The sequence below is a fragment of the Streptomyces sp. NPDC006458 genome (assembly GCF_040612135.1).
Taxonomy (GTDB): Bacteria; Actinomycetota; Actinomycetes; order Streptomycetales; family Streptomycetaceae; genus Streptomyces.
Genome location: NZ_JBEXPR010000024.1, coordinates 68651 through 126321 on the forward strand (window position 1 = coordinate 68651; position 57671 = coordinate 126321).

The following is a 57671-nucleotide window of genomic DNA, read 5'->3' on the forward strand; positions in this document are numbered from 1 at the left end:
TGAGTACGTCGTCCGGTACCCGCATCTGTGCCTCGGAGTACCGCGCCCGGTGCTCGCGCCGTGCATCGTCCAGGCGAGCCCTCACGTCATCCGTGACGCGGCCTGCCCGGAGCGCATGCCAGAAATGGTTCAGCTCGGAATGGAAGTCCAGCGAAGCCGTGTTCAGCATGACGTAGCAGCTCCGAACGGCCTCCATCATCACGCGTTCGGTTTCGTGCTGCCGCTCCTGGACGCGCTGCCGTGCTGATTGATCCAGTTCCTTGGCCTTGGCCTTTGCGGCGAGCTGCTGTGTCATGAGCCCTGATACGAGGGTGCCGACGATCCCCAGGAACGCGATCACCAGCGGCACCACCGTGCTGCTCACCCAGTACCGCCTCCCTGGTCCGCTCTGCTCTGAGTATGGCGGTGCGACGCTGCACCACGTTGGAGCCGCACCCGTTCTCACTTCTCACCGACACTCCTGGCGCCGTCCGTCCACCATCGTTCCCAGAAGGCATCGACAAGCGCTCCTGGTTGTGAGCTACGCAGCCAGCCGACGAATAAGGCTCAGGGGCTTGTGCCGAAGTAAGCGCTCAGGCCCAAGGCCCGTAGGTCAGCCGCCTAGAGGCCCCACTCGTCGAGGCCCCCGTAGATGTGCGCTTCGAGGCATTGCGGGGCATCAAGGCCTGTGGCCTCGCCCCGGTACACGGCGATGAGGGAGTCCTTGCCCCGCCACCAAGAGTCGGTCACACCCTGTACTTCGGGCACCGGCTCGAATTCGCCGAGATCCAGCGCGTCGACGGCCTTGCGCGTGACCCTCGTGACGGTTGTGGCCCAGCGGCGGGCATGAGCGGCGAGCGCCAGGGATTCCACCCATCCATCAGTGCTGGCATGCAGGGGCGTCCAACGATCAGCGTCGATACCGAACGCACCGTCGGGGCCGATCACGAAGCTGTAAGCCATGGACACCCGGCAGTCCCCTGCCGGGAACGACCAGCCTTCTGCGGGCATCTCCTCGGGGCAGTCGGCGTCCAGGACGCGCGGACCGCCCTCGTGGAACGGAGCCGGCGGCAGGGCGAGGCCGCCCCAGCGGTCCTCACGCAGTGGCCCGCTCGATCTCCGCAGCGGGGATCCCGTGCTCGATCCACGCTCGCGGTGTCGCCGTATGTCCTGCCGGCGAACGCGGATGCCCTCCGTCTCGACGAACCGCTGGGCCCTGCGGCTCAGGCCGGCAGGCGCGACCGGGACGGACGATACGGGCTGGTCATTCATTACTGCTGCTCACCGTCTCCGGCGTGGAGCACGGCCGACGCAATCTCCCGTACGCGCTCCGGGCTGATTCCTGTGCGCTGCTCGATGGCGAGGGGGTGGTCGGTGGGCTCCAGTTCGACGAAGGGGCGCTCGCCGACCGGACGGGTATGGACGCGCGTCTTCAGGTTGAGCGTCGTCGCCGGGTACACCGGAAGATCTGTGGTGAGCCAGCCGAAGTACGGCTTCTCAGCCTCGCGGCCGGGCCTGTCCCACAGATCCGAGGCCCGGGAAAAGCTCTCTCGGCTGAGCGAGACCCAGACGCCCCAGGAAAACACCTCATCACTGCCGATGACCGGTATCTCGATCAGGCCCTTGACGAAGTAGTGCTGCCCGCGGACCACGCACTGGTCCATGGAGAGCAAGCAGTCCTCGGCGTCGGCGAAGGCCGGCTCCCACACGGCGGGGGCCTGGGCCCGGAGCCTAGCGACGGCCTCCAGACGTACCCGAAGGGGGCTTACCCGGCTACCGCTCTGCGCGGCCAACTACCACGCCCAGTCACAGCTGGTTCCCCCGAGGAGAGGGGATGGCACGTGGCTTTCGTGGTGCCTTGGCACTGGAATACCGCAACTACAGAACAAGTGCACTCCGCCAACATCCACGAAGCTCGGCTGCTGCATCGAGTGCTTCGACGGCACGCCCGTGGACCCCAGCAGCTACCTCCCGCCCGCGATGCCTGCCGCTCACCGGCTGGCCGCGTGAGCCGCGGGCCCCGTCCCGGCCACACAGGCCGGGACGGGGCCCGCACAACCCGGGCGGCCGCAGCACCGGCAAAGGCCGGCCGCCCGCTCCCTCACCCCTTCGAGCTCAGGAGAACCCCAGCATGCATGCTCACCGTCCCGCCGTCTTCGCCGCCCTTCTCGGACTGCCCCGCGCCGGGAGCCGTACCTCGCCCGCCGCCCGCGGCTGCCGGGTCACCTGGCCGTGGGAGCGGCGCGCCGACCGTCGCCGGTGGCGCGCGGCCAGCACCCTTGCCGAGGTCGGGCTGCTGATGGCGGACTGGCTCGAAGGAGCGGTCTCCGTCCGTCCCGGCTACACCACGGGCCGGGGACCGGACGGCGATGAGACCGTCGCCACCGGCCTGGCCCCCACGCTCGCCGGGTGCTGTCGAGCCGGTTACGTGACCGACACGTCCCAGCCCGGCCACCCGCCCCTGCCCGGCCGGGACGGCGGGCTGTACGCCCAGCGGGCGTTCGTCACCGGTTTCATCACCGACCCCCGGCTGCTGCACCGGCTCGCCGCTGCAGCCGACGCGGCCAGCCTGCTCATGGTGAGGACCGACCGGCTCGGCCGCGGTTCGGCCGTCGTCCCGGTGTCCGTCCGTGACGGCGACCCCTGCGCCTTCGTCGGCCGCCATCTTGATCAGCAGAACCTGCGCCATCAGTGGGCGGGACAGGTCGGGCCCGGAGCGGTCAGCCACCTTGTCCGCGCGGCGCAGGTATCGCTCGTCGATCCCGAATGGGGCCGCAACCGGCTGTGGCCGTTCCTGAACACGTTCATGGCCCCGGGCGGCGACCGGTGACCGGCGCCACCCGTACCCGTCTGGAGCGTGTGCGCGCCGCGGCCGGCATCGCCGCCCTGGCCTTCCAGCAGATTGAGGACGACCTGAACGCCGGCGACGTCGATGCCCGCGAGCTCGCCGCGATCCTGCGCGAGCTCCAGGAGGACGTCGATGTCCCCGCCCTCGAGCAGATGGTCACCGCCGCCGCCCGCCGGGCGGAGCAGATCGAGCCCGACCACGACGGCGATGCCTCGTGCCCCCTGCACGAGGCATCCGCCCTGATCACCGACCACGCCGGGCAGCGCCTGAACTGGGCTGCCCGCTCCCTCGACCCGCAAGGAGATGTCGCATGACCTCGGTGCTGTACCCGGAACTGCCCGAGAACGGGCTGATCGTGCTGATCGGTGCCTCCGGTGCGGGCAAGTCGACCCTGGCCCGCACCTGGCCGGCCTCCCAGGTCCTCTCCCTCGATGGCCTGCGCGGGATGGTCAGCGACGACCCCGGCGACCAGAGCGCGACCGGCGACGCCGCCGACGTCCTCAAGCTGGTCCTGGAGCGCCGGATGGCCCGGAAACTCAACACGGTGATCGACGCGACCAACGTCGAACAGCCCGTGAGGGTTGAGCTGGTGATGGCGGCCAAGCGGCACGGCATGCCGACCGTCGCGGTCGTCGTCGCCACTCCGCTGTCGGTCTGCCTGACGCGGCAAGATCCGCGCCCGGCCAACCGGCGCGTGCCCGAGGACGTCGTCCGCTCGCAGCACCAGGCGGTGACGTACTCCCACCAGCAACTGGCCGCCGAAGGGTTCCACACCATCGTCTTCGCCGACAACCTCCGCCGGCTGGATCCGTTCCTGAAGCGGCTCTCCGCGCGTCGTGAGGCCGATCTCGGGCGCGACGGCAGCGGCGGCCTGGGCGACCTGCTCCTGGTCCGCCGCTTCTTCGGCGCAGAGATCCTGCCGCTGTGGCGGTGGCGACCGGACTCGGACCTGGTGACCGGCCGGGACCGCGTCGCGGAGATCCGCCTCGGAGAGCAGCACCTCACCCTGGCATTCCGCGACGACGTCGACGGCGAAGGGGACTTCGGCTTCGACGTCCTGCTCCCCTGCCCCTTCGACCCGGAGTGCGCCGGGCAGGCGTGGGCGCCGGCCTACTCGGTCACCGACCTGCACCAGGCGCTGACCGGCGCCATGGACAGCGACCCGGACATCGTCTGCACCGCCCACGGCGGCCCCGACGACGTCGACCAGGAGGCCGACGACCACGACCTCCAGGACGACGACCCCGAGGGCCGCGCCGACCTGGAGGCGCAGTACGCGGACGCGGTCGCGTGACCCGCCCGGCGTGACGGGCGCTCCGTGCCGACCCGACCTCCAGCACGACGGAGGCCGGGTCGGTCGCGGTGGTCCCTCACCACCGAGCACAGAGAGGAGCTGGACGTCATGTACCTGCGGATCTACGAGGTCGACGTCCCGATACACGACACCGCCGACCCGGCCCGGCGCGGCGTGCACGTCTTCACCGGCGTCGCCGACTCCCCCGCCGCGGCCCTGCGCCGCGCCCACGAGGTGTACGACGCCGCGCTCGCCGCGCACACGGCCGGACTCGAGATCCCCGGCAGGCAGCCGGACAGCTGGGGAGCGCGCGGGCTTCGGCCCGGCTGGCAGATGGAGTGGCCCGCCGCGCGGGCCGGCCTCTGGAACAACCCCGTCAGCTGGACGACCCGCAGCGACTTCGCGCTGTAGCTCCGCCCCGGGACAGCCGATCTGCTTGGCGGCTTCGTCGGCTGCCCCGGGCCCATCCATCCCGTACGAGACGAGACGGAGAACCCAAGTATGTCGTCCCTCCTGCGCGTTCAGGGCCAGATCGGCCAGCGCACCCTCTTACTGACGACCGCCGCCGTGCCGTTGACCGGCTGGGCGGTCCACGCGGTCACGCTGCACAGGCAGCTCGCCGCGACCCGCCGCAACCCGCTGACCGGCCTGCTGCGCCGCGACTCCTACACCGCCCGCGCCCACCGGCTCCTGGCCCGCCGCGACGACCTCGCCGTGGTCATGGTCGACCAGGACCACTTCAAGGCCGTGAACGACGACTTCGGGCACCCGGCCGGGGACGCCGTCCTGGCCGCGACCGCCGCCCGGCTCACCGCGTGGGCGGGCCCGCGCGCGTCCGTCGGCCGCCTCGGAGGCGATGAGTTCGCCGTCGTCGTCCAGGTGACCGCCGCGCGCCTGGAGCAGCGCCTCGCGCAGCTGGTCCGGATGCTGCACACGCCGGTCGTCCTGGACGACGGCCGCACCGTCGACGTCGCCGCCTCCGTCGGCGCCGCGACCACCGGTGTCCTCGGCACCCGCGACCTGACCGTGTTGCAGCGGGCCGCCGACGCAGCCCTGTACGACGGCAAGCACTCCGGCCGCGCCCACCTCGCCACCGCCGCGCACACCACGCTTCCGTCCGTCAACGGCCGCCGGGCCGGACGTCCGGGCACAGCAGTCTGGCGGCGAGCGGCATGAGCACCGGAACCCTTCCGCCGACGGGCGACTGGATCCGCGGCGTCAGCGTCAAGCAGCCGTGGACCACGTGCATCGCCGCCAGGGCCAAGACGATCGAGAACCGCCCGCAGCACTGGTCCTGGCGCGGCTGGCTCCTGCTGCACGCGGGCCTGCAGACCGACCGGCCCGCCCTGCGCCTGCCGCATGTCGCCCGCACGATCCGCGGCCGCGACCTGCCGACCGGCGCCGTGATCGGCGTCGCCCGGCTGACCGGCTGCCACCAGGACCCGGACGGCTCCCCGCCCTGCACCGAGTGGGCGGAGCCCGGCCTGTGGCACCTCGAGCTCGCCGACGTCCAGGAGCTCGCCCTGCCGATCCCCGCACGCGGACAGCTCGGGCCCTGGAAGCCCACCGAGGACCTGGTCGCGCAGGTGCGTCAGCAGCTGCCCGACCTGCGTCCGTGAGCACCCGCCGTCGCCCCGCACCCGCACCGCCCGAGCCGCCCGCCGTGCCGGTCCAACTCCTGGACTGGCACGACGGCCAGGCACTTCGCCTGGCCCGAGCATGTCGTGCTGTGCCGGAAGACCACTCCGCTGAGGTCCCACGCCGGAGAGGCCGTGCACAAGACGCGCGGAGCTCTGGAACGCGCGGAATCCCGGCGAGACCCGGTTCGTCTCCGACCCGCCCAAGAGCGGCAAGAGCAAGGACCACGCCTGAACTTCCCCTCCAGACGGAGGCCCCATGAGCAGCACCGAACGCGACGTCGACCACGCCCTCGCCTACCCCGAGCCGCCCGCCTCCCCGCTCTGGCACCGCCACGGCGCGCAGGCCCGCCCGCTCACCCCCCAAGAGCAGCGGCGCAACCGCGAGCTGCTGGACATCGCGCAGCGCACCACCCGACCCCGCTCCCCTCGCCCCACCGAGACCCTGGCAGAGGCTTCCCAATAGAGAAGTCAAGGTCGGGATCCGTCCTGGACACAGGCCGTGCAGCTGCTTTGTCATGGCAAGCTTCCTCGTCGAAGGAAGGGAGAGCGCTGATGCGGCTCGATCGAGGAGCGACCGGGTTCTGCGGTCAAGGTGACAAACCGGCGAACGAGACAGACCTGACGCTCTTTCGAAGTGCCTGCTGGGAAGCCGCAAGACTGATCGGTGGCCGTGTCGGCGAGTTGCCCCCAGCGGGGGCCTCCAGCTTCCATTCGGCCACCATCACCAGCCGTGCGGAGGAGCATTTCGTTCTGTGCCATGCTCACTTGCCGGTCGTTGCGTTCACCGAGCTGCCTCCCGTACCAGGGCAGCCGCTGGCGCGCTTCGTGAACCCACCACCGTGGGTGGACGCCTTCACAGCGTTCGGTTTCCGCTACCTCCAGGTCGAAGACCTGAGCCTGCCGATGTCCAAGGTGGACGTGGCCGAGCTGGCTGAAGCGGAACTAACTCAGATCCGCTACTGGCGTCCGAAGGCATTGAGTGACCTGTTGTTTAATTGGTGGGACTGATGACCACCGGGGGCGTGACCTCGTAGAGGCGACGGTCCCGAATCAGTGCCCATAGGACGTTGACGCGGCGCCGGGCGAGAGCGATCACCGCCTGAGTATGGCGCTTTCCCTCAGCACGTTTTCGGTCGTAGAACCGACGCGAGTTCGGGTCAGAACGGATACTGAGCAGCGCGGAAGTGTAGAAGACGCGTTGCAGGCGCCTCTGGTAACGCTGGGGGCGGCGCAGATTTCCGCTGACCTGCCCAGAGTCACGTGGAGCAGGGGCGACGCCGGCGAAGGCCGCAAGCCGGTCCGGCGACGGGAAAGCAGTCAGACTGCCGCCGACACCGGCCAGGAATTCGGCGCCCAGCGTCACGCCGGTCCCTGGCATGGACAGGATCACCTCGGCCAGCTCATGCTGGCGGAACTGGTCCTCGATGAGCTTGTCGGTCTCCGTGACCGTGCCGGCCAGTCCGTGACATGGCAAGGGCCACACGGGTTGGGTGAGTTGTGACGCTTACCTGGGCCCTGCGGCCTGCTCCCATCCTGCCCTGTCCGGGGTCTCTCGCGCACACTCCGGCGAGTCGCTCGAAGAACTCGCCCCCGAGTGGGAAGCGGCCCGGGAGTCGGCACTGCGCGAGCGGCGCGGCGGGGACCGGCGGCGGGCAGCCGGAGCCGGGGCCAAGCAGCGACTGGTGTTTACCGACCGGCTGCTGGTCACGCTGGTGCATCTGCGGCTGGGCCTTCCGCACGCGGCACTGGCCCAGCTGTACGGGGTGGACCGCCCTACCGTCTCCGGAGCGATCCGTGAAGTCCGACGACTGCTGGCCGTCCGCGGCTTCGCGGTGCCGGGTCACCCCGGGCCGCGGCTGCGCACGCTGGAGGACCTGTTCGCCTACGCCGTCGCCCAAGGTGTCGAGCTGCGGCTCGACGGCACTGAGGTGCAGGTCCGCCGCCCCTGCGCGGGACGCCCCGGCCGCAAGGCGTTCGTATCGGGCAAGAAGAAGCAGAACACCATCGAGACCACCACCAGCGACGTGGATGCCCCAGCCGGCCGAACCTTGCCCGGTTCTCCGCCTTCAAGCGCGAGGCGATTGCCCGCCGCGGCGGCGTCGCCGACCGGCCACAGCACGAGCAGGGGAACGGGCCCGCCCACTGAGGGATGCCGACCGGCCAGCGCATCGCCGATCTCCGCCTTCGCCCGTCTCGGTCTCAGGGCTCCGTTGGCTGACCGCCACCTGTTGTTGTCCGCGGACAACAAACTGCCGGACCGGGGATAGACGGCCAGTCGTCAGCGGAGGCTGCCGTGCGGGGGCTTGGCCCGCCTGGGGCCCGTGGCTCCTTGTCTTGTGCAGGTACAGAAGCGGCCCTGTACCCCGGGTCACTGCCCGGGGTACAGGGCCGCTTCGAACGCTCGCCTGCCTGCAACCGTCCTCAGGTTGTCCGCTCCTGCTGCTCGATCAAATCGTGCAGGAGCGCTTGGTACGCATCGGGGTGCTGCTGGCGCAACAGCGCCATCCAAACGCGGCCCCCCTGGACGAAGTTGTCGTCTGTCATCTTGATGTGCAAATGCGAGACGACATAGAAGGGGTCGTCATAAGGCAGCCGCTTCGCATGACTACCGTCCTCAGATTCCGGCTTCGGGGCAGAGATGACCTGATCGGGGCGTGGACTGGGCAGGGCCGATGACCGAGTCGGCTCCGCCACCACGGCCTTGGCAGGCCCCTCTGCCGCTGGCTCGCTGCCGGACGGCTTGTTGTCCGCGGACAACAAACTCTGACGAGTCTTCGCCACCTCGCTCGTTGTCACCGGCTCGGGAGATACGTTGTCCGCGGACAACAAACCCGGTGTGATCGAAGCCTGGTCACTCTGCTCGGACGTTCGCCCGGACGACTCGTTGTCCGTGGACAACAGCGGCGGCTCCATCCAAGGAGCGGGCTGCGCGGCCCGTACCGCCTCCACCGCCTGCCGTTGTTCCTGCTTGGCCTGGGCCTTCTGGCTCTTCGACAGGTCCAAATGCTCCAGCAGTGCCGCAGAATCGAGGCCCGGATTGTCCTTAAGGTGACGGGAAAGAAGTCTGCCGTCGCGCTCCGCCAGGGAGCCCGCGCTAAGCATGTGCTGCAGCTCGTCAGGTAGCTCCAGCAATGCGAGCTGGTTCGTCACCCAGGACCGGTCCTTGCCCAACTGCTCAGCCGCTCGGGAACGCGCTCCCCGCTCGGATTTCTCCGCGCAGATGTCAACGAGCTGCTGCACGCCTCGGGCGCGCTCGATGACATCGAAGTCCTCACGCTCGAGGTTCTCCTTGAGCAGGTGGTTGATGAACGCCTCGCGAGAAGCCGCCAGGTCGTCCCGGACAACAAAGTCGAGCGCTTCCAGCCCGACGTGCACCGCACTGCGATAGCGGCGCTCACCGTTGACCAGGATGTGCCGCGCCTGCCCGATCCGCTGCTCGTGCGCAGGCCACAGTGCCAAATACGCTTCCCGGCTCACGGCGACGCATGCGGCCAGCTGCGCTTGGCGCAGCTCTTCTCCGAAACGGGTGAGGTCGGCCTCGCTGCCGAAGTTGCGCCGCGGGTTGAGGGGGGTCGGTGCGACCTCCTCCAGGTGCAGGCGCACGAGTTCGTAGGCTGGGACGTCGCCTTGAGTCACGGCCTTCGCGCGGCCGCGGGCGCTTCGCCCCCTCGGTACCTGGCTGAACGACGATCCGGTGCCGAGCTTGTCGGCGACGCTCATGTGCTGATCCTCCTTGCGACCGCCCGCATGACCTCGGACTGGTCGCCGTACGGTGCGTGCACGAGCAGGGGCTGCTTCACACGCACTGCTTCACGCTGGTCCTTCAGCTCAGGCACGACAGCGAGAACAGGCGGGTCGCCGACGTTCTGCCATTCGCTGAGCGACGACGTGGCCACGTAGCCCTTCCGGCTGTCGTACATGTTGACGACAAACCCCAGCAGAGCGATGTCGACATCCATGTCCTCGACCAGGTCCTGGATCTGGTCGTAGAGCATGTCGTAGGCATCAGCGGAGGAGTCCTCGGCTAGTACGGGAACGACGATCCCGGACGTGCTCGAGTCTTCACCAGCACGGGTGCGGCTGTAGTACAGCGCGGTGTCCATCGAATAGCCGAGGCTCGGCGGACAGTCGACGACGATGAAGTCGAACTCCTGCTCAAGAGGCTCCAAAGCCTTCTCCAGTGCCGTCTCCTTGATACGGACGGCCTTGGTCGTGGCCAGCTTCGCGTCCAGCAGGAACGCGTCCTTGCAGGCAGGCAGAAGCCACAGGTGGTCTTCGAAGTCACCGCCCTTTATCGGCACCAGAAGCTCGCTCAGCTCGCCCTTGGCCTCCTTGAGCATGTGCTTGGCCAGGCTGGCTTCGTCGATGTCAAGCATCAGGTAGCCAAGCTGCTTGGTGAGGTGGCCCTGCGGGTCGAAATCGATGAGCAGGGTGCGCTGCCCGGACTCCGCGAGCGCCTGGGCGACGCCAGCTGAGACCGATGTCTTGCCGACCCCGCCCTTCTGGTTGCCGAAGATGATGCGGCGTGCCCCGGTGACCCGCGCCGGCTTGGGGCGCGGCGACGGGTTGCTGTCGAGCCAGAGACGCACCGACTGGGCGATTCCCTGGTTGTATGACAGGTTGCGGGACTTGCACGCCTGCTTGAGCTTGCCGTAGAGCCCGGCCGGGAGGTACGTCGCGAACGACGTACCTCCGGAGGTATCGACGGCCGGACGGCCTTTCGCCTTTCGCCAGGCCTCAACGCCTTCAGTGACGGCGTCCTGGATGTCTCTGCCTAGCTCTGCGGCCCGGACCTTCAGCTCCTTGCGCAGGTCAGCAGGCAGCTTGGCAACTACCTTTTCCCGATCACCCGGGTCGTATGGCGCAGTCATGGCGCTACCTTACTAGCGCCTTCCTTGAGGCGGAAACACTGCAAACCGCGTGTCATCCAGGTTTGTTGTCCGCGGACAACAAGACAGACCTCCAACGGGCAGCATGTGTCGAAGAGCGGCGCGGCGAGGAAGGCGGATGCGGCATGCCTGTCTGCGTCTATGCCTCCCGCAGGCCCAGAGCGTGTTCGGGGAGTTGGCCATCAACGGGGCGAAGCAGAGGAGATGTTGCGGGGTTGCTGTAATCGCGGGGCGGTGAAGGACACATACAGTCTGCGAGCATCATCCGATGGGGAGGCTGTGGGAGAGATCGCAGGCGATTGGCGTCCATCGAGGCGGTGTACCGCGACTCGTACCACCCCGTGGCCAGGCATTTAACGCGCAGGCTGGCCCGGGAAATGGTCGACGACGCGGTGTCGGAGGTCTTCACGATCGCCTGAGAGCGCTGGTCGACGCGGCGGGGCGCTCCTGGCCGGCCAGGAGGACGCTCGGCGGTGAATCCGGTGCGGACAACGAGGTGTTGGAGCGTATGCGGGCCGCTCGGGTCCTTGCCCGGCGATCTGCTCGTGCTGGTCCCGAAGGAGAAGGGGGCAGCCCTGGTCGGCACGCCCACCCGTACCCGCATCACAAGTCAGTGGGACCGGATCAGACGGGACTCGTGTGGTCGTGGCGCAGTATTCGCACGGCATCGTCAGGCATCGACGTCATGGAGCGGTGGCATCGCCTCCTTCCGCTGCACGGGCTGGAACGGGAGACAGCCAGCGGGGCACCAGCGGTCCTTGACCTCCTCCCGTTGAGGGACTGTGCGCTGAGGACCAGGTACACCAGCTCCTGGGTGGTCATGTGGCAGAGGGCGCAGGCGATTTCATCTCTGGTGATGTACATGGACGGGAGAGTGCACACGTCGGCGGCTTACCGTCTCGGGCTGCTGCTGCAGCCCGCCTGGCGGGCGCTGCGGTAAAGACTTGGCGATGGCCTCCCGCCCGGCGGGAAGTAGCGGGGATCACGCTTTTCCGCAGGCCAACGCCGGGGTTCCATGGGCCGGTGATCAGCAAAGCGGAGGTTCGCCCGGGGAACGGGTGGCGCTATCTCTTCCGTGGCGTGATGGTCGGCGACGGCCAGCGCCCTGCGGGTACGCCGCTGCGCGCCGCCCAGGACGAAGCCGGTGTCCCGCCCGGCGTCTGGAAGGGCCGGGGCTTGGCAGCGGTCGGCCTCACGGCCGGGGACGTGGTGACCGAGCGGCAGGCCGAACTGCTCCTGGGGGAAGGCCGGCACCCGGATGCCGACCGGATCGAGCGTGAGCGCCTGGAAGCGGGCGACGATCCGGCGAAGGCGCGGCGGGCGACCGTGCTGGGCAGGCCCATCGAGCACAACCGCTCACCGAAGACCGAGAAGGCCAAGGAGCGGACGCCCTGGCTGGCCATGGATCTGGTGTTCCGGCCTCCGTCGACGGCACACATCGCGTGGGCGCTCGGGGATGACAAGACCCGACTGGTGCTGGAACTGTGTCAGGACATCGCCAGGGACAAGACGCTGGCGTGGTTTGAGGATTCGGTCGCGGAGATCCGCTGGAGGAGCGGCGGCAAGATCCGCAAGCCGATCCGGGACGGGCTGATCGTCGCGGTGTTCCGGCACTACGAGTCGAGAGCTGCCGAGTCGAAGCCGCTGCTTCACGATCACGCGGTGGTGTCGATCCGTGCCCGGCGGCCGGACGACAAGGGGACGTGGGGCAACCTGACGGCGGACTCGCTGATGGCCCACATTGCCGCCGCCGACACCCTCTACACCCTCTACTTCATGGAGGAGGTGTCCGCTCGGCTCGGGTGGGCGTGGGAGCCGCGCGAGGTGACGCCCGGCCATCGGCCGGTCATGGAGATCGCCGGGATCGACCAGCGGCTCATCGGCTGGCAGTCCACCCGCCGCCAGCAGATCGAGGACGCGCTGTCCGTCCTGGTGGCCGACTACGAAGAACGGCAGGGGCACCTGCCGGGGGAGCAGGCCGCCTACGCGCTGGGCTGTCAGGCCGCCGACCAGACGCGCCCGCCGAAGCGCACGGTGATGCTGTCGCTGACCGAGCTGCGCGAGCGATGGCGCGCCTCAGCGATACGAGCGTTCGGCGCCTGCACCGTCTACCGGCTCGCACAGCGTGCGCGGGCGGCGGCCGCGGCGGCGCGGGCGCGGCCGGTGGTCGACGTCGCCCTGGCCGCCGTCGACACCGTCGCCGTGGTGTACGTGATGCGCGGCGCCTTCAAGCGCCGGCACCTGCTCGCCGAAGCGCGCCGCCACCTTGCCTACGCCCTGCGCGGCCGACCTCACCAGCCCGGCCTGGACGACCAGATCGTGCAGGCGGCCGTCGACGACTACACCCGCCCCGTCGGGCGCGGCCTGAAGATGACCGCCGACCTACGCGCCTTGTACCCGCGCGACACCGAGGACCAGGCCGTGCTTCGCCCGCTGACCCGCAGGCGCACATCGGCGCCGTACGAGCGGGCCCGCCTCGCCGCCGGCGCCCTGGCCGCCCGGGTCAACGCCGCGCGCCGTGCGGAGCGCCTGGGCTCCCGCCCCCTGCCGTACGCCGTCGCTGTGCCAGCCGCCTCGAGGTCGCACCCGCGGCCGTTCCGCACCGGCCGGAAGGACGGCCGCCTCCTGGAGCCGGAGACCGGCGTCGACACGGTGGAGCAGACCCGCCAGACCATGGAAGCCGCCGCCGCCAAGGTGGCCGCCACGATCCAGGACAGCAAGCGGGCGCGCGCCCTCGCCCACGGCCTTCGACCTCAGCCCGCCCCGGCGACGACCCCGCCGCCGCAGCACACTCAGCAGCCCGGCATCCAGCACGCCCCGGGCCGGAATCCAGGAGGATTCCCAATGACGTTGTCAAGCCGGGGCGGTGACGCCTCGTGACTGGGTCATGCCGCTGTGGCAGCGGGGTGGGACGTGACGGCCTCGAAGGTCCGGTGGTCGCGTATCAGGGCCCAGAGGACGTTCAGGCGGCGTCTGGCCAGTGCAAGGACGGCCTGCTTGTGGGACTTTCCCTCGGCGCGTTTGCGCTGGTTGAAGGCTTTGGACAAGGGGCAGTGCACGGTGGCGACCTGGGCGGAGAGGTAGAACATCCGCAAGAGCCGTCGGCTGTAGCGTCTGGGCCGGCGCAAGTTGCCGCTGATCTTGCCCGAGTCACGGGGCACGGGGGCGAGCCCGGCGACGCCGGCGAGCCGGTCGGGGCTGCCGAAGGCGGCCATGTCACCGCCGGTCGCGGCGATGAACTCCGCTCCGAGCATGTCACCGATGCCGGGCATGCACCGTCCGGCCAGGGATGTAGAAGAGCCGCTGTCCGTGGTTGACCAGCAGCGCGATCCACAGCGCGGCGCCGCCGGCGTTGAGGTCGACCACCCAGGTGACGGGGGCGCCGTCGGCCAGGTCCAGGACATCACCGAGCAGTTGCAGCAGCTCGTCCTCGTTGTTCGGCACCCGGCGCGAGAGCGCTTTGTTGCCGTCCGCGTCGATCACGGTGCAGTGGTGTTCGGCCTTGCCCGCGTCTGTCCCCGCCCACAGTTCGGGCACCGGACCCTCCTTCGTCGTTCTGTTGTGCTGTCCCAGCAGACGACCTCGCTGTCACGTCCATACGAGCGATTCGGTTCGCGCATCCCAATCAGCAGTCGAGTCGTCGCGGGATGCCGGGCGGCCAATCCTCCTCAGCCACGAACGCGGCACTCACATGAAAGCCACACCCGGCATCCCTGGGTGTCCCGATCTTACGAATGACCGCGATCAACCCACGAAGAAAGGTATGGAGTCGCATGAGCACCCCGGAAGAACGCCCCGACCCCGAGGACGCCCTCGCCCGCGCCCGCGCGGCCCGCGCGGAGATGGCCGCCGCGCTCGAAGAGGACCAGGAGCCCGAGCCCGATGAGCCCCTGAGGTGGCAGCCGATCTGGAAGCGGCCCCGGAAGCCGAAGTCGAAGGCGGCGAAGAAGGTGGAGCTGCGCAAGCAGCGGCGGCGGCTCCAGGACGCCGCCAAGCGCCGCCTCGCCGCAGGGAACTCGCGCCGGCCCCGCTCCCGGCAGAGCCGGATCGGCAACGCGGCCGCGCGCCGCGATGCCCGCGCCCTGTCCCGGGTGCGGCACTCCAACGCCTGGCTGTGGTGACGATGCCGGGCATCGTCCACCGAGTGGAGCCCACGATGTTCTGCATCCGGTGGCGATGCACGACATCGGGTGGAGTCCACTCAGTGGACTCCACCGATGGGCTCCACTCAGTGGAGTCCACCCGATGGGCTCCACCGAGTGGACTCCACTCCGGTGCGCCGGATGACGATGGACGCCACCGCGGTGCGCATCGCGATGGTGCGCCACCGCGTCCGGCACCGCACCACCCCGACGATGCCCGGCACGCTCGCGCGCGCTGGTGCGCCGCACTCGATGCTCCGCACCGCACCGGTGCGCCTGCCGCCGCCGACCCCTTGTCCGGGTGCGGCCGGCCGCGCGCGACCCCCTTGTCCGGCTCCGCTACACCCCCTTGTCCAGCTCTGCCACCGCGACGTTTCCCCTTGACATAGCCGGTTTCGGCTTGCGATCAGGTCGCGGTCAAGGGGGTGTGTGATAGAGGAGCGCGCCCGGCGGTGCGGTGATGCCGGGGAGCCGCACCGCAGTGGCGCCCGGCGGTGCGGTGCGGTGAAGCGGTGCGGTGCGGTGGTGCCGGTGGAGCGCACCACGGTGGTGCGGATGTGCGCCGGAGATGAGCGCCGGACCGCACCACCGCCGTCCCGAGGGTGCGGCTACGCGGTGGTGCGGTGCGCCGGGTGCGCCTCCATCGCCTGCTTCATCCCCCCGGCCTCCAGCTGGCGCAGGACGTCGGCGACGTCGCTGTGGTCCTCGGTTGAGGATGTTCTCGGTGAAGCGGGTGATGGTGTCGGCGATGCCCGGCGAGGAAGGAGTGGGCGCACGGCTCCCCGTCGTGGTCGTCCTCGGCGGTGATGGGGATGAAGACGCGCGCGGCGACGTCCAGGAGCAGCCGGTGCAGCTCCGGGCCCGTGTCGTCGGCGACCGCGCAGGCGGTGTCGATGTCGCCGGCCTGCATCAAGCCCGGATGTAGACGAAGGCGTCGGGCTCCATCGGGGCGAGCGGCGCGGTGACGGTGTTCTCGGGCATGGGTGGCTCCCTCGTCGTCGGGCCGCCCCGCTGATCGCGGCGGCCTCAAAGCCACCCTCGAACCGCGGCCCTGTGGACATCCGGTCGTTGACGGGGGAGAACTCTCCCCCCTCCGTTTTGATCACGATGAGGTCACGACGGAGGGGTTTTCCCAGACCGGCGTCACACGGAGCCCGAATTCCACACCTGTACGAGGTGAATGGCGGGATAGGCCCGCCCCACCTCCAGGAGCACCGTGTGGCGAGCACCGCAGACGAGCCCGAGCAGACCCCTGACCAGGCCGGAGAGGCCCCCTCCGTGGACCCCTCCATCACCCCCTCCGCGCCCCGTCGCCAAGGACCGGGAGTTTCCGCAGGTCAGGCCCGGCGGACAGGGGGTCGCCGCAGGTCCGACAACCCTCATGTGCCGAGGAAGCCACAGCACAGGAGGACTTCGACCGGGCCTCGACGCCGGGAGCTCCTGCAAGCCCTGGGGATCTTCCAGAGGGCTACGCCCGATCAGTTGTGGAAGCTGACCCGTCCGGACAACCGGCACGACAAGCTCACGCGGGACAACCTCCTGGATCTGGAGGACCACCACCTGGTGAGGATCGAGTCGGTGCAGGAGGACCAGCGGCAGGTGTGGGTGCTGACCAAGCGCGGACACGGCGAGGCGAAGGACCTGCTGGAGCCGAAGGGCATACGGGTCTCGGTGCTGCGCAAGCAGGAGTACGACCCGGACACCGGTGAGCTGCTCGGCACCGGCTACGACGACCACGCCGCGGCGGTCACCTCGACGGCCGCCGAACTCCACCGCGCCGGGATCGGCCACCGGCTCGGCTTCCAGACCGAGACCGGGCACCGGCTCGGCAACAGCTACGTCCAGCGGGCCGACCTGGTGGTGCGGGCGCCGGCAGCCGGGGTGCCCGTGCTGCTGCTGGAGATCGACCGCCGAACCGAGGACGCGCACGACCTGGTCGCCAAACTGCGCCGGTACTGGGAGTGGGGCCGGCTGCTCCCGAAGGACGCGGACAAGCACACCGTGGACCTGGTCCGCTCCCGGCCGGACGCGATCGACCACGTCGACCACGAGAAGCGGCTGTGGCGCCGGGTCTACCCGCCGACCGGCCGGGAGGGCCTGGTGCCGGTGGCATTCGTGTTCGCGGACACCACCGAGGCGAAGGTCGCCAACACGGTCGCCGTACTGGAGGAGGCCGGCCGCCGCTACTGGGCACCGCGCCGGTACCGGAACCTCCACCGGGGGATCACGGCGAAGGACTACGGCCAGGCCGTGCCCGTCGTCGTCACCACCCTGGAGCAGCTCCAGGAGCACGGCGCGGACGCGGCGGTGTGGCGGCGGCTAGGACGCAAGGGCGAGCAGACGCTGACGGCCGCGCTGGACAACCCCGACGGCGACGCCCTCTTCCGCGACCAGGAGGCCCGCGCCGACGCGGAGGAGGAGCAGCGCCGTGCCGCTGAGCGGGAGGCGCAGCGCCCCATGTGCAAGCGGTGCGGGCAGAAGTTCACCGACCAGCGCTGGGAGGAGACCACCGCGCACCGGACGGCTTGGAGTGCCGGTGACGTGTCCGTGTGCGGCACCTGCCACGCCGACGACGTCGCCCGCGAGGAAGCCGCCGCCGAAGCCGCCCGCCTCCAGGCCGCCGCACCGCCGGAGCCGGAGGACGACCAGGAGCCGGACCGGGGCCGCGGCTGGTTCCGCCGCCGGCCCTGACGACACCCTCCGCACCCGGTGCGCCCACGGGCACGGGTGCGGAGGGCTGTACTCGCAGCAGGATCTACGCGGGTGCCGGTGCCGGTGCCGGTGCCGGTGCCGGTGCCGTGCGCAGCGCCGCGAGCGGGGAGCGCCGGCCTTTCTCCACCGCGCGCAGCTGGTCCCAGTCGACTTCGGGGTGGGCGGGGACGACTGCGTCGACGGAGGTGGTGGTGTAGAGCGCGACGTCGACGGCCCCGGCCCGGCTGGTGCCGAATCGGACCTCGATCGACTGCGGGGAGCGGACCCAGCCGAGCCGGACCATGTGGTCGAAGTCGGCACGGCGCACCCGGAGTCGGGCGGCGGCTTGCTCGGGACCCAGTGGGGTGTCGGCGGCGACCAGGTCCGCCAGGTCCTCACGGCGGCAGACATCCGCGACCTGGCCGGGGTGGTGCAGCGTCCCGTCCGGGTTCGCGCTCAGGTCGACCAGCAGGCCGCGGTCGACGAACCGCCGCACCACGAACGCCGTCACGTTCGCCCTCTCGCCGATCACGTTCGGGGTGCCGAGCGCGTCGGCGATCCGGTCCGCCGCCGCGCCGCCGCCGATCGGCGGGGACGGCATCGCGGCCCGGATGGCGTCGGCATCCAGCGCCTCCACGGCGGCCCGGGACCACTGGAAGGACGACGCGTCCGGGTCAGGGATGAAGCCGGTGTGCCGGGCCCACCGGAAGGCTGCTGCGGGCACCTTCAGGCGCTTGGCGGCCTGGCTCGCGTCGTACTCGGTTCGTCGCATGAGATCACCTCTCGCTCGTTCGCCGGAAGCGGCGGACAGAACATGACAGAGCGCACGATAAACTGTCAATACCCCCTGAAAGCAGGCAAGTTGGACGCGCACCGCTAGGACTGCGCCCGCGTACGCGAAGGAAAATCACCCGCCCGGGTGCCGCTCCAGACCGGGCCGGACCACCGTGGTGGGGGCCGACCGCAGGCCCGACCATGAGGCCGACCATGCCGGGCGCGACCCCGACCACGGCGCCGGACGGGGCGTGTCCGAAGTGACACACAATTCGAACAAGCGATCTAATACCGGTATGGACGTGACCGACTTCCCCGACGACCTGGTGCAGACACAAGCCGCCTGGAACGCCACCTACCAAGCGCTCGCCGCACCCCGCCCCCGCGACACCACCGCCCTGCGCCGCCGCCTGCTGCGCCTGTCCGTCCGGCTGTGGTGGCACCCCTACTGGGAGACCGTCCCCTCGGTGCCAGCGGCACGGTCCGAGCTGTGCCAACTCACCCGCACCCACGGAGCCGTCCGGGCCGCGTGACCGGTCGTCCCGGTCGACCAGGAGCATGAGGTTGCGACAGGGGTTGCGCCTATCTGTTGCGCTGGGGGTTGCGCTAGGTGTTGCGCGGCCCGCAGGACCGTCCCCGGGTCCGCGCAGGTCATCACCCGGTTCTGCCGTGGTCGGCCTGCTGACATCCCCGTTGCGGCTGCTCTGCCCATGTCCCTTGGCTGGAGTGAAGGAGGAGGGACGGGCGGGATGGGCGGCGCGGCCGCGGCCGGGGATCGGGGCGCGCTCAGCCGGTTGCGCGTCGGCCGGGGCCGCCGCGCCTCGCCGCCGTCAGCCCGGCGGCGGAACCGGGACGGAAGTCGCCGGCGCCCCGATGCTGTCCTCCCGGTGCCCAGCCCCACCAAGGGGTGATGCGGGAGAGTCCCGCCGGAGGGAGGTACCGCTGTGATCGTCCGACTCCTGGGTGGCCCGCTCGCCGGTCGCGTACTCACGACCACCGACGCCCCGTGGGCCGGAGGCTGGCTCACGGCCGGTGACGCCGACTGGGGCCTGTACGTTCCCGTGCACCGCGACCCGGCGACCGGCGTCGTCCTGGCGGAGGCCCGGATCACCATCCCGCGCCCTCGTAGGGGGCGCCGTGCCCCATGGGACTCCGGGCCCTAGCGACGAGCCCGGAGTCCCATGGCGGCGGGGGAGAGTCAGAGGCACAGAAATCGGCCGCGACTGTCAGTGGCGGGATTCATACTGACTGATCAAGCCACAACGCGTGGCCGCATCTGTCCCGTGTGGCACAGGTGTCGCGCTGTGCGGATCAGACAAGGGCAACGTGGCCCTTGGAGGGGAGTGCCATGCTGGTGACGTCCGTGGAGATCGAGGCGTTCCGCAACATCACGAACAAGCAGACCATGGCGGTCGACCCCGAGGTCACGTGCCTGATCGGCAAGAACGAGTCGGGCAAGACGACAGTACTTAAGGCTCTGCATCGGCTGAACCCGGCCAACAACGCCGACGACTTCCACGTCACCACCGACTACCCGCGGCGGGACTTGTCCAGGCACCGGCGCACAAAGGACCTCGACACGGTCGCTCCCGTGACTGCCGTCTTCAAGCTGGAAGATGCGGACTTCGACGCGATCGAGGAACTGCTCGGCGTACGGCCGCCGGCGAGGGCGTACGTCAAGGCGTCCCGCCTCTACGACGGCAGCCTCCGAGTCGATGTCCACTGCGCCCTCGAGGATGTTCTGACGGACGTCTTCGAAGAAGCAGGTGTCGACGATGAGGAGGACCAGAAGGCCATTGCTGGGGACCAAACGACCATCGAGGCCGTGAGCGCCGCGGCGAAGGCCCGCGCCAAGGAAGTGGGCGGCGGCAAGAAGACGGCCCGGGTGAAGGCGATCGAGAAGGTTCCGGCCGAACTGGACCGGCGCGAGCGGTACGTCGAAGGCACTCTCGACGACGACGAGCAGGACCAGCTGATCGAGCTGCTCCCGAAGTTCTTCTACTTCTCCAGCTACGAGATGCTCCCGGGCGACTGCGACCTCCACTCACTCACCGAACGCGGGAGGACCAAGCAGTGGGAGCGCGGGGACGAAACCATGATGTCCCTGCTCCGACTTGCGGGGGAGGGGCCGGAGGATTTCCTGGACGAGGACTACGCCAGCCGCAAGGCGGAGCTCCAGGCCGCCAGCCTGGACCTGAGCGCTCAGGTCTTCGAGTACTGGAAGCAGAACGAGGACCTCACGGTCGTCTTCGACACCGACCTGATTCCCATGCCCCCGGACGTCAACGGCCAGCCGCAGCCTCATCACCGGCTGCTCAAGATCGAGCTGCGCGATGACCGGCACGGTGGTGTGGAGACCAACTTCTCCACTCGCTCCACAGGCTTCCAGTGGTTCTTCTCCTTTCTCGCCGCGTTCAGTGCCTACCGCGACACCGATGAGCGCGTCGTTGTCCTGCTGGATGAACCGGGCACCAGCCTGCACGGGGAGGCGCAGGGCGACTTCCTGCGGTACGTCTACGGTGAGCTCGGGCCCAAGCAGCAGGTCCTCTACACCACCCACTCCCAGCACATGATCGACCCCACGCGGTACGAGACCATGCGCGCCATCCACGACCAGGCGACCCGCACAGACCCGAGCCTGGGTGTGGTCATCACCTCTGTCAGCCTGTCGGCCGATCCCAAGACGATCCTGCCGGTGGAAGCGGCGCTCGGCTACTCCGTGGCGCAGCACCTGTTCCTTGGAGCCGGCCCCCTCCTGGCCGTGGAAGGCAGCAGCGACTTCGTCTTCCTCATGCGCATGTCCGACTACCTGGTCAGCCAGGGCCGCACCGGCCTCGACCCCCGGCTGGCCATCATTCCGGTCGGCGGCATCGGCAACATGCCGGCCTTCATCGCCGTCATGGGGCGTCGACTGTCCGTTCGCGCGCTCATCGACGGAGCCGAGACCACCAAGGTGACCGCCAAGGTTCTCAGCGCTGCCGAGGCTGCCGAAGTCGACACGTCCCATATCACCGTCATCGGCCAGCTCGACGGGCTCCCGGACACCGCCGACATCGAGGACTTGTTCTCCACCAAGGACTACCTCTGGCTCTACAACAAGGCCACCAAGGTCACGGTCAACGAGGAAGACCTGATCACCCCCGACACGCCTCTCCCGATCCTCAAGCGCATTGGGATCGCCCGGGAGAAGCAGCGCAAGCCCCGGGACTTCGATCACGTCGGCCCCGCACACCAGCTCACCCGAGACAAGGACGCCTTCTTCGCGCAGGTCGACGACGAGACCCTCGACCGCTTCGAGGCGGTCTTCAAGAAGCTCGCGGCCTGAACTACAGACAGACACGAGACCCCGGGCCTCTGCGGCCCGGGGTCTCTCTGTGCTCTGGAACGTCGGACCGGTTCAACGACCCGTCGACAGGATCGTCACGCCCACTCCACCCCCAGCTCCCGCAGCGCCTCCAGCTGCTCATGGGTGAGCTTGTCGCGCCTCGATTTGGTGTTCGAGACCCATACGCCCAGCTTCACCGCCACCGGTTCCGCCTCGCTGCCGACCGTGATTTCCTCGCTGTGGCCGCGTGGCACCGGCCGGTCAGCGCCTTCCCGTTCCACCCACTGCGCGAGGGCCGTCAGGCCCCGCTGGAACGCCTGCTGCGCCTTGCCCCGCCCCTTCGCCGCGCGCCCGGCCGCCGGGGCGGCAGGGGGCTCCTCAAGCGGCTTGACGCCCAGCACGGTCAGCCGCTCCTGCTGCTCGGGCAGGAGCCGCGACCAGGTGCCCGGCTGCTTCTGCTGCTGGAGCCACTTGCCGATGTCGTCGCCGTCCATCAGCACGCCGGGTGCGATGTCGGGCAGCTGGCCGTTGGCGTCGACCAGGTCGGCGAGCACCCGGTAGTGGCGTTGCCAGTCCAGCGGCCACTGGCAGTCCCAGTCCGGGTCGATCTCCGTCAGCTGCGCCGCGCGCACGGCGGCCCGCTCCGGGTCCTTGCCCAGGCCGTTCTTCGCGCCCTTACGCCGGAGGTTGGCCATGTGCTGCCCGACGGGCACCATCGCCTCGCCCTCGCCCCACACCGCGTCCTGACGCGGCGCGAGGTGCCCGGTCGCCCGCCGGTACGACCGGAGCGCGGCGAGCTTGGCCTCCCACGCTTCCTCGCCCGGCTCCCAGATCATCCCGGCCTCCGGCGCATCCAGGAGGACCTTGCGCCGCTCCTCCAGCTCCCCGGCCCGCAAGGCCTTCCGCTGCTGATGCACCCACCGCCCAAGCGGAAACGCCTTCGTCGCCCCGACCTCGACCTCAACGTCGTAGGGCACGGCGTAGACGCCGGTGATCTCGCTCTCCGCCCGCCAGCGGATCAGGGCCTGGTAGCCCTCCAGCCACACCAGCGACTCCGGCCGGTACACCCGGGTACGCAGGAACGCGGCGATCGTCGCCGCGTCGCGGGGAGAGGAGAAGTGCAGCAGGGCGGACTCGGCAGCGGCGTCGGTGTCGTCCTGCTCCTGGTCCTCGCCGTCGCCCTCTCCACCAGCCCCGACGATCCGCCCGTCCTCATCGCGCTGGAGGTGGACCTTGCGCTTGCCGCTGGTGAGGGCGCGGGAGGCGAGCTGCTCGACGAGTCGTTCATCATGACTGCGCAGGCCTTGCAAAACGGCTACAAGGGGGCGGAACGAGGCGGAGGCGACCATGTCCTGCGGGTCCTCGCCGGGCTCCAGGAACACCGGCACGATGATCCTGGCCACCTTGGTGGAGCCGTCCTTGTTGAGCCTCAGCGCGCGGCCGATGTTCTGCACGATCTCCACCTGGGAGCCGCGGGTGTCGGCGAAGCAGACGGCCTCGACTCCCCGTTCGCCGGTGATGTCTACGCCTTCCCCGAGCACGCGAACGCTGGCGAGGAAGGCGCGGTGGACCCGGCGCCCGGCGGCGTTGATGCCGTTGGCGAACTGGCGGATGACCTCGCGCCGCTCGCTGACGAGGTGGTCGCCGCACAGCCACGCCGACCACACCCGGTCCGGGGGTACGTGGCGGCCGGCCTCGAGTTCGTAGAACTCCGCATCGATGGAGGACTTCGGCAGTTTGTCTGCGGCGGCCAGGTCCTCGTCTGAGGCGTCGTTGACGTACAGCTCGGCTGCGGTCTCCGGCAGCTTCTCCGCGAACGCCGCCGCCTCCTCCACCTTCTGGTGGAACGTCATGACCGTACGGAGATTGTGCGCGGCGGCGTGCTCCAGGAGCGCGGTCTGCAGCAGCGCCAGGCGCCGGCCACGCCGCGCCTCCTCCGATTCTCCACGGACCGGCGAGGGGTCGTGGATCTCCAGCACGTCGATCTCGAAACCGGCGAGGATCTCGCGCTCGATCGCCTCTGACAGTCCGAGTTCCGCAATCCACGCGCCGTACGTGCCCTCCGGGTCACCGGCCATGGTCGCGATTTCCGCCTCCTGGCCGTCCGCGCCCCTTCGCGGCTGGGGAGCCGCCAGGATGCGCGGGGTCGCGGTCAGGTAGAGCCGGAAGTCCGCCGGGATGCGGGCGTTGTCGTGGATCGCCGCCCACGGCCGACCAAGATCACCAGCGGTGCCGTGGGCCTCATCCACGATCGCGAGGTCGAAGCCGGCCATCTGCTGTCCGTACAGGCGCTCCCCGCCCGCCAGAGCGGCCTCCAGCGGCCCGCGAACCTTCCGCCGGCCTGGAGCGCCGACGTCCTCGCGGTCCACCAGAGAGGCGTACGTCGCGAACACAACGACCGGTCCGTGCCCGGCCCAGAGGGCGAGCTGGATCGGGTTCGTGGTGGTGCGCACGCCCAGCTCGTTCAGCACCGTGTCGTTCTTCAGTGAGCACACCGCGGCCATCGGGGCCCGGTGGCCCACGAGGCGCCACGCGTGGGCGGTCTGGGCGAGCAGGTCCAGGGTCGGGACGGTGACGAGGATCCGGCCGTCCGTGAACGACTCCAGCGCGCACGCGGCGGCCGTGATCGTCTTGCCCGAACCGGTCGCTGACACGATCGTGCCCCGGGCACCCTGCGGGGGCACAGATGACCTTGCAGGGAATCCTACCCACCTACGGAACGCGGAGCGCTGGTCTACTTGGTGTTCGCGAAGGCTGATCACCTCAAGACTCCTTGAGGGGTGGGGCCGTCGGCGGGGGCCCAGCAGGTTCGGGGTTCCGTGCTGTCAGTGGGCTCTGTTGCTTGCGGCGTCGGCGTAGTTCCCGCTGGGCCTGGGCTCGGGCGCATTCGCGCGTGCAGTACTTGATACCGGTGGTGCGGTTCTGTCCGTACTCGGCGCGACCGCGCTGGCGGACGAAGGCCCGCCGGCAGGTCTCGTTGGCGCATTCTCGGACTGTGGCGTCCTCGGCGAGGTGGTTGTAGAGCTGCAGGAATGCTACGGCCAGGAGCGTGGGGTAGCGGTCTTCGAGGCTGCTGATGCCGATGCTGAACGGCTTCAGGGCCGAATTGAGGGAGCTGGTCAGGGAGTCGATCCTCAAACTCAGCAGTTCCTCACGCATGTGGTCCAGGTCGCGTGGCCAGGTCTCCTCCTCGTGGCTGTTCGCGGCCTGCCACCGGGCGAGTTCTTCTTCGGTGGCCTCGGCTTCGACGAGTGCGTCCAGCTCGCCCCGGCCGAGGGCCAGCCAGGTGGCGATGGCGTCCTGGGCGTGTGAGACGAACAGGGTCGCCAGCTCGCCGTGGAGGGCGGACGGGCCGCGCTCGGGGTGCAGCCTGTCTGCCAGCTCGGTGAAGTAGTCGTGCTCGTCCACGTCCAGGCTCAACGAGCCGACGTCTCCGCCCAGATGCCCGTACGCCCGCATTAAGGCGGCGACCGCATCCAGATCGGCCGGGTCGAGCTTCATTAACTCACGCAGGTAGAAGTCCTCCGGGAGCGGGACGGTCCGCTCATCGGGGGAGCGGAGCCGCGGAGTCCAGACGATCCACTGCCCTTCGGTCCTTGCGTCGGGGAGAGGAGTCAACGACGGGGCGGGAACGGGGACACCCGGCCAGAGCGTGGGACGAAAACGTTGGTCAACGTATGCCGCCATGTGCGGCATCATAGCCAACACCGAGGGGCACGAGGGACATCAAGTTCGTACCACCTCTACTGGGGCCAGCCCAGAGGAACTCATCGTGACGCAGTGATCAGGACCGCAAAAACGTCGGAGACCTGCACAAGCACCGAGTCGCCACCGCGCCACGCACCAGAGGCTGGACCGTCCACCCCTGAGCGACATCGTCACCATTGACACCAAAGACCACATGTTTTGCTCGCGGCCTACCTCGCCAAGCTGGCGCACGTTGTCGGCGCGAACGAAGTTGACCTGGTCAGCCACGAGCTCACTGATCCAGACCTGACGATGGCCGGCTTTGCTGTGTTGTGGCACCTGGACCGCCGTCGAGCCGCTGGCCTCTACCCTGGTCCCGCCTACAAGGGGTGGGCACAGCCGATGGCCCGGGCCACGATCGACCACTCCTTCCTGGCTCAGCGCCTGCGGGAGTGGTCACTGTTCCGCGCCATTACGCTCAAGCTGCCCTGGCGGCCGGAGGATCGGCGGATTACCACTCCATGAAGTTCCCCCCTGCAATCCGCCAGCTCGTACCGGACGGCAGACTGTCGGGATGCGTGATGTGCTGACGGATGACCAGGCTTCGGCTACTTCCGGGGTGAAGGGGCCGACTGTTCCGGACACAGACGAGTCTGCTCCAGGAAACCGGAAAATCGTTCCGCCCGCACGGGGCAGCGTTCCGCCCGCACGGGGCAGCGTTCCGCCCGCACGGGAAAGGGTTCCGCCAGTAGACGTACCTCCGGTTCGTATGGATCCCAGCAAGAGCACCAGCCCTTCAGCTGCGCCCAAGCCGTGGTCGGTGAAGGCGATGCGATGGGTCGTTGCCGTCTCCGGTCTGTGTGCGGCCGTGGTCGCTGGCATCGGGTTCGCCGGCTCCTACGCTGCTCTGCGAGACCTCGCCCTGAACCACGGGTTCGGCACCTTCTCTTATGTCTTTCCGATCGGCGTTGATGCGGGGATCGTCGCCATGTACGGGCTGGACCTGGTCCTGGTCTGGCGCCGAATGCCCAAGCCCGTGCTCCGGCTGGTGGCCCACATCCTGACCCTGGCCACGATTGTGTTCAACGCGGCCTCGGGCGAGAAGCCCGTTAAGGATGACCCACTCGGCGCCTTCATGCACGGCGTCCTCCCCCTCCTCTTCGTCGCCGTCGTCGAAGCCCTGCGCCACCTGATCATCCGCACCAACAAGCTGGTCCTAGCGATCGAGTCGGACCGGATCCCGTTCCACCGCTGGCTGCTGGCCCCATGGAGGACCTGGTGCCTGTTCAGGAGGATGAAGCTCTGGGACGTCACCTCCTACAAGCAGATGGTCGCCATGGAGCTGGAGCGGACCATCTACCAAGCATGGCTTCAGCATCAGCACGGCCCCAAGTGGAGGAAGAAGGCCGGCGCAGCCGCAGTGCTGCCCTTCACTCTGGCGCCCTTCGGTATGAGCGTGGACGAGGCTCTGGACCTGCCCCGCAAACAGCAGGAGGACGCCGACCGTCGCCGGGACGCCGAACAGGTCCGGATTGCGGCGGCCGCTGAACGTGAGGAGCAGCGTGTTCTGGAGGAAGAGGAGCGCCAGGCCGAGGCGACCATCCGGCGCATGAGCATCGGCGCGAAGGTGACCGCCGCCAAGCACCAGATCGCGGCACAGACCACCTCGGCCGAGACAGAGGCCCGTGCGGCCGAGACGGCGGCGAAGGTGGCGGCAGAGACCGCGGAGAAGACCGCCCTGCTGTCGGCGGAATCGGCCCTGCGGCAGGCGGAACGGAAATCCTCGGAGACGGAACGCCAGGCTGCAGAGGCGGAGCGGCTGGCTGCGGAGGCGGAACGTGAGGCCTTGGAGGCGGAACGTGCCGCGGAACGTCAGGAGCGGGCGGAAAAGACTGCCGTTGAGGCGGAGGCCGATGCACGCGCCGAGCTCGCCCGGCGTCGTGCCGAGGAAGACCGCTTGGCCCGGGCCCGAGCGGCGGACGAAGCGGCGCAGAGGGAAGCGGCGGCACAGACCGCCGAGGCAGAGCGGAAGGAAGCTGTCGCGCGGCAGGCGGAGGCCGACCGGCGAACCTCACTCGCCCGGGAGGCTGCCGCCCGGGCTGAGCTCGCCGCGCAGGAAGCCGACGACACCGCTCGCCTGACCTCCCGAGAGCGCGGAGAGCGGAAAGTCGCCCGCATGATCTTGGCTGCGCACCGTGCTCTTCCAGAGCATGAGCGGCCGGTCGAACCGGACATGTACGCCGTGTCCCTGGAGGAGATCGGCAGTGTTCTCAATGTGGCCCGTACGGCTGCCAGTGAACGTCGGCAAGCCGCCGCTGGCCTCATCAAGGACGGCTACACCGGCTGACCCGCTCTGTCCGGCCCTGGGGGTGGTCGCGGCAGGCCCGGCATCCGACCCAGGGCGCTGCAGTCCCCGAAAGGTGCCTGCCCAGGTAGGTAGCGGGCCGGTGCGAGAACCCGTCCGGGGGTGCGTCCGCTCACGCGGTTCTCTCACCTCCCGGCCCTGCCCGCCTTCGGGACCGTTCCTCCTCAGAGGTGCCGCCCAGTCTGACCTGCTGTTTTCGAGCCGGGTCACTGTTTGGGTCACCGTTCAGGGAGTGACCCAAACAGTGACCCGTATGACCGGAACTACCCCGGCGCCGGGCGCCGGAGGCCGGTGTGAGGATCCAGCGTTTTGCTCGTGGGTTCACGGGCTGTGGCTGAGAGCCTCGACGAGAACAACCCGATGATGTCCGGGAGCGAGAAAAGGGGGAGGGACCGCCGAGTCGGCGGTCCCTCCCCCTTTCCCGATGGTCAGCGGCGGGTGGCCTGCACCATGCGGATGGCCTCGGCAGTCTCTTCCTCCATGGCCCATCCGTTGTCGGCGAGGAGAGTCTCAAGTCGCTGGATGGCTTCTTCGAGTCCGTCGTGGTCGCCTAGGAGCGCCAGGGCACGGAAGCGATGGCGCCACAGCTCCTCGCGTTCGCGGGCGACGTCAAGTCCGCGGCGGGCCGCCCACAGCGCGCCCCGGCCGTCCCCGGCCTCCAGGCACCAGTCGGCGAGCAAGGCCGCGGAGTTGGTGACCTTGTCGTTGATCTCCTCCACGATCGGCTCGGCCCAGCCGTAGTAGGTGGAGCTGACGCCGGAGAAGGGGCGGCCGCGGACGAGCTCGAGCGCGCGGCGGAGGAGGACTGGCCCCTGCTCGCGGGGGACCTGCAGCGCTACGTCATGCAGGAGCTGGAATTGCGCCCAGTCGCATTCGACGTCGACCAGCCGATGGCCGTCGGCGTGCTTGGTCATGCGTCGGAAGTACTGCTGCCCGTTGTCGTCGGTGCCGAGCCACCGGCGGACGTCACGCAGCCGGGTGTTGCGGGTGTTGGGGCTGGTCAGGCCGCCGCGCGGGGAGAGGACTTCGTCGATCTGGGGCGCGGTGGCGCCGGGGTGGAGGACGAGGAAGGCGGCGAGCTCGGTGGCGCGGGTGCGGCGGTTGGAGTCGACGGTGCCGCAGGCGCCGGTGATCTCCACGGTGCCCAGGACGCTGATCAGGGGCCGGTCCTCGGGGAAGTCGATCTCGGGGAGAGGCGTACAGGTAGCCGCAGGCGTGCGGGCGCCGTCGGCCGACTGGGGCGCGGGTAGTCGGACGGTGATCTGGGGCAGTGCGTGGGCGGTGGGCAGGACGACATGGCCGGGGGACGCGGCGGCGGGCAGGACCGGCACTGCGTTCCTCCCGCCATCGCTGCGGGCGTCCCTTGCCGTGGCGACCGTGGTTGGGTCCGCGTCCGTGGTGCTGCCGTCGGTCTTCGCAGGGCTGGCAGGGGGCTCGTGCGCGGCTTCGGGCTCGCTCTGGCCCGCGTCCGCGCCGTCGCTCTCCCCGGTGGCGGTGTCTTCGGTGTCGTCCAAGTCCTCACCGAGGTCGTCGTCGAGGTCGGCGAGGCGGGCCAGCAGGCTTGGCTTCGCCTCGGCCGCCAGCGGGACCTGCTGCGGCACGGGGACTGGCAGGCCAGCGGCTTCGGCACCGGGGAGGAGCTGGTCGAGGGGGAGCGGCGGGGGAGCGGGGACGCCGGTGCCGGAGCCCGCGGTCACGGCGAGGGTGAGGATGTCGGCGTACTCGTCGTCGCTGCATATCGACAGTACGCACCGCAGGTTCGTGTTCGGCACTGGGAAGTCGCTGCTGTCGGTGTCGATCTCCCACACGCTGGCTGTGGGGCGGGCGGGCTGGGTGCTGGAGGTGATGAGCGTGGTCGAGGACAGTGGCTCGTCCTGCAGAAGGGTGTCGATCCGGTCGGCAGCTTCGGGGGAGGGGCAGGTGTCCAGATCTGCGAGGACCACAAGGGGGCTCATCTCGTCAGCCTCCGATGACAGCCGTGCGTGGGCCATGCCGGGCAGTCCGGCGTCAGCCATGAGTTGCTGCTGGTCGGTGTGATGGGCGCGGGCGGCATCCGCGGCCGACTCCAGGTCTGCGTGCTCCTGGACGCGCTGGGCGTCGAGCAGCCCCAGCCCTGGGGCGGTGTCCTCGCCGGCGGCTGCGACATCGACCTCCCCGAGCGGGGAGAGCGTCAAGGAGATGCCCAGTGTGCGGAGCATCTGGAGGTGGTGGCTGCCCGTCAGGTGGAGCGTGCCGAATTCGTCCAGGTCGACCAGGAGGAGACCACCCCTCGTGTCGTCGCCGAGGGGGACGAGTGCCGGGTAGGGGGCGGCGACACTGGCGAGATCGTCGTCACTGAGGAGCTCGGCGGAGTCAGCCGGGCACCACCAGACTCCGGGGCGGTCCTTGACAGTGGTGAAGGGGGTTTCCGGGGTGAGGTCCTCCCCTTCCTGCTCGGTGTCGGACAGGTGCAGCAGGATCCCCTCGGCGCCGAGCTGGACGGCGGCCAAGGGCGGCAGCTCCCGGCCTTCGGCCACCAGTCGGGAGGCGAGCGTGCGCAGGGCGGCGTCCAGCAGGAGCAGTTCGGCGCTGGAGTCGACGCTGCGCAGCGCCTGTTCGGTGGCCGCGGCGGTGCCGGTCGGCATGGCGATGTTCAGCCCGGTCCCGCGGCGGCGGCGCTGCAGAGCGCGGCGGCGCCGGAGCATCAGGACGACGGCGCCAGCGGCCAGGACACTGCCCGCCACAGACGCCGCCGCGAGGACGGCGCCTGTGGCGGAGCTGCCGTCGGCCTGCGGAACGGTGTCTGGTGACGTGATCGGGGCTGGGATGGTGCCCTGCGGGGTCGGGGCGGCGGTGGCGTCGCCGGGAGCGGGGGTGGTGCGGCCCGGGGCCGGTGTGCTCGGGGAGGGGGCCGGTGTCTCGGCGGCGGGCGGAGTCGCCTTCTCAGTGCCGGGAGCGGGGGAGGCAGGCGGCTTCGGCGCGTCGGGCTGCGCGGGCACCTTCCGCTTCGGCTTCGGGGCGGTGCGCTCGGGGGCTGGCGGCTCATGGTCGGCGGTCTGGGGGAGGTCGAGGATCTGTCCGACGTAGATCATGTCCGGGTCGGTGAAGGTGCCGCCGCCCGGGACGGGCTCGCCCTTGTTCGCTTCGTAGATGGCGGGCCAGTCCTCAGGGTCGCCGTGCGCGTCGGCGATGGACCAGAGGCTGTCACCGGCCCGGATCGTGACGCTGTCCGCATCGTCCGCCGTCGCGGCGGAGGCGGAGTGGGCGGCGGGAGCGTTCGTGCCCGGGGAGGTGCCGACCCGTGTCACGGACGCCGGGGTTTGCGCGGCATCGTCCTGGACCGGAGCGGCGGCCGGGATGTTGGGCCGGGCGTCGGCCGGCAGCCTGATGACGGCACCCTTGGGGAGGTACTGGTCGCCTGCCGCGAGTTCAGGGATGTCGGGGTTGAGCGCGGCGATGTCCTTCCACCGCTTGCCGTCGCCCAGGTAGTCCTCCGCGAGGTCCCAGGGCAGCTCGCTGGCCGAAGCCACTGTGTGTCGGGGCCCACCGTTCTCGTCCGACCGCGCCGACGCGGCGCCGGCCGCCTTGCCGACCGCGGTGCTGGCCTCGCCCACGGTGTGGGCGGCGGTTGCCGCGACGGCGGGTGTGACGGTTGCTGCCGACGCGGCGGTGGGGGCGAGCAGCGCGATGCCGCCAGCGAGGAAGGAGGCGAGGGACTGCAGCGATCCCAGTCCCTTGATCTTCGGGGCGGAGCGGCGGCGCAGCACGGCGACGATCTCCACCAGGGCGGAGAAGGCGAAGGCGGCCCATCCTGCCCAGCCCAGGCAGGTCAGGACGACGAGGAAGAGCCGGCCGTCGTCCTGTTCCGCCAGGCTGAACCCGTCGGCGAGCTCGGTGGGCTGGTGTCCGACTGCCAGCAGCAAGTAGGGGACACTGGCGAGGAGGGCAGCCAGGACGACGAGCCCGAGCACGGCCCGCAGCAGGAGTCCGGCGGTGCGCAGGGGGGCGGGGGTCATGGAACTCAGCCTCCGGCTTGAGTCTGCAGGTGCGCGGTCGCGGTGCCGGTCACGTGGATTGTGCCCACTCCGACGAACTGCGCGAAGTAGGTCTGGTAGCTGTCGCGGACGTTGACGGTGAGGCTGCGCCCGCCGTCGGTGATCTCGGCGCTGCCCTCCAGGCCAGCGGCCGCAAGGTAGTCCTGGGCGGCCGCGACGGCGGCGTCCGGGTCGATGGTGATGGAGCTGCCCTCGACAGCTTGGGGCACGTTCAACTGCTGGCCGGCACTTCGGGCTGCCTCCTGCGCGGCCGACGTGGCGCGGTTGGCCGCGTTCAGCGCGCCGCTGCCGTCGACCAGCAGGCCCATCACCATCAGCAGCGACACTGAGATCAGGGCGAAGAACAGAGACATCGACCCGCGGTCACGTTCGCGGGGGTGGAGGCAGCTGGCTGCTGCCGCCCGCCACCAGGCCGCGTTCCGCTTCGGGAGGGAGGTCACTGGCGTCCCCGGTAGGTGTCGATGGAGCTGGTCCATGAAGCGGTGAGCGTCTTGGAGCCGGGAAGGCCCGGCAGCCCGATGTCGGACAGGTCAGCGGTGCACGTGATCGTCGCGGTCACGGTCGCCTCCTGCCCGATGTCGAGGGCGTAGCCGGAGGTGTCGACCGTGACGCTGGAAGCCCGGCAGGTGACGCCCTCGCCTTGCAGACTGCGGTCGGCCGCCGCCTGCGCGCTGGCCTTTGCGGTGCTGGCGTCCCGCTCCAGGGAGGCTGCCCGGGCAGCGGCCCGGGCAGCTCCGTCCACGGAGCCGGCCGCGCTCGTGACCCGCCCGAACGCGATCATCAGCAGCAGCAGGCCGATCACCACCGGGGCCAGGACCGCAGTCTCCAGGGCGTAGGAGCCCCGGTCGCGTTCCCGGCCACGCGTGGAGTGGGCACACAAGGCTTGGGTCATGGTGCGGTCACCCGCTCCACGGGGGCGTCCGCGTGCTCGGCGACATCCAAGGTCAGCCCGGGAACCAGAGTGGCGACGTGCCCGCGGACCGTGATGCGGACCATCTCCGCCGTGCTTCCGTCGGAGGACACGCTCGCTCCCTGGACGCTGCCGCCGAATCGGTCCAGATACGTGCGGGCCTGGGCCACTCCGTCGCCCTCGCTGGCGCCGTACTGCCGCCCGGCCTCGACTCCCTGCCGCGCCGCCGACTGGGCGACGCTCTTGGCGTGGAAGTAGAAGCCGGTCTGGATGATGGTGAACCCCAGCGCGAGGACGACGACGGCCAGGACCGCGAACTCCATGCTGGCCATCCCCCTGTCGCCGCCCGGATGGCGTCGGAGCGCCGCCCGGAGGCGGCGCAGCCGCAGATCTCTCACCCTCGCCTCCTCGCCCTCTGCTCTCCTGTGTCTTCTCGTCCGGTCAGCCGCCGTTGATAATGCCGATCTTCTCCATGAGCTTGGTGCGGATCGCGACGACCAGCAGGCCAGCGCCGACCAGCAGGGCGCCGGCGATGAGGGCGAGTTCGGTGGAGGTCTGGCCGGTGTCCCCGCGGTTCTTGAGGGCCTGGTAGTGGCTCTTGATCCACACGGTCAGAGTCTGGATGTCCATGGTGGTTCCCCCTTTTTGGGTGTTCAGCTTCCGAGGATGGTGATCGTGACCGGGATCATCACGAAGACGAGCATGAGGATGACGCCAGCCGTGACCGGCAGGACCATCGCGGCGGACGCCGCGTTCGCCTGGGCTTTCGCGTCGGACAGCAGCGCGATGCGCAGCTGACGGGCCTGGGCCTGCAACGTGGTGTAGACGGCGGCACCCTCTCCGGCGAGGGCGAGGGTGTCGGCCGGGCGGGTCAGCTCGGGGATGCCGAGTTCGTCGCCGAGCTGCTTGAGCGCGTCCCACACGGTGACGCCGGCGAGGTCTGCTTGGTGGAAGACCTGCCGCATACGAGCGAAGATCCAGCCGTCGCCCACCTCCGCAGTCTGGGTAAGGGCCTGGGCCGCGCCCGAGTTCGCGATACGGGCCAGTGCGACCCGCTCCAGGTAGGAGGCGGCCGCGTGCCGGACGACCTGGCGGGCGGCGGCCGCGTCGCGGGCGACCTCCCTGCCGGGCCAGAGCCAGAACAGCACCGCCAGTGCCAGCGACACGAATGCGGGCATCGCGAACGGCAGCGGGCTTCCGGCGAGCGCGAGCAGCCCTTGGAGCAACTGCGGGAGCAGCAGCCCGTACAGGGCGAACAGCGCCTTCTTGCCGAGGTGCTCGGCGGGGCTGATGCGCAGCAGCGCCAGGTCCTGGGTGGGCAGCGTGAGACGGCCGCCGAACTCGCCCAGGAGCCGGGTGCCGACCCGCTCGGGGAGGCTTCCGGTGGACACCGGCGCGGCCGAGGTCACCAGCGGTCGTCCGGTCTTGGCGACGTCGAGGCGGTCGAGCGCGGCGGCGAGGTCCCGGCGGGCGGGCAGGAGCGCCCGGACGGCCAGGCCGATCAGCGCGCCGGCGGCCGCCGCGGGCAGGACGGCGTGCATCGGGATCACCGGGGGCCTCCCGTCAGGGTGGGCAGGGTTGACACAGGTAGCGGGTCAATCAGGCGCGGGTCCGGCTCGGATCGGGCGATCTTCCGCAGCCAGCGCAGCGTGTAGGCGAACGCGCCGCCCAGGCCTGCCAGGACGAGCTGCCCGAGCGGCGACTGGTACCAGCCGGACCAGGCGTCGTTGAGCATGCAGCCGATGACGACGACGCAGATGACCATGGAGACCATGCGGGACGACTTGCGGACCTTCGCTCGGTCGGCCTCGATGTCGCGGGCGTCTGCGGCCTGCTGGTGGATTGTGACCGCCAGCGCTTCGAGGGCGTCCGACAGGCCGGGGCCCTTGTAGACGGCGTGGGACTGGAACAGGAGCACGACGTGGTCGCTGACACCGTCGGCGAGTTCGTCGGCGAACAGCGCGAAGGCGTCCTCCGCCTCCATACCGGCACGCAGCCGGTCCGACAGGGCCCGCACGTTCGCAGCGATCGGCTCCGGCGCGGCCTTGGCGGAGGCGCGGATGGTCTGCGGCAGGCCGATGCCAGCCTGGTGGATGCCAGCGAGGTGGTTGAGCCATTGTCCCAGCGCCTCCAGCCGCTCGATTCGCAGGCCTGCGGCGGTGCCGGGGTTGAGGACGTAGGGCAGGCCGAAGACACCGGCGCCGGCGAGGAGGCCGTGCACCGGCCAGCCGGTCCATGCCCACACCACCAGTGTGGCGATGCCGGCGGCTGTGACCAGGTGTCGCCACCGGCGCCGCCACTTCTCCGGCAGCTCCGCCCGGGCCTTCTGGATCCGCCCGGTCATCCGGGACGCCGGTTTCGTCGGGTCGACCACACGGCCGCGAGCCTCGCGCACGGCGGCGGCGATGCCCAGGACGGCGACGACGGCGCACAGGGCCGCCGCGAGAGCGAGCTGAGAGGTGTTCACCGGCGCCCCACCGTCCTGAGCGGCCCCATCCAGGCGCCGAACGGTCTGTCGGCGAGCCATTCCCGGCGCATCAGCCCGGTCAGCTCCAGATCGTCTATGAAGGACGGCATGTTCTTGTACACGGCGCGGATCTCCCCGGCCTGCGGCGCGAACAGCTCGGTGGTGACCGGCCGGCCGCCCTCGCCGACGACGTCATGGACCTCGTAGATGTGGGAGACGAAGCGGTGCTTCTGCCCGCCGACCGCCGTCTCGTCCAGGTAGGTCAAGTAGACGACCAGGTCGATGGAGGAGGCGATGAGGTGGTGGGCGGCCTCGGTCTGCATCCCTGCCTCTGTGCACAGCTGCACCAAGCGGCTGATGATGGAGTGCGGGCGCCGCACGTGGAGCGTGCACATCGACCCCGAACCGCCGGCGGACATAGCCTGCAGCATCGGCACGATCTCCGTGGAGCGCACCTCGCCGACGATCACCCGCGTCGCGTTGTACCGCAGCGCGGTAGCGAACATGTCGGAGATCGTCACCTCACCCGCCGAGCCGCCGCCGCGGGTCTCACCGTTGGACTGGCGGGCCTCGAACGCGTACGTCACCGGCCCCGGCTTTGGCCCCGGCTCGTCCAAGTACAGCTCACGGTCCGACTCCAGGGTCACCAGCCGCTCCGACGGCGGGATCTCCCGCCCCAGCGCGCGCAGGAGAGACGTCTTGCCCGCGCCCATGTCGCCGACAACCAGGATGTTCATCTTGGCGTGCACGCACGCGGTCAGGAACCGCTCCAGCATCGGGTTGATCGAGCCCCACTGGACCAGCTCGGCGATCCCGTGCTGGCGGATCCGGTGCCGGCGGATCACCACCGACGGCCGGGTGGTCAGCAGGCTCGCGGTCACCCGCGACCCGTCCGGCATGCGGAAGCCCACCATCGGGGTCGCCTGCGTCAGCGCACGCTCGCCGTGACCGGACAGCCTGGCCATCCGGTTGACCCAGGTGATCAGCTCCTCGTGGCTGTCGGCGACCTTCTCGATCGTCTGCCGGGGCCGGCCGTGGTACTCCACGTGCGCGCGCAGCCCGTCGACCATCACGTCCTCGACGCCGTCCTGGTCGAGCAGCGACTGCAGCCGCCCGCCCCGGTACATCGAGTCGAACACCGCCGTCCCGACCGCCGCCTCCTGCTCGGATGTCAGTGGGGTGTTGCCCTGCGCGTAGGCGGTCGCCCAGTCCGCGACCGCGTTGCGCACCAGACGCCGGGCCAGCGCCCGCCGGTCCGCCTCCTCCAGGAGCTTGTCGGGGTCCTCGCGGCTCAGCTGCGTTGACACCCGAGCCTGGAGGTCCTCGATCACGTCCCACGCCACCGGCAGCGCGCCGGGCAGGCCCGCGAGCGCCGGCACGGCCGTGACGCCGCCGTCCGCAGCGGCAGGGGCGGCCGCCGCAGCCTGCTGGGCGGGCGTGGGCGGCGCTGCAGAACCAGTGACGGGAGCGCGGCGCTGTCCGATCCGGCCCACGAGGAGACCGGCGATGTCCTCGCGGCCCATCGGCGGCACCGCGCCGTCCGCGCCCGGCCGCTGCTGGGTGTCAGCCACGACGTCCTCCCCGCTCCGCGAGCCGTTGCAGCATCCCCGTGATCTGGACGCTGCTCTTACGCCCCAGGTACTGCTGCTGTATCCGGCGCCGGGACGCCGCCGCCTCCATCTGCTCGGTCGCCGTCCGAGCGTGCCGCAGCAGAGCACTGCGCGCGTACCCGCGCGGCGGACGGCCGCCATTGATGTAGAAGCCCGCCGTGGACGGATCGAACGGCAACGCGGCCAGCACCGGCGTTTTGAGGGCGTCGGTGACCTGATGTGCCCGCGCTTCCCCCTCCTCGATCAGCAGCAGCCCTAGCGCGTCCATCCCGCTGCCGCGCTCGGTGAGCTCGGTGCGCAGCGGCTCGATGATGTGCCGGGCCAGCGTGAGGGACTGCTCGGTGCCCCGCACGACCAGCAGTACCAGGTCGGCCTGGTACAGCAGCGGCGCCGGGGTGAGCGTGGTGTGCAGCCGCCCGGACTCCAGGGCGATCCGCCCGGCGTCGACGAAGACGTCGTGACCGGCCTCCTCCGCCATCACATGCAGCACCTCGCCGAGCGCCGTCCAGGTCCGGACCAGCGCACCGGCCTGCCCCGGATCGGTCAGACCGGGCAGCAGCTTGCGGTGCCCGGCCTCGTCCAGCGACCACAGATGAGACGCGAAGGCATTCGCCAGGGCCTCCGGCCCGGTCCGCTCGGCGGCCGCCAGGTGGTACAGGCCCAGGCCCGCGTTGATTTCACCCTGGAGGAATCCGGCGCGCAGCGTCCCGCCGGCCGGGTCGCACTCGGCCAGCAGGGAAGGCCGCTTCGACGCGAGGGTGAGCGCGAGCGCGCTGGTGGTGACCCCGCAGGACTTCGCGGAGACGAGAGCGGTGACCGGCATCAACTGCTCCGTGGCTGGCGGACGATCGCGACCCGGCCCTGTGAGGCGCGGGTGGCGAGCAGCGGACCGTCGGAGGGTGCGACCGCGAGGTTGACGACGACGCTGCCGGAGGCATCGGGCCGTGAGACGGTTACTACAACCGCGCTCACGCTCGACGGAGGCGCCTCGGCCCTGTTCCCGGCCTGCTCGTTCTGCGCCGGGGTGGTGACGGCCAGGACCTTGTCGCCGGGCGCGAGCGTTCCGGTGGGGGCCTGGCCTCGCTTCACCTGCACGCCGACCTGCTGCTTGTCGTCCCCGAGGCCGGTGCCGACCGAGAGTTGGGAGGCGGTGAGCAGCCCGCCCTTGCGCAGCTCGACCGCTGTCCGCTTGCCCAAAACGGATGCCTTCTGCGCGGCGGGCACAGGGGTGAGCGCGGCGTCGGCGGAGACCTCGGCGACGGTCAGGTCCGCCTCCGTCAGCGGCTGGCCGGCCGGGACGTCCCGTGCGACGGCCAGGACCTTGGTGCGGTCGCTCGCGGAGGTGACCGCGGCGGCCGCGCCCAGCCCGGCGACGGCCGCCAGCACGATGCACAGCGCCGCCACCGACCAGCGGCGCTCCTTCTTCACCGGCACGCTCGTGGTGATCGGGATCTCCGGACGCCCGGGACCGGAGGGGCCGGTGGGACCCGAGGGACGCGGGACCGGCGGCGAAGTGGGCGTTTCCATGGATGGTGCCTCTCAGGAACAGGAAGGGCTAGTTGAGGACCTGGACCTCGACGACGGTGATGTCCGTTGCGCTCTCCCGGACCTCGGTTATCTGGCCGGCCTGGGCTCCGCCGGTGACCTCCCAGTCGATCGACCATGTCGAGGTCGCGGTCACGTGGTACTTGCCCGTCGGCGTGGTCGAGGACGGGGCCGTGTAGCGGTGGCCGCAGTCCGGCGAAGGCCTCTTGCCGTACTCCGCCTTGTAGGGGGTACCGGGGGTCGTGCAGGTCACGGTCGTGCCGTCGCCCATATTCCACACGATCTTGCTGACGCGTGCGGTGGCCGTGACGCTGACCGGCCCGATGGAAGCCGATGCGACGTTGGGACCGTAGGTCTCGGGCCCGGTCGCGGTCCACATGTAAACGGGCAGGCCGACGACGCCCTTGCCGCCGGGCTTCGGCGTGATGCCGATCTGCGGCCCGCGCAGCAGCATCTTGTCCACCGCCTGCCGGGCGACGACCGCAGGGTCGATCACGGGCGCGCCGCCGCCACCAGGCGGAGCTTCGGCGAAGATGTTCTTGACGTCGTGGATGCCTGTCTCGCGGTCGAGGCAGTCCTCGATGTACATGGAGACGCCCGGCTTGCGGCCGTCGGCACCCCACAGGGCGCTGTCGTCCGGAGGCTGGGGGTCCGCGAGCTCGTAGGTGCAGCTGTAGCGGCTCTCTGTGTCGCCACCGCCACCGCCACCGCCTCCACCACCGTTACCTCCGCTGCCGCCTCCACCGCCGGGCCCGGTGCCGCCGGGATCTCCGGGCGTCTCCACGATCGGACAGACGAAGTCGGTCTCGCAGGGTGGCTTCGTTCCTTCCGCTGCAGCCGTGGCGGGAAGAACCGCCGACAGGACGAGGGGCAGGACGAGCGCGACGTACCGGCGGGCTAGCACGGCTGGTCCGCGTGCAGCTCGTACTTGAGGACCTTCCACGAACCGTCCCAGCGCTCCAGCAGGCCGGTGATCACGTACTTGCTCACCGCGGTGGAGGCCACCGGGGCAGGCTTTCCGGTCTTCTTGTCGGTGATCTTCCACTCGGAGACGTCCAGGCAGGCGGAGACCGAGGCGTTGGGGGTCTTCTTCCCCAGCTCCGCGCCGGTCACGGTGGGGTTGCTGAGAACCGGCTTGCCAGTCATGAGCCGGCCGTTCGACTTCAGGTTGGCCACCGTCTCCTCGGCCTTGTTGAGAGCCTCGGCAGCGGCATAGCGCTTCAAGTCCGTGCCCTCGACCGCCGGCACCGCGTAGGCCTTGGGAAGTTCCGCCCAGTACGCCTGGTACGCCGCGATGGCCTCCTTCTTCGCAGCATCCTCTGGTGTCTCGTTGGTGGCGGTGGGCAAGGCCGGGGACGACGTGGAGGGGAGCGTCGTCGGCTTCTGCGACGCCGGCTCGCTGGTCGTGCAGGCGCTGACCGTGGCGAGGGCGGCGAGGAGGACCGCAAGAGCGCCTTGTCGGCGGAGCGGAATAGTACCGACGCGCACGCGTCGCATGTGCGTATAGGCCATCACGATGTCTCCCGATGCATATGCGGTCACCCGGCGCCACCTGCGCTTGTAGTCCCCCAGGGGCCCGCCGCGTACCGCGGGGCCACTTCCATTGCGCGAAGGTCAAGACTACGCAAGATCACGCCAACCGCGCTTCGGATAAAGGTTGTTGAAGTTTCCTTCTTGCGACGGAATCGGCCAATTTAGTTCCGGGGAAAGGCCAGAATCTGTCAGGTCGGTGGCGCGAAGGGGCTCCGCGCCGGCCGCCGGGTGCGTTCCCCGCAGGGTGTGAGGGGTCATCAGGCGGCCTGCGGGGCGAGCAGGACGTCTGTAGGGGTGGGGTCGCCGAGCAGGGGAGTGACAACGGGGGCGAACGGGCCGTGGGACACGAGCTGTTCGAGGGTGGTGATCCCGACGGCGAGCTGGGGGGTGAGCCTGACGCGGGCGTCGGCGTCGGCCAGGGCCCGCAAGTCCTCCGTCCGGCGCCGCAGGACCGTCTCGCTGGCGCCGGTCAGGACGATCAGAAGCCGGGGGACGGCCGGGTAGCGGTCGCGCCACGCCTCGCGGCCGGCGGCTCGGGCGGTGGCGCGGTGGCCGGGTGGTGGTGCGGGAACGTAGGTGGCGTAGCGGGCGTAGGAGGTGAGCTTCCGGCCGAGGCGTCCGACCTGCATGGTGGCCCGGTCGATCTCCAGGAAGTAAGTGAGCAGCCGGCGTCCGTTGGGCGTGACGCGGGTGTAGCGCAGGACGGCGTCGGGGATGAGGAGGGCGTCGTCCCCGACACGGTTCTCCCCGTCGCGGACGCGGTGCACGAGTTCCGGTTCCCAGTCCAGCGGCCCGCACTCGTCCCTGTACGTCCGGGCCCAGGTGGTGAACGCGAGCCCGGACTCGACGACGGCCAGGGTGTGCTCCTGCAACTGGGAGGCGGCCGTCTCGGGGCTGATGCGGTAGGCCCGGGCGGTGACCTCGCGGCTGGCCTCGACGATCTCCGCGCCGCGCGGGGTGACGAACCAGAGCAGCTCCGGGCCGCCGAGCTTGCCCGCGCGCCGGACGGTGCACTCCACCAGGCCCAGGCCGCGCAGTTCCTGAAGGACGCGCCGCAGGTAGACGGGCCGTCGGGTGTGAGGGGTCAGCATCCGGTGGAGCTGGCCGGTGGCGACCAGGCGGTGCTGGTAGAGCACGGGCAGCAGCTGCTGCCCGAGCCGCGGCAGCCCGGGGGCGGGGGAAAGGACGGGGGTGGTCATCAGCCGATCTCGCTTCCGCTGGTCAGGCCCGGGATGGTGGTGTGGTGCGTCTGCGCCGGTGCCGTGCGGGCGGGGCGCAGGACGGCGAGTTCGGTGAGGATCCGGTTGTCCAGGCCGGGAAGCCCTCCGGCGTCGTCGCCGTCGAGGTCGCGCAGGATCTCTCGGACCGTCCGCCGCCGCAGGTTGCTGTCCACCGCCTTCTCCAGGGCAGGCAGCAGCTCGGGGTGGTGGTAGTCGGCGAAGACTTCGTGCAGCGGCACGCCGGCGACCCGGAACGGGGTGGTGCGCTCGCCGCGGAGCATCGTGGACATCACGTAGTTCCACTTCGGAAGCGACACCAGCGTCTGGGGGGCGACCGGCTCCATCCGCTTGGTGACGAAGGCGGCTTCGTCGCTGTCGGCCGCCGCCGCCGACAGCAGCGACTGGTTCTGCATGAGCGCCATCCGTGTCTCAGCGCTCAGCCGCATTGCCATCTGGGTCATCCCCATCAGCCGGAGCTCGTATTTGCGCAGCTGCTCCAGGATCGCGGCGACGTAGCCGCGCGAGGCCCCGTCGATGGCGGTCAGCTCGTCGCAGAACGCGAACATCGGAGCCAGCAGGTCCTGGTCGACGCCTTCGCGCGAGCAGCCGGCCCTGAACAGGTCGAACAGCAGCAAGGAGGTGATGACCTGGTCCGACGCACCCGTTCCCGAGCAGCGCAGGAGCACGATCTTCGAGGTGTCCATGGCGTGCCGCACGTCGTAGGCCGACTGCGGCTGGCCCAGGAACGCCCTGAGCGAGTCCGACGTCTCCAGCCGCTGCATCGTCTGCGTCACGACCGGGACCGCGTGGCCTTCGTAGCGGGGGAACGTCTTGTGCCAGAAGCGCCCCATGCGGACGGGAAGGTACTGCAGGACCTCTTCACGCCATTCCTCGTCGGTGAGCAGACGGGTGATGGAGAAAAGCGTCGGCTGGAGATCCGGGCGTCCACGCCGGCACATCTCCAGCGCCAGGTGGACCAGCACCTGCACGGCGTGCGACAGGATCGCGTGGGCACGCGGTGCCCCGTCGCCCCAGCCCTGTGCGGCGGCCAAACCGCCCACGACCGCGCCGATCACGTCCTGGGCCTCGGCCGGGGCGCGGCCCTCCATCGACAGCGGATTCCACGACCCGACCCGCGCGGAGGGATCCTTCACGCTCAGGTCGATCAGCCACACCCGCTCGCGCAGAGCCGGATGCGCCAGGTAGGGCATGGCCTTCCTCATCGCCGCACCGTGCGGATCGAGGAACCACGCGCCCGTCCCCCCATACGCCAGGGCGACGGCCTGGAGCAGGGCGAGCTCGCTCTTGCCGAAGCCTGACTTCCCGAACGATGCCCCGAAGAGCACGTCAGCCTGGGGGACCGCAGCCAGCCGCACCCGCCCGTCAGCACCCCGGACCCGCCCGAGCGGCACGACGCCCGGCTGGCCGGTCCACTCCGGAAGCCCGGCGGGCGCGGGCGGCACCACCCCGCCGGTGCGGACCACGTTCACCGCCTCGCAGTGCGTCGACGCCGGCTTCAGCAGCGCCGCGACTTCCTCCGCGGTCACCCACTGCCGTTTCGACGGAAGGAACTCGCCGGTTCGATACCGCCGGTCGAACGACCTCCGGCGCCACCACACGTTGCTGTACGGGCTCCACGCCGTACGTCGTGGCCCCACCGGCCGCCACCAGTTCTCCCCCCTCCAGGCGTCCATCACGGCCATCACTTGGTGCAGCAGCGTCCGGGCACGCGCCAGCTGGCAGGCCTCCACCCGGACGAGGACCTGCACCGCGAAGACCTGCGCGTCCGCGTCCGGCAGGAACTTGCCCACGCCGTCCGCCAGATCCGCCTGCCGCGCCCGCTGAGGAGAGGCCTCCCGCGATGCGGGGGACTTGAGCCCGCCGCTCAGCCCGGCCAGCACCTGCCCGAAGACCGACCCGGCGCGGCCTTCGTTGCTGCCGGGGGCGAACTGCTCCCCGTACGCCGAGGGGCCGCGCCGGGCCGCACGTCTCATCAGTTGGCGCCTCCACCGGGCCACCTTTCTGACCGAGACCGGGACCAGGTCCACGATCAGATCCGCCCGCTCTCCCCGGCCGCTGTCGATGTGCGCGCACGCCGCCGCCATCATCTGCAGGGGGTCGGGGGTGAGGCTGGCGACGGCCAGCCGCCGGTGATCCGGACGCGCGAGCACGAGCTCGGCCCGTGCCACGTACCTGCCCTGGTTCTCCGGCGAGGGCCCGTGCATCCCCCACTCCTTGCTCTGCCGGTTCGCCGCCGGGCGGGCGGCAGGTTCCTTCTCGAGCACGTGCCTCACCGGTTCTCACCCCCGCCGCTCTTCGCAAGCGGATCGATGACGGCGAACCGGATCGGCTGTGCCTCGCCGCTCGCGCCGCGGTCCGTCTCCAGCACCTCCACCAGCGGGAACGACGGCAGCCGCAGCAGATCTGCGGACCGCGTCGGCCCCTCCAGCCTGGTCGCCAGGTTTCCGTCGACGCTCCAGTGCCGGATCCGGACCCCGGCCGCGCGGCGCGGCAGCCACCCGGCCTCCGCCGGGACCCGCGCCAGACGCGCCGCATGGCGCTCGATCTCCGCCGCTGACGGATCGAAGTCCCGCGCGGGAACGAGGTCGACGGCGGTCCGGCACCTCAGCGCGGCCCGACCCCGGAGATGCCACCGCACCCATCCCGCCGCCCCCAGCACCGCGGCCGCAGAAGCGAGCAGGCCGAGCCACCACAGATGCGGCGCGACGCTCTCCATCACCGCGGTGACGGCGGATACGGCCGCGCCGGTCAAGGCTTCCGCCATCATGCACCCGCCGCCGCCGCCGCCGCCGCCGGCACGGCCGAAGCGCCGGACGCAGCGCTCTGCCGTCCGGCCAGGCACTGCCCTTCCCCTGCCATGCGTCCTCCCCGAAGCCCGAGGCGGCCCTGCGCCGCCCCTTCACCTCCGCAAGGACTTCCGGGCGCCGGAACGTGACAGGTCTGCGCGAAAAATCTTCAGCCGCCTGCGCTACGGGATCTCGCAGAGCACCACGCGCGGGCGGCCAGGAACCCGCCGCGCTCGCACCAGCCCCCAGGCACCTGTCATCCGCCCTTCGGGAAGTAGGGCGGAGCCCAGCCCAGATAGGTGGCTCCCCACACCGTCTCGATGTCCGAGGCGTCGACGACGTCGATGTAGCCCTTGCGGCGGATGTCGTTGGACGCGATCTTCCCGCCGCCGAGGTAGAGCGCGACGTGTCCGGCCCGCTGGCCGGTGTCCCAGTACATCAGCGCTCCGGGAGGCGGCGTGCGGTCGCGGTCGTGTCGCATCGAGGCGGGCATCTGCCGGTAGTGGTCGATGGCGTACTGCACACCGGAGTACGACCAGCCGTAGGTGCGGGCCACGAACGCGAGACAGGCCCGGTACCAGTTCCGTCCCCCGCTGGCGGCCTCCTGCCGCGCCCAGGCGATGGCCGCGGCCGTCGAGCGGGGGTTCTCAACGGAAGCGGGCCAGCCGGCCGCCCCGTCGTGGAACGCCTTCCCGCCCGGCACCTTCCCGCCGGAGGTGCCGAGCTTGTTGTAGGCGTGCACGTGCCCGATGACTTCGTCTGCGTACGCCCCGGACTGGTTGTACCGCAGCACCGCCTTGCGCAGCTGCGCGTCGTCGGCGAGGTTGCTGCTGCCGGTGCCGCAGAGGTAGACAGCGGTCGCCTGCGCGGCGTCGAACATGTTGTGCGGGTCTTTGATCCCGTCTCCGTTGCCGTCCTGCCCGGACGGACCCCTCCAGGTGGAGGGGATGAACTGCATCGGCCCCACCGCCCGGTCGTAGACCGTGTCGCCGTCCAGGACGCCATTGTCGGTGTCGCTGTGCACGCTCGCTTTCCCCCCGGCGCCGGACCCGTTGAGCCGCACCCCGTAGATCCGGGGCGTCACCGCGCCGTTCGCCGCGACGCTGCGCCCGGCGGCGTGGTTGGACTCGACCCTGCCGATCCCGGCGATGACCGACCAGCGCATCCCCCTGCACTTCGGGCGCAGGGCGCCCATGGCGGACGCGGCCCGGATGTAGGCATCAAGGACCACCGGTCCGATCCCGGGGACGCTGGACGGTGCCGAGCCCGGCGGCCCCTGGAGCGGGCTCGTGGACTCCTCGTCGCGGCCGGAGGCCCCGCTGGCCACGGCCGCGACGAAGAGGACCGCCAGCCCGAGGACGAGCGCCATCGGAGACAGGAGCACCCCCACCGCCAGGACCGACTTCGTCGATCCCTTCACGGCCGCCCCCGGCGGGGACGCGGCGCCGAGTTGAGCGGGGGTGCGGGGCGGGGTGCCCGCCGCGGCCGCGGAGAAGCCGGAGCCGGGGGCTGCGCGGCCGCAGGTGGTGCTGGCGCCGCCTGCGGCGACGGGGCCTGGACCGGCTGGGCCTGGGCGGGCTGAGGCGCGGTTGCCGGCTGCTGCGGAGGAACAGCGACCGCAGGCCGCTGGGCCTGGATCCGGTGCAGCTGCTGCCGGAGCCGGGCATGCGCCGGTCCTGCCGCTGGCTGTGCGATCCGCGGCGGTGCCTGCCGCCGCCGTGCCGCCGCCGTAGGTGCGGCAGGAGGAACGGGCGGCTGCTGCGGACGGGCAGGAGGCGGCGGAACGCGTCGCGGGGGCGCAGGCGGCGGGAAGGGCCCGGGCCGGTTCGGCGCCCTGTAGACGCCGAGTCCGCCCCGGCCGGTCACGATCCGTCCGAGCGAGCGCATGTTGTGGACGTACTCGCCGCCGAAGTTCGCCATCGGCGCCACAGCGCTCTGGTGCACCGCCTGGATCGACTGCTGCATTCCGTGAACCGCCGTCGTACTGGCCGCCCTGATCCGGCCCGGCAGCGCGGCGGCTGCGGCGCCGACCCGACGGGCCGCACGCGGCCCGTACACCGGCAGCCCGATGGTCGCCTGGAGACCGAACAGCGTCGTCTTCGCTGCGCCCCGGGCGCCCGCAGCCGCAGTACGGCCGGCGAGCCGGGCTGTCCCAGCGACGGCCCGGCCGGTACCGCGAATAGCCATCCCGCCGAGACCGCTGACCGTACGGGCCGCGCCGACCTGGCCGAGGCCGACGGCCGCACCGGTGCCACCAGTCGCGGCCACCGCACCGACAAGCAGGCCGCCCTTCACCAGCTTTCGCGCGATGCCGCCGTGCTTGGGGCGCCCGAGCTCGGGCGGAGCCATGGTGCCGCCCACCACGGTGTTGCCGATCCGGGCCCGCGCCCGGGTGGCCATACCGCGCGTGGCGACGGTCAGCCGCTTCCGGTAGACGAAGGCGCCGACGACGACGCAGTCCAGGACGACGAAGCGGATGGTGATGCCGCCGGGGATGTCGGCGTCGGAGGCGTTGAGGACGGCGTTGACGACGACGACGAACACCGCGATCGACATGATCGAGACGAGCATGAGTGCCAAGGAGCGGGCGATCGCGGTCACCCGGTCCCAGAGCCAGCCGCGCCCGGGCCCGGGCAGGACACCGAAAGCGAGCCCGACCTTCGCGATCATCGCCTCGATAGCGATCTGCAGTTGGGCGGAGAGGAATACGAACGTCAGCGTGATCATGAAGATGCAGACCAGGAAAGCGGCGATGACCATGAAGAACGCGCCACCGACCTTCTCCATGCTGGCCTTCTTCGCCGACGCCCCACCGTCTTTGACACAGACGTCCTCGAACTCTTTCAGCGGCCCCTTGGAGGCGAGCTTCTCGCGGATGATCGCATCGGAGGGCTGGGAGATGCCGTCCACGATGTCGCTGAGGGTGCCGCCGATGAGCGGGATGTCGGAGAGCAGCTTCTCGTCGGACGCCAGGATCTCGTCGATCTTCTTGTCGAAGACGGCCTGAGAGATGCGGGACTGGCGAAACAGCGTGCCGCACTTGGGGCCGCTGCCGCTGGCAGGGTCGGAGAACGTCCGACCGTAGGAGAGCATCATCGCCGGGCGCGCGACGAACGCGTCGACCAGAGCGTCGGTGATGGGCCGGGAGATCGACCCGGCCGAATCGCGCACCCGCTGCCCGATCGTCGCTCCCTGCCCGGGCTTCTCCCAGGCGCCCGTCGTGGTCTTCCTCGCGGGGCCGCCAGCGTCGATGGCCTCCTTGTCCAGGACGAGCGCCGCGGTCTCCACCGCGAGATTGCGTACGGCGGCGACCGCGCCGTGGTCCTTGGACAGCAGCATCTGCGGCGGCGAGGCGAGCGCGCCGATCGCGAGCGCCGAGATGACCATCGCCGCCGCCATCTCCCCCCAGCCGCGGGCCCGATTCCCGAACAGCAGGTGCCAGGAGGCCACCACGACCGAGAACGTCAGGAACAGGGCGGGCAGCCCCAACTGCACGATCACCCCGCCGTACAGCGATGTCGAGACAGTCAGCGCGGGCTTGAGAAGCAGGCCCGCCAGGGAGAACGACAGCGCCCACGAGAACAGGAAGCAGGCGAAGGAGACCAGCCACTTGTTGCCGAGGAACATCATCTCGACAAGGAAGTGCTCGATCTTCAGGTCCCAGTCGTTCCAATCACCCGTGTCCGCATACACCCGGTAGGCGGACACCGGGATGTTGTTCCGGTCCGTGACCTCGAACGCGGAGAGCACCCCGCCCCGCGCGCCCTCGTTCTTGAGGTAGTCCTCCACCTCCTTGGCCCACGCCTCCTGAGCCCGACGCTTCTTCTCCTTCTTCTCCTCAGCCGCCTTCCGCTCGGCCTCCCGGCCGATCTCCTCCAACGTGGTGCCGTCCGGCGGCGGGGTGAGGACCGGCACGGGGGCGAGCGGGTTGTTCGGATCCACCGGCGGCCAAATCGGCACCGTCGGCGACGGCGACGGCTCCGGCGCGGCCGTCGCGGCCGCGGCCAGCATGAGCGACGAGAGGCTGGCGAGCATCAGCAGCACCAACGCGACCAGCACCGCCCGGCCCGGCCGCGCCCACCGCACGGCGACAGCACGATTCCCCGCCCAGACCAGAGAGCACGATGCGCCGCGCGCGAGGCGCTGCCGGGCCATCAGGCAGCCTGCCGAACGGGCTGGGAGTGGATGGCGGCGGCGATGTCCGGATCGGCGGGGATGATGATCTGCAAGGCCCCGATCCGGCCGGTCAGGTCCCGGTGCAGGCATTCGCCGGCCCGGGCGGCCCGCTCCTCGTCGCTCATGTCCGGCCGATTCGGCGACAGGCCGGTGGTCACCAGCAGCAAGAGGTCCTCGTCCTGGTCACTGCAGCCCAGGAACGCCAGGCCGCGGGCGGCGAGGTTCCGGCTCGTGTGCCGGAAGAGGCACTTGCGCGGAATCAGACCGCGCAGAATCTGCCCCTTCTCACTCGAGGCGGGGCCGATGTCGTCCTCGTCGTGCCCGCCGAACCACGCCCCGGCGTTGTGCTTGCGGCCGTCCTTGACCAACTCGATCGCCAGGTCCAGGCCTTCCGGCGAGGACGTCAGCCACCAGCACTCATCCCACACCACGACCGCGAACTCGTCCGGCTGCGCGTAGACGATCTTCCGGCACAGCGCAGCGATCAGGTACATCACCGCCCGGCCGAAGGTCTTCTCGAACTGCAGCTTCTCCAGCCGCCCGGCCTCCAACTCGCTCTTCGTCGGCAGCGCCAGCGAGGCGACGGCGAACACGACGCTGTCCGCAGTCGAGTTCCGCACCACCGGCAGCGCCTCGTCGAACACAGCACGGGCGAGGTCCTTGCGGCGGGCCGCCGCAAGCCGACGCGCGGCCAGCGCCGCGAACGAGTCCCCACCCGCGCCCCGGTTGGTCAACTCCTCCACCAGCACCCGCATCGACGGGTGCGGCTCCTTCAGCACCGCCTCGATCGCCTCCGACAGGGCGATGCCCTCGTCGCTCATCGGCGACAGCCCCAGCAGCAGGGTCAGGAACGACTCGGTAAACCGCTGCGCCTCCGACGGCTCGGTGAAGATACGCAGCGGATCTAGGGAGATCTGCGCCCGGCCGTCGATCGTGATGATCTCCGTCTCGCCGGGGCAGGCCTCGGCGAACCGCACCCACTCCTGCTGCTCGGTCCGGTCCACCACCACGGCCCGGCCCCGCCGCACCCCCCGCCGACGCCCGGCCGCGAGCACCGAGAACATTGCCGACTTCATCCCGACGCTCTTGCCGCTGCCCAACTCGCCGACCCACGCCGCCGCAGCCGACACGTTCTCCCGCGGGCCGCGCGACCAGTCGCACAGCACCGGCCGTACCCCGCCGTTGGCCAACTGCAGCCCATACAAAGGGCCCGTCTCGTCCCCCAACGCGCTGCCGGTGAACGGCGCGGCCATCGCGAAGTCCCGGGCCAGAAGGTACTGCGAGTACTGAGCCATCACCGACGGCGTCCGCGCACCCGGCAGCATCCCGTACCAGAGCGTCTCCTGCTCTCCACGCGGCCGGACGAAGGTGTACTCGCCGCCGGCGAAGTGCCCGGCCAGCTCGCCCGCCCGCCGCTCCGCCTCCTCGGGCGTCCCGCCCCACACGCACAGCGCGGACATCGCCCGCACCTCGACCTCCGTCTTGGACGACGTCAGCCGCTCGCGGAACTCGTCCAGCCCGGCCGCCGCCTTGTCGACGCTGGCCGGCACCCCCGCCGTCTCCCCGTCGTACTCCTGGTACTGGTTGGCCAACTCCCGCGCCTGCCGCCGGGACTTCGCCTCCGCCACGGCCCCGCTCTCCACCTGCAGCCGCACCACCCAATCCACCGGGAACGCGAACTCGTCCAACTGCCCCAGGTACTCCGAGCCCGGAAACGTGAAGCTCTCCGGCATCTCCGCCAGCGCCAGCATCGCCTGGTACGACGACCCCCACTCCGTCGTCACCTCCACCCACCGCCGCGCGAACGGATTCCCTCGCCCCCGGCCGCCGCCCTGCGCCCCGGCGTCCTGGCCCTCGCCAAGCAGCCCACCCTCGGCCAGAACCACCTGGCCGAGCGCGGCCGCCCCCCGGCCCCGCCCCCGCATCTCCCGCTTTCCGCCCGCGCCGGGAAGAACCGGCTCAACCAGACCGCGCCGTGCGCTGTGCCCGTAGATCCACAGCACTTCCGCCGTCGACGCCGCCCGCACCCCGATCCCGGACGGCCACGTGGATGCCAGACGATCCGCCTGGCCCAGACGCAGCTCCTCCTCCCGCGCAGACACCGGCCGAGGCAGCAGCCCGAGCGCCAGGGCGACCTCCGCGCGCGCGGCCGTGAACACCTCGCGCGCCGCTTCCTTCCGCGCCAGCGGCAACGGAAGCGCAAGCCAGTCCGACCGCCCCGTCAGCTCCAACTGTTCCAGCTGACCGCGCAGCATCTCCACGCTCGCGGCGTACCGCAGCGACGCACCGAGATCGATGTCCGCGCACATCCGGGCCACCACGGCCTCCGGGTCGACCGCCGGGCACAGGCTCAGCAGCATCGACTCCCCCCGCAGCTGCTTGACCAGCGCCTCCAGGTGCCCCAGCCGCTGCTGCTTGGCACGCCGCGATGTATGCGCCGCATCAGCACCCTGCACTCGGAAGACAGCCCAGACCGTCCCCTGCGTCGTCCACACCACGTTCCCGGCTATGTGCCGGATCGGCATCCTCACCGCTCACATCCCCCGCTCGTCATCTACGCCCTGCGCCCGCAACCGCTCCTGACGCAGCGCCAACAGCGCCGCAGCCGCCGCGGCCGGACGCACCGCCCCCACCGCAGCCGCCGACCGCCCCGCCGCCGCAGAAGCAGCACCCACACCAGAACAAGCCGCTTCCGTAGCGGCCCGGCCGGGACCGGACACCTCCTGCGCCCACGTCACGCTGCACACCCCCACCAGCTGCCGACGCCGGCCCACCGGCTTCACCGGTCGGCCTCCCAGACGCCCCGACGCCGGCGCCACCGCCGCCCCGCCCGCGCTCAGCGCAACGAGCAGCGGATTACGCCCGTCGATGTGCACATGACGCACCACCAGCGACAGCACGTAGGGCAACCCGACCGCGATCACGAAGTTCAGCAGCCCGAAACGCGCCCACACCCCGCGCGTCAGCATCAGCACGCCGAAGACGACCGCGATCACGATCACCTGCGGCACCGTGTACGGCCCGCCCCAGATCGCCTTCTGGCCCCCCGGCCACTTCCCGATCATCAGAGGATGCCGCCGAGCCTTCGTGTAGCACCGGCCGACCAGCACCTCTTCCTCGGCCACCGCAGGTGTGCTCACAGCACCTCACCGCCAGGCCACGGCCCGCCCGACGGCTCGACCACCCGCACGACGGCTGGCCCGCGCCCCTCGGTCACCTCGGGAGCGCCTCCGCCCGGCTTGATGGTCTCCCCGACGCTGTCGCGGAACTGAGTCGCGTTCATCACCGCGTACCACAGCGCCACACCGCCCAGCAGCGCCCCACCCGCAGCCAGCAGCGACTTCGTCTTGTTCCACGTAACGATCATCGAGACTGCCACCATCACCGACATCACCGTGCCGGTCAGCAAGGCCTCCAACCGCACCCCCAGCGCGTTGGTGTCGGAGATCGCATCCGCGAGCACCAGCATGTCCTGCATCACTTGCTCCTCTTGTCCGTCGCACCAGAACCGGCAGCCAGGAGCGGGGCCGCCTCGACGGCCTCCACCTCCCACCGCCCATCGCGCGCCTTCAGCGCGACCGCATACGTCAAAGACCGCTTGACCCCGGCGAGGTCGGCCGCCGTCACATCCACCAGCAGCCGGCGGCGGGTCCCGTCCGGAATCTGCGCACCCTCCGGGAATGCCGCGCCCGGCGCGTTTGTCCCGTACTCCGCGACCCACTCCAGACGCGCCGTCGCGTACGGCGTCGGCACAATCGGCGACAGCGTGCTGCCCGGAGGCATGTACCGGTCCACCTCGCCCCCACCCGCCAGGTAAGAGGAGAAGAACCCCTCGAGCGTCCGAACCCCCGGATCGGCCTTACTCGGCACGCCGCCCTGTCCGTACGCCAACACAGGCGTCGGCCCGGCCGGCGGCGCACCCACCTCCGCCGGAAGAGACACCGCCACGAGCTCGCCCGCAGGCCCAGACCACAGCGGCACCCGGAAGTACCGGAGCCCCGACCCCCGTTCCGCCGCACCTGGCTCCGTCGCCGTCGCCTTGGCCTCCGGCGTCTTGACTGGGCGAACACGGGCGGCGACCGTCACGGCCCAGTAGCCGTCGGAAAGCGCACGCACCCGCACCGCCGCGACCCGCTCTACCACCTGGCCTGCGTCAGCGGGAGCCGCCGACTTCGCCCCTGGAAGAAACGCCGCGAGCGTCTCGCCCTCCGCGGCCTCCAGGTACGCCGTCACAAACAGCTCAGCGAACCCACCCGGCCCAGACGAATCCACCGCCACAGCCGCAGGCCGATCCGGCACAGCCTCAGCACGCACGACCTGCGGACCCGCCAGCAGAGCCCACCCCCCAAGCACCGGCCCGGCCACCAGCAGCACCCACGCCGACCGCCGCAGCACCGTCACCGCGTTCCCCGCAGCCCCCAGCGACCCCAGAGCCCATCCACCGGCCTCCGCCGGCAGCCCCTCCGCCTCAACAGAGCGGCGCCCGCGCGCAGAAGCCACCCGCGGCTCGGTATCGCGCCCCGTGCGCCGCCGTCTCACGACAGCACCTCGCGTAGCACGGCGGCCCGCGCCCGACGGGTCTGCGCCGGAAGGTCCGACCAGCGAACAAACGCCTCCCGGGCCGACAGCGCCTCCTCACACAGATACGCCCGCATCGCCTCCTCCGTCTCCACGGAGAACGGCGCCACCTCCAGCAACACGGCCAACTCACCGAGCTGGCGACGAGCACGTAGAAGCACCGCTTCGTCCGACGGCTGCTCCACCACAGCGGACACCTCACATCCCCACCTGCCGACGGCCGCTCCGCCGGTCCACCCCCGCAAGGACCCACAGCAGCCCGAACGTGACAGCCCCATCCCGAGAAATCCGAAGAACTTCACGCCGCCCGCACCCACTGCCGCGCGACCGGACGCAACCGCGCGACGGTCCTGCTGCGCCGCTGCCGCCGAGCCGCCGCCGAAACCCCCACCTGCTCCCGCGACTCCGCCCGCACCTCATCCGCAATCTGCCGCGCCCGCGCCGCAGTCAGCAGCTCCTCCTGCACCCCCCACAGCAGCAACCCGGCCAGCTCCGCCCACGCCGGCTCCCACTCCGGCGCCCCCTCCACCAGCCCATCGGCCACGGCCTGCTCGGCCAACGCCACCGCACACACGGCCTCCGCGACGTCCTCCGAACTCGGCAGCGCCGCCAGCTCCGCGTTCCACTCCAGCACCCGCGGATCGTCGTCCCGCAGCTCCCGGCTCGCACGGTGCAGCGTCTCCAGCAGCAGGTTGGCCGCGACCCGCCGGGTCCGGTGCAGCGGATAGGCGCGCACCACCCCGTACAGGGCCGCCACCACGACCTGTCCCACCTCATCGAAATCCCGGCCCGGCCGCAGCAGCGAGACCGTCGTCCGCACCGCCCCGTCCACCATCGCCTGCACGACCACCCGCGCCGCCAGCCGCGCCCCCGCGCCCTCACCGGCCGCCACAGCCAGCAGAGCGCCCATCCACCGGTCGCTGTGCTCACGGCCCGACTGCCGATCCCGCGCTCGGATCCAAGCGAGCAGCTCCTCCAGTTCCGCGGGCCCTTCCCCGGGGGACAGGACACGGGCCTCCTCCAGCCAGCCGCGGACTCGCGTGCCCGCACCCGGCTCAGCGCACACCAGCGCCCACTCGGCGTTCAGTCCCTTGAAGACACGGATGTCCACGACACGGCCCCACTTTCTCGATCACGTGTCGTCGAATCTCCTCAGCGCCCATGACCCAGAAGGTGACCCAGAACGGAAAACCCACAGGTCAAACGGTTGCCCAAACGGCAGCCCGACCCCGATTCCTCTCCTGGGTCACTCGTCCCGCCTGGTGGGCCACCATCTGGGTCACCACCCGTCTAAGTTCGTTCGCCGTTGTCCACCCCAGTCCCCCCCGTGAACCGCCGCCCTCAACGCCTTCGACATCACCTTCGACGGCCGCCCGCCGCTGAGCCCCTGACAACTCCAGAACCATCGTTTACTGCGTACTGGACAGATCCCGGCTGAGCTGGCACTGGCACCGTCCGACCAACCCGTGCGGCTTCCGGCGCTGCCTCCGCCCAGTTCGTCTCGAGGCGGTGATCAGCCCCGGCCGGCATGTGACCCTGCCTCAAGGGCAGAGCCTGGAGGTCGGCCGGACGGTCACCGTCTGGGTCAGCCATCGCACCGTCCACGTCCTGCTCGTCGGACAATGATCCGGACCGGCTCGAGATGTCCTTCACCGACCACCGGCCATGTGCTGGCGCTGATGAGGCCCCGATGGTCGGCGAGTATCGGGACCTCATCCTTCGCCTTATATGGGCAGAGTCGAGGTTCACCAGGAGAGATCGAGCAGGCTGGCTGGCGTCGTCGAAGCGATGAAGGATCCCTTGAACGGGCAGCTTCACACGCCAGCCTTGACCCAGATCAGGAACCCGAGGTGCTCGGTGGGCTTCGAGGTGCCGAGGTACGGTGGCAGGCCCGCCATGTGCAGCCGGACCCCCAACACGTAGCCGATCACGGCGGACAGCGTCTCGTCAGGTGTGTCCTATTCACCGTCACCCTGCGGCCGCACCTGGGAGAGAGGTATCAGCGGCTTCGCGATCTCCTATAGCTCGGTTCGGACGATCCCCTCCGCCTACCCCGCCCCCGTAGCGCGAGCCAACGGCGGTTGCCTCACAGGTTGCCTCACCTGTTTCCTGACGAGTTGCTCGGCTGGTTGCGCTGCTGGGTGCCTCACTAGTTGCCCACCCTTTTCGCCGCACCAACCGTTATCGCAGCTCAGTGCCAGTAGGAAAGCGCTCCTCCGTGCCGACTTCTCTATCTGAAGGTCGGGATCTCTGATAGGTCGGGCGGTGTCCTGCTCAAGCAGGACGTGTGTCAACGGCCAGTTCGTTCTCCCCAGATGTGCGGTCCGGGGAGATGCTTGACAGCTCGGTCCTGGGACTTGCTTGACGGTGTCCCCCGTGATGCTTGGCGGTCCCAGATGGTGGTTGACGGTCAGCGGGGATCGGCGATGTGGCGAGTGACGGGGCCGCTTTTGAGCGGGTGGGTGGAGGTCTCGGCCTCGCCGTCGAGGACGCGGAAGCGGTGACAGCCCCGCCGACCAGGGTCGGGCTTGAACTTCAGGCTCCGTGCCTGCGGCAGCATCACGTGCCGGCCGGGGCTGATCACGGCCCCGAACGCCACGGCCTGGAGCGGGAGGTTGTCCTCTGACGACCTTGGCGGCGGGAGCACTGGCAGTCCCATCGGTTCGGACTGCCTTGGCTCGGCTGCCATCACTTGCGTGCTCTCCGGTGCTTCGGAGGGGAGGGTGTGCGGGCGCCAAACCTGGGCCGGTGTGGCTATCTCCAGCGACTGATGGACCCAGGCGTTGATCGCGGTCTGGGCCGCGACCGGGTCGGCGAAGGGCCGGGAATGGTCGAGCATCTCGCGGCGCAGGGTCTTGTGGAACCGTTCGATCTTCCCGGTCGTGGTCGGTGACCTCGGTTTGGTCAGCCGCGGGTTGACGCCGTTCTCGCGGCATACGCGCTCGAACATGACCTCGGTGGGAAGGGGCTTGGAGTAGCGGCCGGTGAACTGCTTGCCGTTGTCCGTCTGCATCTCCGAGGGGACCCCGTAGCGGCGCATCGCCTCGATGAACGCCTGACACACGGCCCGCCCGGTCGGCTGCACCGTGGCGATGACGCTGAACCGAGAGCAGTCGTCGATCCCGGTGAGGAGCTTGCACTCCCGCCCATCGGAGAGGAACACCCCTTGGGGTGGTGCGCGGGCAAGCGCCTCGAAGAACCTTGCCTTCAAGCCTTCAAAATCCACGATCCCCGCAACTCCCTGGATTCAGGGTGTTGCGGGGATCAGTAGAACCCGCCACACACCGGGAGGGGGCCCTCGCGTATTCCGGACCCGCGCGCAGCCGGGGTGGCTTCGTTCTGCTGGCTTGTCCGGCCACGCGGGGAAGGGTTTGACCCCCGTCCGCCCGTCCGCCGAACTGTTGGTTGTGGTGTCGTATTACGGTAGTCGTCGGGTGTCCGGTCTGGGTTTGATGATCACCCTTGGCGGCCGGGCATACCTGCCGGTGGCTGGTTCTGGCGGGCTGCTTACCCGCCATCCCCGGAGCCTCGGGGCCGGCCACCGGACTGTCTGACCGCCCGCCTCGGCCCGGGGGGTTTCCCGGTCAGTCTCCGTCGTCGGTGTCGGTGGCTGCTTTGAGGGCGCGTTGTGCGGCCCACAGCGGGTAGCCGAGCTGGTCGTGGACGTCCTCGGCTGTGAGTCCGGGCTGCTCCTCGAGGAGTCTTCGTACGGCGGTGGTGCGGGCTCGGTTGAGGGCGCGTTGGGCGGTGTTGGCGTTGATGCCGAGCTGGCCGGCGATGGCGGCCGCGGTGATGGCCGGTTCCTGCTCGAGCAGCTGCATGGTCTGCGGCAGGAGGTCGGCCTGGGGGAACGTGTCACGGCGGCCGACGGGCCGGCCGGGGGAGGAGCCCGGGCCGGGGCGGGTGGCGAGCCACTCGAGGATGTCGCCGCGCCGCCAGTGTTCGACTCCCGCGACCTCCACCGCTTCGGGCCGCGGGCGCATGCCCGGCAGGTTGGCATACCGGTCCCACGTCCGCGGTTCCACGCCGGCCAGGTCGGCGGCTTCGTTGCGGTCCAGCAGGTCGTCGTCGCTGTCCTCGGCAGGCAGCTCAGGCACCGGCGCACCGGAACGGAAGGCGTCGATCTGTTCACGGTCCCACAGCAGCACCCGTGCTTTGGGTGAGTTGATCGGCTCGGGATGGCCGGGCACCTTGTGCAGTTTCTGGTTGCCGAAGGTCTTGAGGGATTTGCCTGCTGCCGCGGCGAGGTCGGCGAGGGTGACGACCAGGTGGGCACGGCCGGCGCGGATCACGGGACAGTCCTTACTCCTTGAGGGGCGTGACAGGGTCATCCTGCTGCAGTTTGTACAGCTCGGCGAACAGGCCTCCGGCGGTGATCAGGGTGTCGAAGTCGCCCTCCTCCACGATCCGCCCGCCGTGCAGAACGACGATCCGGTCGGCGAGGCGTACGTTGGCCAGCCGGTGCGTGACGAACACGGTGGTCCGCCCCGCCGCCAGCCGGCGCAGCTGCTGGAACACCCGGTGCTCGCCCCGGGCATCCAGCGCCGAGGTCGGCTCGTCCAGGACCAGGACGTTCGGGTCGCGGTAGAAGGCGCGGGCGATGGCGATGCGCTGCCACTGCCCGCCGGACAGGTCGTGGCCACCCCACCAGGAGCGGGCCAACAGGGTCTGCCATCCGTCGGGCAGCTTGTGGGCGAGCTCTGCCGCTCCGGCAGCCTCGGCGGCCGCCACCACCGCCGGATCCACACCGGTGTCCTGGCTGACGGCGAGGCGTTCCTGCTCGCCGAGCGTGATGTTGTCGCACAGGGACATCGGCCACCGCGTGAAGTGCTGGGGCACCACCCCCACCTGCCGCCACACCCGCGCCGGGTCCGCTTCGGCCAGGTCCACTCCGTCCCAGCACACCGTCCCCTCACCGGCCAGGTACAGACCGCAGATCAGCTTCGACAGCGTGGTCTTGCCCGAGCCGTTCTCCCCGACGAGGGCAACCACCTCGCCCCGGCGCAGGACCAGGTCCACACCCTCAAGCGCCGGCACAGCCGTCCCGGGATAGGTGAACCCCACACCCGCCAGCCGGATCTTCCCCGGACCGCTGTCCGCAACGCGGGCCGGCCCGCGCACCGCCCGCAGCGCCCGGGCACGCCGCACGAACCCGGT

Annotated in this window: 49 protein-coding genes and 5 pseudogenes (2 of these 54 running past the window's edge); 18 read left to right on the top strand and 36 right to left on the bottom strand. The window is 70.5% G+C overall.

What is annotated here, in order from left to right; genetic code table 11:
- From ABZZ79_RS29030 to ABZZ79_RS29040, 3 genes and pseudogenes are all read right to left on the bottom strand, one after another.
- Positions 1–364, bottom strand: the 5' portion of a protein-coding gene (locus ABZZ79_RS29030; protein WP_356693644.1) for a hypothetical protein. Its footprint begins 203 nt before the window's first position; the window shows 364 of its 567 coding nt (coding positions 1–364); its start codon is at positions 362–364; its stop codon lies off the left edge, out of view.
- A 236-nt stretch (positions 365–600) separates the two neighbouring features.
- A pseudogene (locus ABZZ79_RS29035) lies at positions 601–1251 on the bottom strand (hypothetical protein).
- Positions 1251–1727, bottom strand: coding sequence for a DUF2199 domain-containing protein (locus tag ABZZ79_RS29040; protein WP_356693742.1), 477 nt, complete (start codon positions 1725–1727; stop codon positions 1251–1253). The pseudogene ABZZ79_RS29035 and the gene ABZZ79_RS29040 overlap by 1 nt, the downstream one beginning before the upstream one ends.
- Before the next feature lie 383 nt (positions 1728–2110).
- On the opposite strand from ABZZ79_RS29040, the gene ABZZ79_RS29045 reads away from it, so the two are divergent.
- The 8 genes from ABZZ79_RS29045 (at position 2111) to ABZZ79_RS29080 (ending at position 6769) form a co-directional block, all read left to right on the top strand.
- Entirely contained in the window at positions 2111–2809 is a 699-nt protein-coding gene (locus ABZZ79_RS29045; protein ID WP_356693646.1) for a hypothetical protein, read from the top strand.
- Complete coding sequence (locus tag ABZZ79_RS29050; RefSeq protein WP_356693648.1) at positions 2806–3141, top strand: hypothetical protein; 336 nt, start codon at positions 2806–2808, stop codon at positions 3139–3141. The genes ABZZ79_RS29045 and ABZZ79_RS29050 overlap by 4 nt, the downstream gene beginning before the upstream one ends.
- A complete protein-coding gene (locus ABZZ79_RS29055) occupies positions 3138–4121 on the top strand; it encodes an ATP-binding protein (RefSeq protein ID WP_356693650.1) in 984 nt (327 codons plus the stop codon). Before ABZZ79_RS29050 ends, ABZZ79_RS29055 begins: the two co-directional genes overlap by 4 nt.
- Positions 4122–4229: 108 nt before the next feature.
- A complete protein-coding gene (locus tag ABZZ79_RS29060; protein WP_356693652.1) occupies positions 4230–4532 on the top strand; it encodes a hypothetical protein in 303 nt (100 codons plus the stop codon).
- Between the two features lie 90 nt (positions 4533–4622).
- On the top strand, positions 4623–5297 hold the full coding sequence (locus ABZZ79_RS29065) for a GGDEF domain-containing protein (RefSeq protein ID WP_356693654.1): 675 nt from the start codon (positions 4623–4625) through the stop codon (positions 5295–5297).
- Complete coding sequence (locus ABZZ79_RS29070; protein WP_356693656.1) at positions 5294–5740, top strand: hypothetical protein; 447 nt, start codon at positions 5294–5296, stop codon at positions 5738–5740. The genes ABZZ79_RS29065 and ABZZ79_RS29070 overlap by 4 nt, the downstream gene beginning before the upstream one ends.
- A gap of 277 nt (positions 5741–6017) precedes the next feature.
- The gene (locus ABZZ79_RS29075) at positions 6018–6224 is read left to right on the top strand and encodes a hypothetical protein (RefSeq protein ID WP_356693658.1); all 207 of its coding nucleotides are present in this window, start codon (positions 6018–6020) and stop codon (positions 6222–6224) included.
- 89 nt (positions 6225–6313) lie between these two features.
- A complete protein-coding gene (locus ABZZ79_RS29080; RefSeq protein WP_356693660.1) occupies positions 6314–6769 on the top strand; it encodes a hypothetical protein in 456 nt (151 codons plus the stop codon).
- Here ABZZ79_RS29080 and ABZZ79_RS29085 read toward each other — a convergent pair.
- Positions 6753–7208, bottom strand: a pseudogene (locus ABZZ79_RS29085) (transposase); the annotation flags it as partial. The gene ABZZ79_RS29080 and the pseudogene ABZZ79_RS29085 overlap by 17 nt on opposite strands.
- A gap of 91 nt (positions 7209–7299) precedes the next feature.
- Here ABZZ79_RS29085 and ABZZ79_RS29090 point away from each other — a divergent pair.
- A pseudogene (locus tag ABZZ79_RS29090) lies at positions 7300–7776 on the top strand (transposase family protein); the annotation flags it as partial.
- A gap of 406 nt (positions 7777–8182) precedes the next feature.
- Here ABZZ79_RS29090 and ABZZ79_RS29095 read toward each other — a convergent pair.
- Positions 8183–9481, bottom strand: a complete 1299-nt coding sequence (locus tag ABZZ79_RS29095) for a plasmid partitioning protein (RefSeq protein WP_356693662.1) — start codon at positions 9479–9481, stop codon at positions 8183–8185.
- Entirely contained in the window at positions 9478–10632 is a 1155-nt protein-coding gene (locus tag ABZZ79_RS29100; RefSeq protein ID WP_356693664.1) for a ParA family protein, read from the bottom strand. The genes ABZZ79_RS29095 and ABZZ79_RS29100 overlap by 4 nt, the downstream gene beginning before the upstream one ends.
- Positions 10633–11733: 1101 nt before the next feature.
- Here ABZZ79_RS29100 and mobF point away from each other — a divergent pair.
- A complete protein-coding gene (mobF, locus tag ABZZ79_RS29105) occupies positions 11734–13530 on the top strand; it encodes a MobF family relaxase (RefSeq protein ID WP_356693744.1) in 1797 nt (598 codons plus the stop codon).
- Positions 13531–13535: 5 nt separating this feature from the next.
- On the opposite strand, the pseudogene ABZZ79_RS29110 reads toward mobF, so the two are convergent.
- A pseudogene (locus ABZZ79_RS29110) lies at positions 13536–14187 on the bottom strand (transposase).
- Between the two features lie 236 nt (positions 14188–14423).
- Here ABZZ79_RS29110 and ABZZ79_RS29115 point away from each other — a divergent pair.
- The 3 genes from ABZZ79_RS29115 to ABZZ79_RS29125 all read left to right on the top strand — a co-directional run bounded on the left by ABZZ79_RS29115 (position 14424) and on the right by ABZZ79_RS29125 (position 17483).
- On the top strand, positions 14424–14771 hold the full coding sequence (locus ABZZ79_RS29115; protein WP_356693666.1) for a hypothetical protein: 348 nt from the start codon (positions 14424–14426) through the stop codon (positions 14769–14771).
- Positions 14772–15516: 745 nt separating this feature from the next.
- Complete coding sequence (locus tag ABZZ79_RS29120) at positions 15517–15717, top strand: hypothetical protein (protein WP_356693668.1); 201 nt, start codon at positions 15517–15519, stop codon at positions 15715–15717.
- Positions 15718–16274: 557 nt separating this feature from the next.
- Positions 16275–17483 carry a hypothetical protein gene (locus tag ABZZ79_RS29125; protein ID WP_356693670.1) on the top strand — a complete coding sequence of 403 codons (1209 nt, stop codon included), beginning with the start codon at positions 16275–16277 and terminating at the stop codon, positions 17481–17483.
- Between the two features lie 64 nt (positions 17484–17547).
- On the opposite strand, the gene ABZZ79_RS29130 is transcribed toward ABZZ79_RS29125, so the two are convergent.
- The gene (locus tag ABZZ79_RS29130; protein ID WP_356693672.1) at positions 17548–18255 is read right to left on the bottom strand and encodes a hypothetical protein; all 708 of its coding nucleotides are present in this window, start codon (positions 18253–18255) and stop codon (positions 17548–17550) included.
- A gap of 298 nt (positions 18256–18553) precedes the next feature.
- Here ABZZ79_RS29130 and ABZZ79_RS29135 point away from each other — a divergent pair, with 298 nt between their 5' ends.
- The 3 genes from ABZZ79_RS29135 (at position 18554) to ABZZ79_RS29145 (ending at position 21582) form a co-directional block, all read left to right on the top strand.
- Positions 18554–18790, top strand: a complete 237-nt coding sequence (locus ABZZ79_RS29135) for a hypothetical protein (RefSeq protein WP_356693674.1) — start codon at positions 18554–18556, stop codon at positions 18788–18790.
- A 411-nt stretch (positions 18791–19201) separates the two neighbouring features.
- Positions 19202–19420 (top strand): hypothetical protein, encoded by a 219-nt coding sequence (locus tag ABZZ79_RS29140; RefSeq protein WP_356693676.1) that lies wholly within the window; start codon positions 19202–19204, stop codon positions 19418–19420.
- Positions 19421–19605: 185 nt separating this feature from the next.
- A complete protein-coding gene (locus ABZZ79_RS29145) occupies positions 19606–21582 on the top strand; it encodes an AAA family ATPase (protein WP_356693678.1) in 1977 nt (658 codons plus the stop codon).
- Between the two features lie 95 nt (positions 21583–21677).
- Here the strand turns inward: ABZZ79_RS29145 and ABZZ79_RS29150 are convergent, their stop codons facing one another.
- The gene (locus ABZZ79_RS29150) at positions 21678–24344 is read right to left on the bottom strand and encodes a Helicase associated domain protein (RefSeq protein ID WP_356693680.1); all 2667 of its coding nucleotides are present in this window, start codon (positions 24342–24344) and stop codon (positions 21678–21680) included.
- Between the two features lies 1 nt (position 24345).
- A complete protein-coding gene (locus ABZZ79_RS29155) occupies positions 24346–25083 on the bottom strand; it encodes a hypothetical protein (protein WP_356693682.1) in 738 nt (245 codons plus the stop codon).
- Between the two features lie 405 nt (positions 25084–25488).
- Between ABZZ79_RS29155 and ABZZ79_RS29160 the strand changes: the two genes are divergently transcribed.
- On the top strand, positions 25489–25794 hold the full coding sequence (locus ABZZ79_RS29160; protein WP_356693684.1) for a hypothetical protein: 306 nt from the start codon (positions 25489–25491) through the stop codon (positions 25792–25794).
- Between the two features lie 244 nt (positions 25795–26038).
- Positions 26039–27616 (top strand): DUF2637 domain-containing protein, encoded by a 1578-nt coding sequence (locus ABZZ79_RS29165; protein WP_356693686.1) that lies wholly within the window; start codon positions 26039–26041, stop codon positions 27614–27616.
- Positions 27617–28062: 446 nt separating this feature from the next.
- On the opposite strand, the gene ABZZ79_RS29170 is transcribed toward ABZZ79_RS29165, so the two are convergent.
- From ABZZ79_RS29170 to ABZZ79_RS29295, 26 genes and pseudogenes are all read right to left on the bottom strand, one after another.
- A complete protein-coding gene (locus ABZZ79_RS29170) occupies positions 28063–31629 on the bottom strand; it encodes a LysM peptidoglycan-binding domain-containing protein (RefSeq protein WP_356693688.1) in 3567 nt (1188 codons plus the stop codon).
- A 5-nt stretch (positions 31630–31634) separates the two neighbouring features.
- Entirely contained in the window at positions 31635–32021 is a 387-nt protein-coding gene (locus ABZZ79_RS29175) for a pilus assembly protein TadG-related protein (protein WP_356693690.1), read from the bottom strand.
- A gap of 83 nt (positions 32022–32104) precedes the next feature.
- Complete coding sequence (locus tag ABZZ79_RS29180; RefSeq protein WP_356693692.1) at positions 32105–32560, bottom strand: TadE/TadG family type IV pilus assembly protein; 456 nt, start codon at positions 32558–32560, stop codon at positions 32105–32107.
- Entirely contained in the window at positions 32557–32976 is a 420-nt protein-coding gene (locus ABZZ79_RS29185) for a TadE/TadG family type IV pilus assembly protein (protein WP_356693694.1), read from the bottom strand. The genes ABZZ79_RS29180 and ABZZ79_RS29185 overlap by 4 nt, the downstream gene beginning before the upstream one ends.
- Positions 32977–33019: 43 nt before the next feature.
- Positions 33020–33208 (bottom strand): LPXTG cell wall anchor domain-containing protein, encoded by a 189-nt coding sequence (locus ABZZ79_RS29190; protein ID WP_356693696.1) that lies wholly within the window; start codon positions 33206–33208, stop codon positions 33020–33022.
- Between the two features lie 23 nt (positions 33209–33231).
- Positions 33232–34119 (bottom strand): type II secretion system F family protein, encoded by an 888-nt coding sequence (locus ABZZ79_RS29195; RefSeq protein WP_356693746.1) that lies wholly within the window; start codon positions 34117–34119, stop codon positions 33232–33234.
- A gap of 5 nt (positions 34120–34124) precedes the next feature.
- Positions 34125–35045: a type II secretion system F family protein gene (locus tag ABZZ79_RS29200; RefSeq protein WP_356693698.1), complete on the bottom strand. Its 921-nt coding sequence runs from the start codon at positions 35043–35045 to the stop codon at positions 34125–34127.
- Entirely contained in the window at positions 35042–36616 is a 1575-nt protein-coding gene (locus ABZZ79_RS29205) for a CpaF/VirB11 family protein (protein ID WP_356693700.1), read from the bottom strand. The genes ABZZ79_RS29200 and ABZZ79_RS29205 overlap by 4 nt, the downstream gene beginning before the upstream one ends.
- The gene (locus ABZZ79_RS29210) at positions 36609–37478 is read right to left on the bottom strand and encodes a hypothetical protein (protein WP_356693702.1); all 870 of its coding nucleotides are present in this window, start codon (positions 37476–37478) and stop codon (positions 36609–36611) included. The genes ABZZ79_RS29205 and ABZZ79_RS29210 overlap by 8 nt, the downstream gene beginning before the upstream one ends.
- A complete protein-coding gene (locus ABZZ79_RS29215; protein ID WP_356693704.1) occupies positions 37478–38182 on the bottom strand; it encodes an SAF domain-containing protein in 705 nt (234 codons plus the stop codon). The genes ABZZ79_RS29210 and ABZZ79_RS29215 overlap by 1 nt, the downstream gene beginning before the upstream one ends.
- Before the next feature lie 28 nt (positions 38183–38210).
- On the bottom strand, positions 38211–38984 hold the full coding sequence (locus ABZZ79_RS29220; RefSeq protein WP_356693706.1) for an ATP/GTP-binding protein: 774 nt from the start codon (positions 38982–38984) through the stop codon (positions 38211–38213).
- 113 nt (positions 38985–39097) lie between these two features.
- Complete coding sequence (locus ABZZ79_RS29225) at positions 39098–39742, bottom strand: hypothetical protein (RefSeq protein WP_356693708.1); 645 nt, start codon at positions 39740–39742, stop codon at positions 39098–39100.
- A 248-nt stretch (positions 39743–39990) separates the two neighbouring features.
- Complete coding sequence (locus ABZZ79_RS29230) at positions 39991–40932, bottom strand: replication-relaxation family protein (protein WP_356693710.1); 942 nt, start codon at positions 40930–40932, stop codon at positions 39991–39993.
- Complete coding sequence (locus ABZZ79_RS29235; RefSeq protein WP_356693712.1) at positions 40932–43247, bottom strand: hypothetical protein; 2316 nt, start codon at positions 43245–43247, stop codon at positions 40932–40934. Before ABZZ79_RS29235 ends, ABZZ79_RS29230 begins: the two co-directional genes overlap by 1 nt.
- Positions 43244–43741 (bottom strand): hypothetical protein, encoded by a 498-nt coding sequence (locus ABZZ79_RS29240; protein ID WP_356693714.1) that lies wholly within the window; start codon positions 43739–43741, stop codon positions 43244–43246. Before ABZZ79_RS29240 ends, ABZZ79_RS29235 begins: the two co-directional genes overlap by 4 nt.
- 275 nt (positions 43742–44016) lie before the next feature.
- Positions 44017–45180, bottom strand: a complete 1164-nt coding sequence (locus ABZZ79_RS29245; protein WP_356693716.1) for a hypothetical protein — start codon at positions 45178–45180, stop codon at positions 44017–44019.
- A complete protein-coding gene (locus tag ABZZ79_RS29250; RefSeq protein ID WP_356693718.1) occupies positions 45177–47846 on the bottom strand; it encodes a hypothetical protein in 2670 nt (889 codons plus the stop codon). The genes ABZZ79_RS29245 and ABZZ79_RS29250 overlap by 4 nt, the downstream gene beginning before the upstream one ends.
- 68 nt (positions 47847–47914) lie before the next feature.
- Positions 47915–50461 carry an ATP-binding protein gene (locus ABZZ79_RS29255; RefSeq protein WP_356693748.1) on the bottom strand — a complete coding sequence of 849 codons (2547 nt, stop codon included), beginning with the start codon at positions 50459–50461 and terminating at the stop codon, positions 47915–47917.
- Between the two features lie 9 nt (positions 50462–50470).
- The gene (locus ABZZ79_RS29260) at positions 50471–51076 is read right to left on the bottom strand and encodes a hypothetical protein (protein WP_356693720.1); all 606 of its coding nucleotides are present in this window, start codon (positions 51074–51076) and stop codon (positions 50471–50473) included.
- On the bottom strand, positions 51073–51414 hold the full coding sequence (locus tag ABZZ79_RS29265) for a hypothetical protein (protein ID WP_356693722.1): 342 nt from the start codon (positions 51412–51414) through the stop codon (positions 51073–51075). The genes ABZZ79_RS29260 and ABZZ79_RS29265 overlap by 4 nt, the downstream gene beginning before the upstream one ends.
- Complete coding sequence (locus ABZZ79_RS29270) at positions 51414–52337, bottom strand: conjugal transfer protein (protein ID WP_356693724.1); 924 nt, start codon at positions 52335–52337, stop codon at positions 51414–51416. Before ABZZ79_RS29270 ends, ABZZ79_RS29265 begins: the two co-directional genes overlap by 1 nt.
- Before the next feature lie 134 nt (positions 52338–52471).
- Complete coding sequence (locus ABZZ79_RS29275; RefSeq protein WP_356693726.1) at positions 52472–52702, bottom strand: hypothetical protein; 231 nt, start codon at positions 52700–52702, stop codon at positions 52472–52474.
- 110 nt (positions 52703–52812) lie between these two features.
- The gene (locus ABZZ79_RS29280; RefSeq protein ID WP_356693728.1) at positions 52813–53625 is read right to left on the bottom strand and encodes a hypothetical protein; all 813 of its coding nucleotides are present in this window, start codon (positions 53623–53625) and stop codon (positions 52813–52815) included.
- A gap of 1662 nt (positions 53626–55287) precedes the next feature.
- A pseudogene (locus ABZZ79_RS29285) lies at positions 55288–55680 on the bottom strand (DDE-type integrase/transposase/recombinase); the annotation flags it as partial.
- A gap of 418 nt (positions 55681–56098) precedes the next feature.
- Positions 56099–56806, bottom strand: coding sequence for a hypothetical protein (locus tag ABZZ79_RS29290; protein ID WP_356693730.1), 708 nt, complete (start codon positions 56804–56806; stop codon positions 56099–56101).
- Between the two features lie 10 nt (positions 56807–56816).
- Positions 56817–57671: the final stretch of an ATP-binding cassette domain-containing protein gene (locus ABZZ79_RS29295; RefSeq protein WP_356693732.1), read on the bottom strand. It continues 1086 nt past the right edge of the window; the window shows 855 of its 1941 coding nt (coding positions 1087–1941); the start codon falls outside the window, past its right edge; it ends in the stop codon at positions 56817–56819.

Bases quoted from the DNA above. Each gene is read 5' to 3' on its own strand.
- ABZZ79_RS29210 (WP_356693702.1), bottom strand. From the start codon at position 37,478: ATGCCGGTCACCGCTCTCGTCTCCGCGAAGTCCTGCGGGGTCACCACC.
- ABZZ79_RS29175 (WP_356693690.1), bottom strand. From the start codon at position 32,021: ATGTCTCTGTTCTTCGCCCTGATCTCAGTGTCGCTGCTGATGGTGATG.
- ABZZ79_RS29100 (WP_356693664.1), bottom strand. From the start codon at position 10,632: ATGACTGCGCCATACGACCCGGGTGATCGGGAAAAGGTAGTTGCCAAG.
- ABZZ79_RS29130 (WP_356693672.1), bottom strand. From the start codon at position 18,255: ATGCGACGAACCGAGTACGACGCGAGCCAGGCCGCCAAGCGCCTGAAG.
- ABZZ79_RS29195 (WP_356693746.1), bottom strand. From the start codon at position 34,119: ATGCACGCCGTCCTGCCCGCGGCGGCCGCCGGCGCGCTGATCGGCCTG.
- ABZZ79_RS29265 (WP_356693722.1), bottom strand. From the start codon at position 51,414: ATGCAGGACATGCTGGTGCTCGCGGATGCGATCTCCGACACCAACGCG.
- ABZZ79_RS29255 (WP_356693748.1), bottom strand. From the start codon at position 50,461: ATGCCGATCCGGCACATAGCCGGGAACGTGGTGTGGACGACGCAGGGG.
- ABZZ79_RS29240 (WP_356693714.1), bottom strand. From the start codon at position 43,741: ATGATGGCGGAAGCCTTGACCGGCGCGGCCGTATCCGCCGTCACCGCG.
- ABZZ79_RS29065 (WP_356693654.1), top strand. From the start codon at position 4,623: ATGTCGTCCCTCCTGCGCGTTCAGGGCCAGATCGGCCAGCGCACCCTC.
- ABZZ79_RS29095 (WP_356693662.1), bottom strand. From the start codon at position 9,481: ATGAGCGTCGCCGACAAGCTCGGCACCGGATCGTCGTTCAGCCAGGTA.
- ABZZ79_RS29230 (WP_356693710.1), bottom strand. From the start codon at position 40,932: ATGACCACCCCCGTCCTTTCCCCCGCCCCCGGGCTGCCGCGGCTCGGG.
- ABZZ79_RS29115 (WP_356693666.1), top strand. From the start codon at position 14,424: ATGAGCACCCCGGAAGAACGCCCCGACCCCGAGGACGCCCTCGCCCGC.
- mobF (WP_356693744.1), top strand. From the start codon at position 11,734: ATGGTCGGCGACGGCCAGCGCCCTGCGGGTACGCCGCTGCGCGCCGCC.
- ABZZ79_RS29045 (WP_356693646.1), top strand. From the start codon at position 2,111: ATGCATGCTCACCGTCCCGCCGTCTTCGCCGCCCTTCTCGGACTGCCC.
- ABZZ79_RS29055 (WP_356693650.1), top strand. From the start codon at position 3,138: ATGACCTCGGTGCTGTACCCGGAACTGCCCGAGAACGGGCTGATCGTG.
- ABZZ79_RS29135 (WP_356693674.1), top strand. From the start codon at position 18,554: ATGGACGTGACCGACTTCCCCGACGACCTGGTGCAGACACAAGCCGCC.
- ABZZ79_RS29080 (WP_356693660.1), top strand. From the start codon at position 6,314: ATGCGGCTCGATCGAGGAGCGACCGGGTTCTGCGGTCAAGGTGACAAA.
- ABZZ79_RS29145 (WP_356693678.1), top strand. From the start codon at position 19,606: ATGCTGGTGACGTCCGTGGAGATCGAGGCGTTCCGCAACATCACGAAC.
- ABZZ79_RS29190 (WP_356693696.1), bottom strand. From the start codon at position 33,208: ATGGACATCCAGACTCTGACCGTGTGGATCAAGAGCCACTACCAGGCC.
- ABZZ79_RS29180 (WP_356693692.1), bottom strand. From the start codon at position 32,560: ATGACCCAAGCCTTGTGTGCCCACTCCACGCGTGGCCGGGAACGCGAC.
- ABZZ79_RS29170 (WP_356693688.1), bottom strand. From the start codon at position 31,629: ATGACCCCCGCCCCCCTGCGCACCGCCGGACTCCTGCTGCGGGCCGTG.
- ABZZ79_RS29155 (WP_356693682.1), bottom strand. From the start codon at position 25,083: ATGAAGCTCGACCCGGCCGATCTGGATGCGGTCGCCGCCTTAATGCGG.
- ABZZ79_RS29165 (WP_356693686.1), top strand. From the start codon at position 26,039: ATGGATCCCAGCAAGAGCACCAGCCCTTCAGCTGCGCCCAAGCCGTGG.
- ABZZ79_RS29060 (WP_356693652.1), top strand. From the start codon at position 4,230: ATGTACCTGCGGATCTACGAGGTCGACGTCCCGATACACGACACCGCC.
- ABZZ79_RS29070 (WP_356693656.1), top strand. From the start codon at position 5,294: ATGAGCACCGGAACCCTTCCGCCGACGGGCGACTGGATCCGCGGCGTC.
- ABZZ79_RS29215 (WP_356693704.1), bottom strand. From the start codon at position 38,182: ATGGAAACGCCCACTTCGCCGCCGGTCCCGCGTCCCTCGGGTCCCACC.
- ABZZ79_RS29075 (WP_356693658.1), top strand. From the start codon at position 6,018: ATGAGCAGCACCGAACGCGACGTCGACCACGCCCTCGCCTACCCCGAG.